The 57,671-nt window shown below is 54.5% G+C and carries 50 protein-coding genes and 2 pseudogenes (1 of these 52 running past the window's edge); 31 read left to right on the top strand and 21 right to left on the bottom strand.

Features of this window, described 5'->3' with window-relative positions; genetic code table 11:
* From yicI to CORGL_RS08790, 5 genes are all read left to right on the top strand, one after another.
* Nucleotides 1–1,398 carry the 3' portion of an alpha-xylosidase gene (yicI, locus tag CORGL_RS08810; protein WP_013709560.1) on the top strand. Its footprint begins 885 nt before the window's first position, so only the last 1,398 of its 2,283 coding nucleotides appear in the window; its start codon lies beyond the left edge, outside the window; the stop codon is at nt 1,396–1,398.
* A 62-nt stretch (nt 1,399–1,460) separates the two neighbouring features.
* A complete protein-coding gene (locus tag CORGL_RS08805) occupies nt 1,461–2,822 on the top strand; it encodes an MFS transporter (protein WP_013709559.1) in 1,362 nt (453 codons plus the stop codon).
* A gap of 65 nt (nt 2,823–2,887) precedes the next feature.
* Nucleotides 2,888–4,378: a xylulokinase gene (gene xylB, locus CORGL_RS08800; protein ID WP_013709558.1), complete on the top strand. Its 1,491-nt coding sequence runs from the start codon at nt 2,888–2,890 to the stop codon at nt 4,376–4,378.
* Nucleotides 4,368–5,021 (top strand): DUF4867 family protein, encoded by a 654-nt coding sequence (locus tag CORGL_RS08795; protein WP_013709557.1) that lies wholly within the window; start codon nt 4,368–4,370, stop codon nt 5,019–5,021. The genes xylB and CORGL_RS08795 overlap by 11 nt, the downstream gene beginning before the upstream one ends.
* A 67-nt stretch (nt 5,022–5,088) precedes the next feature.
* Nucleotides 5,089–6,585: an L-fucose/L-arabinose isomerase family protein gene (locus CORGL_RS08790; RefSeq protein WP_013709556.1), complete on the top strand. Its 1,497-nt coding sequence runs from the start codon at nt 5,089–5,091 to the stop codon at nt 6,583–6,585.
* 284 nt (nt 6,586–6,869) lie between these two features.
* Here the strand turns inward: CORGL_RS08790 and CORGL_RS08785 are convergent, their stop codons facing one another.
* The 6 genes from CORGL_RS08785 to CORGL_RS08760 all read right to left on the bottom strand — a co-directional run bounded on the left by CORGL_RS08785 (nt 6,870) and on the right by CORGL_RS08760 (nt 11,560).
* Nucleotides 6,870–7,613 (bottom strand): GntR family transcriptional regulator, encoded by a 744-nt coding sequence (locus CORGL_RS08785; RefSeq protein WP_013709555.1) that lies wholly within the window; start codon nt 7,611–7,613, stop codon nt 6,870–6,872.
* A 174-nt stretch (nt 7,614–7,787) separates the two neighbouring features.
* Nucleotides 7,788–8,219, bottom strand: coding sequence for a PTS sugar transporter subunit IIA (locus CORGL_RS08780; RefSeq protein WP_013709554.1), 432 nt, complete (start codon nt 8,217–8,219; stop codon nt 7,788–7,790).
* Nucleotides 8,212–9,342 (bottom strand): SIS domain-containing protein, encoded by a 1,131-nt coding sequence (locus CORGL_RS08775; protein WP_245526908.1) that lies wholly within the window; start codon nt 9,340–9,342, stop codon nt 8,212–8,214. The genes CORGL_RS08780 and CORGL_RS08775 overlap by 8 nt, the downstream gene beginning before the upstream one ends.
* Nucleotides 9,343–9,353: 11 nt before the next feature.
* The gene (locus CORGL_RS08770; protein WP_013709552.1) at nt 9,354–9,842 is read right to left on the bottom strand and encodes a PTS sugar transporter subunit IIB; all 489 of its coding nucleotides are present in this window, start codon (nt 9,840–9,842) and stop codon (nt 9,354–9,356) included.
* An 8-nt stretch (nt 9,843–9,850) separates the two neighbouring features.
* Nucleotides 9,851–10,705, bottom strand: a complete 855-nt coding sequence (locus tag CORGL_RS08765; protein ID WP_013709551.1) for a PTS system mannose/fructose/sorbose family transporter subunit IID — start codon at nt 10,703–10,705, stop codon at nt 9,851–9,853.
* Nucleotides 10,706–10,708: 3 nt separating this feature from the next.
* The gene (locus tag CORGL_RS08760; RefSeq protein ID WP_245526907.1) at nt 10,709–11,560 is read right to left on the bottom strand and encodes a PTS mannose/fructose/sorbose/N-acetylgalactosamine transporter subunit IIC; all 852 of its coding nucleotides are present in this window, start codon (nt 11,558–11,560) and stop codon (nt 10,709–10,711) included.
* Between the two features lie 529 nt (nt 11,561–12,089).
* On the opposite strand from CORGL_RS08760, the pseudogene CORGL_RS10250 reads away from it, so the two are divergent.
* The 5 genes and pseudogenes from CORGL_RS10250 to CORGL_RS10120 all read left to right on the top strand — a co-directional run.
* Nucleotides 12,090–12,161: pseudogene (locus CORGL_RS10250) on the top strand (zinc-ribbon domain-containing protein); the annotation flags it as partial.
* Between the two features lie 270 nt (nt 12,162–12,431).
* A complete protein-coding gene (locus CORGL_RS09990; protein WP_172633561.1) occupies nt 12,432–13,568 on the top strand; it encodes a flagellar basal body-associated FliL family protein in 1,137 nt (378 codons plus the stop codon).
* A gap of 40 nt (nt 13,569–13,608) precedes the next feature.
* Nucleotides 13,609–14,136 (top strand): zinc ribbon domain-containing protein, encoded by a 528-nt coding sequence (locus CORGL_RS08750; protein ID WP_013709548.1) that lies wholly within the window; start codon nt 13,609–13,611, stop codon nt 14,134–14,136.
* A gap of 83 nt (nt 14,137–14,219) precedes the next feature.
* Nucleotides 14,220–14,282, top strand: a pseudogene (locus CORGL_RS10245) (zinc-ribbon domain-containing protein); the annotation flags it as partial.
* A 237-nt stretch (nt 14,283–14,519) separates the two neighbouring features.
* Nucleotides 14,520–14,900 carry a hypothetical protein gene (locus CORGL_RS10120; protein ID WP_041738737.1) on the top strand — a complete coding sequence of 127 codons (381 nt, stop codon included), beginning with the start codon at nt 14,520–14,522 and terminating at the stop codon, nt 14,898–14,900.
* Nucleotides 14,901–15,333: 433 nt separating this feature from the next.
* Here CORGL_RS10120 and CORGL_RS09985 read toward each other — a convergent pair whose 3' ends face one another.
* Both CORGL_RS09985 and CORGL_RS09980 read right to left on the bottom strand, forming a co-directional pair.
* The gene (locus tag CORGL_RS09985; RefSeq protein ID WP_172633560.1) at nt 15,334–15,501 is read right to left on the bottom strand and encodes a hypothetical protein; all 168 of its coding nucleotides are present in this window, start codon (nt 15,499–15,501) and stop codon (nt 15,334–15,336) included.
* Nucleotides 15,502–15,744: 243 nt separating this feature from the next.
* Nucleotides 15,745–16,071, bottom strand: coding sequence for a hypothetical protein (locus CORGL_RS09980; RefSeq protein ID WP_172633494.1), 327 nt, complete (start codon nt 16,069–16,071; stop codon nt 15,745–15,747).
* Here CORGL_RS09980 and CORGL_RS08740 point away from each other — a divergent pair.
* The 5 genes from CORGL_RS08740 (at nt 15,952) to CORGL_RS08720 (ending at nt 21,934) form a co-directional block, all read left to right on the top strand.
* Complete coding sequence (locus tag CORGL_RS08740) at nt 15,952–17,778, top strand: GH39 family glycosyl hydrolase (protein ID WP_172633559.1); 1,827 nt, start codon at nt 15,952–15,954, stop codon at nt 17,776–17,778. The two genes, CORGL_RS09980 and CORGL_RS08740, sit on opposite strands and share 120 nt — an antisense overlap.
* Before the next feature lie 137 nt (nt 17,779–17,915).
* Nucleotides 17,916–18,830, top strand: coding sequence for a sugar phosphate isomerase/epimerase family protein (locus CORGL_RS08735; RefSeq protein WP_013709544.1), 915 nt, complete (start codon nt 17,916–17,918; stop codon nt 18,828–18,830).
* Between the two features lie 184 nt (nt 18,831–19,014).
* On the top strand, nt 19,015–20,079 hold the full coding sequence (locus CORGL_RS08730) for a Gfo/Idh/MocA family protein (protein WP_013709543.1): 1,065 nt from the start codon (nt 19,015–19,017) through the stop codon (nt 20,077–20,079).
* Nucleotides 20,080–20,148: 69 nt separating this feature from the next.
* Complete coding sequence (locus CORGL_RS08725) at nt 20,149–21,012, top strand: Cof-type HAD-IIB family hydrolase (protein WP_013709542.1); 864 nt, start codon at nt 20,149–20,151, stop codon at nt 21,010–21,012.
* Between the two features lie 118 nt (nt 21,013–21,130).
* On the top strand, nt 21,131–21,934 hold the full coding sequence (locus CORGL_RS08720) for an ROK family protein (protein WP_013709541.1): 804 nt from the start codon (nt 21,131–21,133) through the stop codon (nt 21,932–21,934).
* Nucleotides 21,935–22,276: 342 nt separating this feature from the next.
* On the opposite strand, the gene CORGL_RS08715 is transcribed toward CORGL_RS08720, so the two are convergent.
* Nucleotides 22,277–22,543, bottom strand: coding sequence for a hypothetical protein (locus tag CORGL_RS08715; protein ID WP_156789837.1), 267 nt, complete (start codon nt 22,541–22,543; stop codon nt 22,277–22,279).
* Nucleotides 22,544–24,162: 1,619 nt separating this feature from the next.
* Nucleotides 24,163–25,821, bottom strand: a complete 1,659-nt coding sequence (locus tag CORGL_RS08710) for a glycoside hydrolase family 43 protein (protein WP_013709538.1) — start codon at nt 25,819–25,821, stop codon at nt 24,163–24,165.
* A gap of 195 nt (nt 25,822–26,016) precedes the next feature.
* Here CORGL_RS08710 and CORGL_RS08705 point away from each other — a divergent pair, with 195 nt between their 5' ends.
* The 3 genes from CORGL_RS08705 (at nt 26,017) to CORGL_RS08695 (ending at nt 29,551) form a co-directional block, all read left to right on the top strand.
* Nucleotides 26,017–26,916, top strand: a complete 900-nt coding sequence (locus tag CORGL_RS08705; protein ID WP_013709537.1) for a helix-turn-helix domain-containing protein — start codon at nt 26,017–26,019, stop codon at nt 26,914–26,916.
* 252 nt (nt 26,917–27,168) lie between these two features.
* On the top strand, nt 27,169–28,377 hold the full coding sequence (locus CORGL_RS08700) for an MFS transporter (RefSeq protein ID WP_013709536.1): 1,209 nt from the start codon (nt 27,169–27,171) through the stop codon (nt 28,375–28,377).
* Nucleotide 28,378: 1 nt separating this feature from the next.
* Nucleotides 28,379–29,551: a glycoside hydrolase family 5 protein gene (locus CORGL_RS08695; protein ID WP_013709535.1), complete on the top strand. Its 1,173-nt coding sequence runs from the start codon at nt 28,379–28,381 to the stop codon at nt 29,549–29,551.
* Nucleotides 29,552–29,760: 209 nt separating this feature from the next.
* Here CORGL_RS08695 and CORGL_RS08690 read toward each other — a convergent pair whose 3' ends face one another.
* The 8 genes from CORGL_RS08690 to CORGL_RS08655 all read right to left on the bottom strand — a co-directional run bounded on the left by CORGL_RS08690 (nt 29,761) and on the right by CORGL_RS08655 (nt 40,591).
* Entirely contained in the window at nt 29,761–31,254 is a 1,494-nt protein-coding gene (locus CORGL_RS08690) for a sialate O-acetylesterase (protein WP_013709534.1), read from the bottom strand.
* Between the two features lie 27 nt (nt 31,255–31,281).
* A complete protein-coding gene (locus CORGL_RS08685; RefSeq protein WP_013709533.1) occupies nt 31,282–32,667 on the bottom strand; it encodes a PTS sugar transporter subunit IIC in 1,386 nt (461 codons plus the stop codon).
* 254 nt (nt 32,668–32,921) lie between these two features.
* On the bottom strand, nt 32,922–33,611 hold the full coding sequence (locus tag CORGL_RS08680; protein WP_013709532.1) for a GntR family transcriptional regulator: 690 nt from the start codon (nt 33,609–33,611) through the stop codon (nt 32,922–32,924).
* A 319-nt stretch (nt 33,612–33,930) separates the two neighbouring features.
* Nucleotides 33,931–35,919: a BglG family transcription antiterminator gene (locus CORGL_RS08675; RefSeq protein WP_013709531.1), complete on the bottom strand. Its 1,989-nt coding sequence runs from the start codon at nt 35,917–35,919 to the stop codon at nt 33,931–33,933.
* 95 nt (nt 35,920–36,014) lie between these two features.
* Nucleotides 36,015–38,684, bottom strand: coding sequence for a glycoside hydrolase family 38 N-terminal domain-containing protein (locus tag CORGL_RS08670; protein ID WP_013709530.1), 2,670 nt, complete (start codon nt 38,682–38,684; stop codon nt 36,015–36,017).
* A 27-nt stretch (nt 38,685–38,711) separates the two neighbouring features.
* A complete protein-coding gene (locus CORGL_RS08665; RefSeq protein ID WP_013709529.1) occupies nt 38,712–39,818 on the bottom strand; it encodes a PTS fructose transporter subunit IIC in 1,107 nt (368 codons plus the stop codon).
* A 3-nt stretch (nt 39,819–39,821) separates the two neighbouring features.
* Nucleotides 39,822–40,136, bottom strand: a complete 315-nt coding sequence (locus tag CORGL_RS08660) for a PTS fructose transporter subunit IIB (protein ID WP_013709528.1) — start codon at nt 40,134–40,136, stop codon at nt 39,822–39,824.
* Nucleotides 40,133–40,591: a PTS sugar transporter subunit IIA gene (locus CORGL_RS08655; RefSeq protein WP_013709527.1), complete on the bottom strand. Its 459-nt coding sequence runs from the start codon at nt 40,589–40,591 to the stop codon at nt 40,133–40,135. Before CORGL_RS08655 ends, CORGL_RS08660 begins: the two co-directional genes overlap by 4 nt.
* Nucleotides 40,592–41,449: 858 nt before the next feature.
* Between CORGL_RS08655 and CORGL_RS08650 the strand changes: the two genes are divergently transcribed.
* From CORGL_RS08650 to CORGL_RS08585, 13 genes are all read left to right on the top strand, one after another.
* Nucleotides 41,450–42,031 carry a hypothetical protein gene (locus tag CORGL_RS08650; protein ID WP_013709525.1) on the top strand — a complete coding sequence of 194 codons (582 nt, stop codon included), beginning with the start codon at nt 41,450–41,452 and terminating at the stop codon, nt 42,029–42,031.
* Between the two features lie 738 nt (nt 42,032–42,769).
* Nucleotides 42,770–43,096: a hypothetical protein gene (locus tag CORGL_RS08645; RefSeq protein WP_041738735.1), complete on the top strand. Its 327-nt coding sequence runs from the start codon at nt 42,770–42,772 to the stop codon at nt 43,094–43,096.
* 334 nt (nt 43,097–43,430) lie between these two features.
* The gene (locus CORGL_RS08635) at nt 43,431–45,194 is read left to right on the top strand and encodes a DUF2264 domain-containing protein (protein WP_013709522.1); all 1,764 of its coding nucleotides are present in this window, start codon (nt 43,431–43,433) and stop codon (nt 45,192–45,194) included.
* Between the two features lie 172 nt (nt 45,195–45,366).
* Complete coding sequence (locus CORGL_RS08630) at nt 45,367–45,798, top strand: PTS sugar transporter subunit IIA (protein WP_013709521.1); 432 nt, start codon at nt 45,367–45,369, stop codon at nt 45,796–45,798.
* Nucleotides 45,799–45,865: 67 nt separating this feature from the next.
* Nucleotides 45,866–46,351, top strand: a complete 486-nt coding sequence (locus CORGL_RS08625; protein ID WP_013709520.1) for a PTS sugar transporter subunit IIB — start codon at nt 45,866–45,868, stop codon at nt 46,349–46,351.
* A gap of 82 nt (nt 46,352–46,433) precedes the next feature.
* Entirely contained in the window at nt 46,434–47,300 is an 867-nt protein-coding gene (locus CORGL_RS08620) for a PTS sugar transporter subunit IIC (protein WP_013709519.1), read from the top strand.
* A complete protein-coding gene (locus CORGL_RS08615) occupies nt 47,293–48,162 on the top strand; it encodes a PTS system mannose/fructose/sorbose family transporter subunit IID (RefSeq protein ID WP_013709518.1) in 870 nt (289 codons plus the stop codon). The genes CORGL_RS08620 and CORGL_RS08615 overlap by 8 nt, the downstream gene beginning before the upstream one ends.
* Nucleotides 48,163–48,253: 91 nt before the next feature.
* On the top strand, nt 48,254–48,898 hold the full coding sequence (locus CORGL_RS08610) for a hypothetical protein (protein WP_013709517.1): 645 nt from the start codon (nt 48,254–48,256) through the stop codon (nt 48,896–48,898).
* Nucleotides 48,879–50,024, top strand: coding sequence for a glycoside hydrolase family 88 protein (locus tag CORGL_RS08605; RefSeq protein ID WP_013709516.1), 1,146 nt, complete (start codon nt 48,879–48,881; stop codon nt 50,022–50,024). Before CORGL_RS08610 ends, CORGL_RS08605 begins: the two co-directional genes overlap by 20 nt.
* The gene (locus tag CORGL_RS08600) at nt 50,018–51,739 is read left to right on the top strand and encodes a glycoside hydrolase family 43 protein (RefSeq protein WP_013709515.1); all 1,722 of its coding nucleotides are present in this window, start codon (nt 50,018–50,020) and stop codon (nt 51,737–51,739) included. Before CORGL_RS08605 ends, CORGL_RS08600 begins: the two co-directional genes overlap by 7 nt.
* Nucleotides 51,720–52,625: a carbohydrate-binding protein gene (locus tag CORGL_RS08595; protein WP_156789835.1), complete on the top strand. Its 906-nt coding sequence runs from the start codon at nt 51,720–51,722 to the stop codon at nt 52,623–52,625. The genes CORGL_RS08600 and CORGL_RS08595 overlap by 20 nt, the downstream gene beginning before the upstream one ends.
* Entirely contained in the window at nt 52,615–53,526 is a 912-nt protein-coding gene (locus CORGL_RS08590) for a glycoside hydrolase family 43 protein (protein ID WP_013709513.1), read from the top strand. Before CORGL_RS08595 ends, CORGL_RS08590 begins: the two co-directional genes overlap by 11 nt.
* 64 nt (nt 53,527–53,590) lie before the next feature.
* Nucleotides 53,591–54,844, top strand: a complete 1,254-nt coding sequence (locus CORGL_RS08585; protein ID WP_013709512.1) for a right-handed parallel beta-helix repeat-containing protein — start codon at nt 53,591–53,593, stop codon at nt 54,842–54,844.
* 46 nt (nt 54,845–54,890) lie between these two features.
* Here CORGL_RS08585 and CORGL_RS08580 read toward each other — a convergent pair whose 3' ends face one another.
* The 3 genes from CORGL_RS08580 to CORGL_RS08570 all read right to left on the bottom strand — a co-directional run bounded on the left by CORGL_RS08580 (nt 54,891) and on the right by CORGL_RS08570 (nt 57,659).
* Nucleotides 54,891–55,910, bottom strand: a complete 1,020-nt coding sequence (locus CORGL_RS08580; protein ID WP_013709511.1) for a LacI family DNA-binding transcriptional regulator — start codon at nt 55,908–55,910, stop codon at nt 54,891–54,893.
* A 235-nt stretch (nt 55,911–56,145) separates the two neighbouring features.
* Entirely contained in the window at nt 56,146–56,787 is a 642-nt protein-coding gene (locus tag CORGL_RS08575; protein WP_013709510.1) for an RpiB/LacA/LacB family sugar-phosphate isomerase, read from the bottom strand.
* 53 nt (nt 56,788–56,840) lie between these two features.
* A complete protein-coding gene (locus CORGL_RS08570) occupies nt 56,841–57,659 on the bottom strand; it encodes a gluconate 5-dehydrogenase (RefSeq protein ID WP_013709509.1) in 819 nt (272 codons plus the stop codon).
* Between the last annotated feature and the right edge of the window lie 12 nt (nt 57,660–57,671).

The following is a 57,671-nucleotide window of genomic DNA, read 5'->3' as shown; positions in this document are numbered from 1 at the left end:
GGGATCCCACTCGATGTGTTCCACTTCGACTGCTTTTGGATGAAGGGGTTCGAGTGGACGAACTTTGAATGGGATACCGAGCAGTTCCCCGACCCCGAGGGTATGCTTGAGCGCATACACGGCAAGGGTCTCAAGGTGTGCGTATGGATCAATCCCTATATCGCTCAAAAATCATCGTTATTCGCAGAGGGGAAGCAACAGGGCTACTTTATCAAGCACAGTGATGGCAACGTATGGCAATGGGATCTATGGCAAGCTGGTCAAGGCGTCGTCGATTTCACCAATCCCCAGGCGGTGGAATGGTACAAGGACTATCTGCGCGCCTTGCTCGACATGGGGGTTGATACCTTCAAGACCGATTTCGGCGAGAGAATCCCAACGGAAGACGCCGTCTATTTCGATGGTTCCGATCCGGAGAAGATGCATAATTATTACGCATATCTGTATAACGAAGCAGTCTTCGATGTGCTGAAGGAAAAGAAAGGCGACGGCGAGGCGGTCGTTTTCGCTCGTTCAGCAACAGTGGGATCACAAAAATACCCGGTGCATTGGGGTGGTGACAACCTTTCCCGTTATACATCGATGGCAGATTCGCTTCGAGGAGGACTTTCATTTCTGCTTTGCGGATTCGGGTTCTGGAGTCACGATATCGGTGGATTTGAAGATACGGCAACGGCGGACATCTACAAACGCTGGACGCAGTTCGGTCTCCTTTCTTCCCACAGCCGATATCATGGGAATATCGAGTATCGTGTCCCATGGACCTATGATTCTGAGGCCGTTGATGTGACACGGGCATTTGTCAAGCTCAAATTGAGCCTCATGCCCTATCTCTACGCGGAGGCCGTGCATACCCACGAGACGGGCATCCCCTTGATGCGTCCGGTCTTTCTCGAGTTTCCTGAAGATGTGAACAGCTTTGGCCTCGATAGACAATACATGCTCGGTCGGAATCTGATGGTCGCTCCTATCTTCAACGATGAGGGCGCAGTGAAGTACTACCTTCCTGAAGGGATCTGGACCAACATTCTGACCGGAAAGGTGTACGACGTCGAAAAGAACGGTGCCTGGTTCGATGAGCGATATGATTATCTGACGCTTCCGCTTCTGGCACGTGAGAACAGCATGCTTCTCATGAATCCGAGCGCAGAGCATGCTGATTACCCGTATCCGGATGCACCCGAACTTCATGTTTTCCAGCTTGCAGATGGCAGACATGAGCAGCGTGTCGTCGATCAAAGGGGAAACGCATGCGGAAGCATGGTGCTTTGCCGGCATGGTAGAGATGTGTCGATCGATGTAGGAGCCTTGAGTTCGTTGCCCAAGATCGTGATGCATGAGAAAGATCAGACGATCAAGTTCGATATCACCGCCTCCGAGCAGACGATTACGCTCTAGAAACATGCTCCTGCATTTCTGGTGTCAACAAGTTCGGCGAGTCGGATGAGAGAAGAGAGCATATGTTGAAGTCAATACAGGCGCCCAATCTCGTTCCATGGAAGGAACGATTCAGCTATGCATCGAGTGATTTCGCTTGCAATCTGGCGTTTTCGATGATCGGCACCTATCTGATGTATTTCTACACAGATGTATTCGGCATCTCTGCCGTAGCGGTTGGAACACTGTTTCTGGTTGCTCGTGTCGTCGATGCGATCGATGGTCCATTCTGGGGCATCATGATCGATCGCACGCACACGCGGTGGGGTAAGAGCAGACCGTACTTCTTATGGTTCTCGATCCCCTTTGCCGTTTTTTGCGTGCTGTGCTTCACTACGCCTGATCTGAGCATATCCAACAAGATCATTTGGGCATATGTGACCTATATTGGAGTCGATGTCCTATACTCGGCTGTCAACATTCCCATCACCTCCATCCTTCCCAGTCTCACGAACAATTCGGACGAGCGAGTGGTTCTCAGCACGATTCGTCAGTTTTTTGGAACCGCTGGCGCCACCATTGTTACGGTTGCCGCGCTACCTCTGGTCAGAGCCTTTGGACAGGGCAACGAGCAGGTAGGGTTCTTCCGCACCATGATCATGCTGGCGGCGATCTCCGCCGTGCTCCTCTTGATGACATTCAAAAACACGCGCGAGCGAGTTCAAACAAGCTCATCGAACAAAACCGTCTCCATCCGGGAATCGGTCAAGGCGCTTAAAAGGAACTGGCCTTGGGCGATCGTGATCTTCATTAATTTCGTTTACTGGATCGGGATGCAGACGAAGTCGCAGGTCACGGTTTATTTCTTCAAATACAACATGCATGATGCCGGCTTGGCCTCATTCATTCTCGGTTTGCAGGTGGTGGCGTTGTTAGCGGTGCTTGTCACGCCATATACCGCGCGGAAGATCGGGAAGCGCAACACGATGCTTGGTGGAATGGTGCTCGCGATCGCGGGTCAGCTTATTTTGAGCATCGGTGCGCATTCGCTGAGTGTTCCCATCATCGTGATTGCAACCGTGGTTGGTTATCTGGGGACCGGATTCGTTTCAGGTCTGATCGCTGTGATGCTCGCGGATTCTGTTGACTACGGCGAGTGGAAAAACGGGGTGCGCGCGGAGGGAATCGTCACCTCGTTTTCCAGCTTCAGCGCAAAGCTGGGAATGGGAATCGGAGGTGCTGTGACCGGTGCGATCCTCAGCATGGGTGGCTATATCGCAAATGCGACCCAAAGCAGCGGCGCGCTCAGTGCCATCGAGGCGAACTATATCTGGGTGCCCATAGTGGGGTTCGCACTTTCTGTGATCGCGCTGCTGTTCTACCGTGTGGACAGCATAGAGGAACGCATGCAGCACGATCTCGAGGTCAAACATGCACATGAATAACGTGTAAGAGCTCTGCGAAGTGCGGCGGAGAAGTTCGTGCACCTGTGGGAAATGAGGGGATCGCCGTGTATTACATCGGTATAGACCTGGGTACCTCAGCGGTGAAGTTGCTGCTGGTCAGGGAGGACGGAGGCATCGAGAACACCGTCTCCAAGGCTTATCCGGTCGAATATCCGCATCCGGGCTGGAGCCAGCAGGATCCGAGGGTCTGGTGGGATGCGGTGAGGGCCGGTGTTCGCGAACTCATCGCAGGCCGCGACGCGGCTCTCGTGCGCGGCATCGGATGTGGCGGCCAGATGCACGGCTTGGTTGTTCTCGACGCCGACGACGCGGTCATACGGCCATGCATCCTGTGGAACGATGGGCGCACAGAAGCCGAGGTCGCTTATCTCAACGAAGAGATAGGGCGTGACAGGATATCCTCGTTGACCGGCAACATAGCGTTTGCGGGCTTCACGGCACCCAAGCTCCTGTGGATGCGCGCTCATGAGCCGGGTGAGTTCGCCCGGATCGCCAAGATCATGCTTCCCAAAGACTACCTGTCCTATCAGCTGACGGGCGTGCACGCGACCGATTTCTCGGACGCCTCCGGTACGCTGCTGCTCGATGTCGAGCATCGCCGTTGGAGCACGGAGATGCTCGACATCTGCGGGGTCAGCGAGAAGCAGATGCCCGCGCTTCTCGACGGCGCCGACGCCATCGGGACCGTGGATCCCAATGTCGCACGGCAGCTGGGTCTACCGCCTGGAGTCACCGTCGCAGCCGGTGCCGGTGATAACGCGGCGGCGGCTGTGGGCTGCGGTGCCGTGGCTTCTGGCTCATGCAACATCAGCCTCGGAACATCGGGCACGGTCTTCATCCCGAGCGACAGCTTTCGGGTGGATGCCCAAAACGCGCTTCACTCCTTTGATTACATCGAGGGCCGCTTCCATCTCATGGGATGCATATTGTCGGCTGCGAGCTGCTCGGGATGGTTTCTGGGCGATATCCTGCGCAGCGAGGACTTCGATGCGCAGGAAAGGCCTGTCGATCCGAGTCGGGTGAGCTCTGATCTGCCGTATTTCCTGCCGTATCTCATGGGAGAACGCAGTCCGCACAACGACACATCCGCACGCGGCGCCTTCATCGGTCTGCGAGCGGACACACCGCGCTCAGATATGGTCCGTGCGGTCCGCGAGGGGGTCGCGTTCGCGATTCGGGATTGCGTCGATGTCGCGCGCGCCGAGGGAATCGAGATTCGCCGCAGCACGCTGTGCGGCGGCGGAGCCAGAAGCGCGCTGATGCGCCAGATCTTAGCGAGCGTCTTGGATATCGATCTCGATCTGCTCCAGACCGAGCAGGGGCCGGGTTACGGTGCGGCTGCGCTTGCGATGGTGGCATGCAAAGACCAGCGAGATGTTCAGACGTGCGCGCGCGATATCGCGCGGATCAAAGAGACGGTCTCACCCGATCCCGAGCTGACGGGAGCGTATGAGCAACGCTATCGCATCTGGCGGCAGCTGTATCCGGCACTGAGACCGATCTATCGCGAGATGGGAGAGAGTCATGAGGGTTGAATCGGTATTCAGCGATGAATTTCGCAGGTATGGCAGGGTCTGGCAAGACATCCCCGAGGAACTCACCACATCGGTGACGACGGCGCTCGAGACCTCGACTCCGATGCCCGTCGCAACCGATTATGTGGCGAGCGAACCCGCACTCGAGACGCTTTCGTGCGCCGAAGCGCTGAAGCTTGTGCTCTATGGCGGTCGATCGGCGCAGCTCGGTTGGTGCAACGGTCACAACACCCAGCTCAACTGCCTCGAGTATCATCGCTCGAGCGAGTTCAATCTCGGCGCGCGCGATTTCATCCTGCTTGTGGCGGGTCTCGATCAAATCGAGTCCGGATCGCTTGAAACGACGCTCGTGCGCGCCTTTCGGGTGCCGGCGGGGGTGATGGTCGAGGTCTTTGCCACCACACTGCACTACGCCCCATGCCAAGTCGATGAGGATGGTTTTCGGGTCATGGTGGCGCTGCCGCAGGGCACCAACGCTCCAAGGCCTCAGATCGACCCTTCGCTCGCCGCCGGCGATGCGGATCTGCTCTGGGCGGCGGACAAGTGGCTGCTCGCCCATGCTCATAGCTCGGAGGCATCCCAAGGTGCCCACATCGGACTTATAGGAGAAAATATCGATCTGGCTCACGTATCGATGCGTTAGGATTCAAGACAGTTTTATGCGGAGTCTGGGTTCGCGTCCGTGCACCCAGAGAAAAAGGAGAGGCACCATGCTGGAATCAAGCAACATCCCCCAGGTCAGACTCGGACTCATCGCCGTATCGCGCGATTGCTTCCCGATCGAGCTTTCCGAGCGCCGCCGCTCCGCCATCGCAGCCGCCTGCGCTGAGCGGGAGCTCGCTGTGACTGAGATCAAGACGACAGTCCAATCCGAGGCAGAGATGCTGGCCGCCGTCGACGAGGCGCGCGCAGCCGGTGTCAACGCTCTCACGGTCTTCCTCGGCAACTTCGGTCCGGAGACACCTGAGACGCTGATCGCTCAGCGCTTCGACGGGCCCTGCATGTTCGTCGCCGCAGCCGAGGGCGATGGCGATCTGGTCAACGGCCGCGGTGATGCGTTCTGCGGAATGCTCAACTGCAGCTACAACTTGGGGATGCGGCATATCACAGCACATATCCCCTCCTATCCGATCGGCACCGCCGAGGACATCGCTCAGATGATGGCGGACTTCGTACCGGTAGCTCGTACCGTCATCGGTGTCTCCGATCTCAAGATCATCACCTTCGGCCCGCGTCCGCAGGACTTCTTCGCGTGCAACGCTCCCATCAAGGGACTCTATGAGCTGGGCGTGGAGGTTGAGGAGAATTCCGAACTCGATTTGCTGGTCTCCTATAAAGAGCACACTGATGATCCCCGCATCGAAGCGGTCTGTCAGGATATGGCAGCCGAGATGGGGGAGGGCAATTACTACCCGGATATGCTTGCCCGAATGGCGCAGTTTGAGATCACTCTGCTCGACTGGGCCGAGCAGCACAAGGGCAGCCGTAGTTATGTCGCGTTCGCCGACAAGTGCTGGCCGGCGTTTCCGAGTCAGTTCGGTTTCGAACCGTGCTACGTGAACAGCCGTCTGGTCTCGCGCGGCATCCCCGTGGCGTGTGAGGTCGACATCTACGGCGCGCTCTCCGAATACATCGGCATGTGCGCCAGCGGAGATACCGTCACGCTGCTCGACATCAACAATTCGGTGCCGCAGACCATGTACGAGGAGTCCATCAAGGGCAAGTTCGACCACGGCTACCGGCTCACCGACACGTTCATGGGCTTTCACTGCGGCAACACGCCCAGCTGCAAGATGTGTGCAGACCGCGCCGTGAAGTATCAGCTGATACAGCATCGTCTGCTCGAGCCCGAGGGAAGCGATCCAGATTTCACGCGCGGCACCCTCGAGGGAGACATCGCTTCGAGTGAGATCACGTTTTTCCGGCTCCAATGCGATTCGGAGGGCTGCCTGCGCAGCTACATCGCTCAAGGCGAGATCCTTCCGGTCCGTACCGGATCATTCGGCGGCATCGCCGTGTTCGGGATTCCAGAGATGGGACGGTTCTATAGGCACGTGCTTCTCGAGAAGCACTATCCGCATCACGGTGCCGTGGCGTTCAACCACTGCGGCCGTGCGCTGTTCGACATCTTCCGGTATCTGGGGATCGGCGACATCGCCTACAATCAACCGGCGAGCCTGCCGTATCCCACGGAGAATCCGTTCTAGCCAATTTGCTCTCACAAGATAGTGCCATGACGGCCGGGAACCCTCGAAAAGGAGGGTCTCCGGCCGTTTGGATAAAAGGTTGAACGATCCTTACTGACAGTAACGCGTTCGTGCTGTTCTTTTATCGCTTTGTCTGCGGACTTTCATCACTTGCTTATGCTGCTGATCGTGATAATTAAATCACTTTGGAATGGGTCAAAAAAACTATGTTCTATGACCGATCTGCCAGCATGCAGTGGTCGTAGAGAAGCTGATTCAAGGATGCGAATCGAACGATTCTAGTTTTATTCTACATTGACCTCGAAATCGAATCGGCACATCGGAGAAGGGAAGTATTCGATGCTGACTTCCATGAGTTTATCGAGTTGATCATAAACATGGCTTCGTAGCACAGATAATGCAGATCCAGTCTTGACGTTGAGCAATTCCGCTATGCACGGCTCTGACTCAGTCGCCCAGACTGAGCGGAATGCATGGATGGGATGAATATCGTAGATTGCTTTGAGTGTTGAATAGAGTGATTCAACTGAGAAGTCGTGGTTTTCGATGTCGGGAAAACGTTCGCTAGGGATCCATGTACGCAGATATACCGAAGGATTGCCATCCGTGTAACGGACCCGTTCGAGAAAGAACCATGTTCCTCCTGAGGCGCAGCGATCGCCAGCCACGTCGCTAGGAAGAGGTGCTCGTGAGAATTCAAGCACTCGTGTCGCGGGTGCATGACCGAGGAGCAGCATCTCCTGAGAGAAGCTCAAGATTTTGTTGGCAAACATTCCGTAGTTTTGAGCTTTTACAAAACTGCCGCGGGCGCGCTCTCGAACAATCAGTCCAGCGCTCACAAGTGAACCATACGCCTGCCGTACCACTGGACGTGACAGATTGAACGTTTCATCAAGGTCATCTTCAGTCGGTAGTTTATCGCCCGCCTTCAAGATTCCTGACCCAATTGCTCGCGTAACGGAATCCTCCAACTGCTTGTACAGGGGCACCGGAAGCGATCGGTCGATAACGATGTAGCTGGCTTGCATGACGTTTTCCGATCTTGCTCTGTATATTGCCTAATATGCTGTCGCTACACATGATAGCAGCGATCTCGCTCACGCAGGATCGCTGCTTGAAATACGCGTGGGGTTGCGGGCTCAATGGCAGAAGCTGATCCAAAAATATTGGCCAGCGCCAACTCGGAAGTATAACGCTGCCTTCTACTGCTCCTGCCACGCCTGCTCTTTGGTGCCGCTCTCCGGAAGGAAGATGCCGACGTGTGCCACGCCAGTTTCAACCGCCAAAGCAGCTAGTTTTTCGACGCTAGGATCGCCAATTCTCGATTGTGATACGCATTCGAGCACCATTGCGACATTTGTTCCGTATACAACGCGAATTCTAGGATCGACCAGTGCTTTCATTGCCGCGCTTTGGAAGGGGCTTCCCTGCAACACATCGCAAAAAAGTAAGATTCCCTTCGCGTTGGCATGTCGAGAGAGAGCTAAGTCTATCTTGTTATCGAGTTCAGACTTCGTCTCATCATCGAAAAACTCTACTGTTTCGATTTGATCTTGTGAGCCGAATATCATTTCAACGCTTGATAAAATACCAGAAGCGAAGCTGCCGTGTCCCGCGATCAAAAAATCAATCAAGGTGCCCCCTCTTTTTTTGACTCATTTTTTCATAATGGCCAAGTGACTCTTTAAATGGATTGATATTCGTATCTATAAAAATGTCACGCGCACCGCCCGCGGCGACAAACTGGAATGGCACTGTGTAGACGAGTGGTCCCAAGTACGTGCTTGTAGCTGGCGAGAAGATAAGGTCACGATTGTCAGCTTCGATATTTTTACAGGTCAGCACATGAACACGCGGAGTATACTGCTTGAAAACAGACCGGAAATGAATCATTCGTTCGAATTCTGGCTCATCTGAGCCGATCATGACGATGGTCTGGTTGTCACGTAGTGCCATAACTGGCCCATGGGCGAATTCCTCGAGCTCATACCCAATAGTGGGAATTCGCAACATTTCGCCAATCTTAAGCATCCCTTCAAGCATCGATCCGTAATCGATACCGTACCCCAGCACATAGATTCTGTCACTGTTCACGATTGATGCTTTATTTCGGTCGTACCAATTCTCTCCAGCGTCGATTATCCGAGAAAAATCACTAATAAGCAGCTGAGCTTGTTGGACCATGCCATCGTATTCATGTGGCTTGAGAGTGCCGTTCGCCTTGGCGGTTTCAATTGCGCATAAATAGGCCGTCAGGATGGTGACGGTATAACCTTTCGTTTCAGGTGGCGTTAATTCATCGCCCACAAGCAACGGTATCGTTGTTTCCGCACAGTTTGTGATAGCGCTTTTCATATCGTTTGTAATCGCAAGCGTGCGACAACCGAGTTTACGTCCGTACTGCATAACTCTGCACGTGGAAACTGATGTTCCTGATTGGCTGATACCGACAAATAAGATATGATCGTTCGCAATGGAGCCCGTCCAATCAGGTTTTTCATAATGCTCAAAAACAGTGGGGTAGCAGGCTTCAGCGGCGATTCCGACGATATGCTTGAAATAATAGGCAGCGATGTGTGCGGCGTTGTAGGATGTGCCGGATCCGAAAAAAATGATTTTCCTAATGTTGCCTTCATTGATTTCTGCTGAGAAGGGGTGGGTAAAACTCGTCTGATCGGCGAACACGCCGGAGAGCACTTCTGGTTGACTCCTGATGTTGCCAAGAACAGTCTGTTTGATCTGACCGGTTGTCATCATAAACTTCCTTTCTAACAGTGCTCTGATTGAAAGAGATCGGTGATATTCTCTCGTGCATCGGTTGGAATCATCTGATTGAAGATAGGTATTCCTGCCAGAGCAAGTCTGTGAAACGCTTGCCATTCCTCGGCTGAGACGAATACGGTCTTTCTGATCTGATTCGCATTTGACTTTGTTGACATGTTCCCCACGGTAACATGATCGACTTTAAACCCGTTTTGCACCATTGCAAGGATCGGCTGTGGATGACCTGTAAGGATCATGACCCGGGTACCACGATCAATTTGTTGAGAGAATTTGTCAGCTGCTTTCGTAGCGTTGAAAATTGAGAGCTTGCATCGTTCGGGGCAACCAAACCGGAGTGCTGTTTTCCGGGTTTCATCTTGCGCGATCGCATCGTCAACAATTACGATGCGATCGAGCGAATACTCAGGAATCCAGAAGCTGCAGACTTGACCGTGAATAAGTCTGTCATCAATACGAGTATCTATGATGGCCATGATTCCTCCTACATCGCAATGATTCCAGTGATTCCGAGCAAGAAGCCAATGACCACAATGCCCAAGATGATGAATGGAACCTTGATGTTCTTTTTTAAGCACCACAGAATTCCAAGTGTTACAACGAGTGGCAACAGTTTGGGTGAGATCTGATCCAGGTAATCTTGGACAGCAATCTTCATATTGCCCATTGTGAATACGAGAGGGGAGGAGATTTTGACCCACATGGCGATCATGCAACCGATCGCCATAGCTCCGACTATGCTTGCGCATTGCGTGACGAGTTGCATTTGTCCACTTTTTTCGAGGTGCTCGATAAGAACACGTCCTCGTGAGTAGCCGAGACGCACTCCTACAAGCCGCACAGCGATGTTAGGGATGCCAAAGCTCAACAACAGGACAAATGGAGCAATCGGACTACCTTGTGTTGCAAATCCAATTGCCAGCGAACAGGCGAGTACCCGAAAGATTCCCCAAAAGAACGTGTCGCCAATTCCGGAAAGCGGGCCCATAAGCGAAACTTTGATTGCATTGATCGATGATGGATCAAGCGAAGGATCGCGGGAATGGTTTTCTTCCATTGCCATTGTGATGCCCATAACAAAAGGAGAAGGAGCGCATGTCATATTGAATGCCGCGACGTTGCGACGCATGGCGGCTCGTAGCGCATTATCATCACCGGAATAGATCTTGCGTAGCGGCTTTAGAATACTGCAGAGAAAGCCGAGCCCTTGCATGCGCTCGTAATTGAATGAACCCATAATCGTATAGCTTCTGAGTGCGACACCACGAAGATCTTTAGTATTTAACAGTGGTGATTCTGCGATCGGGCGATCTGGTGCAGCCGCAATTGTATCGGTCATGTTCTAATCCTCCCATTCGTTGCTTGAAATGGGTTCGTGCGCCTGCCGAACGACGTTTCTCGATTCACTTCTTAGTGCAAAGACGATCATTGCGATTGCGACAGCTATTGTTGCCATACCGATCATGCTAAGGTCGTGGCCAACAAATGCAGCTGGAACGAAGCCGACGATAAAGTATGGAATAAGCGAGGCGTCTAGAATAATCTGCATGAGCAGAGCGAAACCCAATGCGGGAAGGATTGCGGCGATACCGTTTAGACCAGCAGTAGCCCATGAAGGGAGGCTTTTCACGATGATATCGATCATGCCGCCCCCGAAGAACATCAGAATGAAGGTTAATCCGAAATAGACTAGACCGGTCAGAATTGCGCACGACCAGTGGATAATTTCGATCTTTGTGAATTTCAGATCCTCGATCGCGCGATCTACGATGAGCATGGCACCGGAGTATGCTGTAAGAAGCAAACTGTTGAGAAACTGCATGATTATCGAGATTGGAACGCCGAACATGATTGCGCTGTCAATGCCGGTACCCGTCGCAATTGCGACGGCGGCTCCGATGGTTCCGCCCGTACCGATGTCTAGACCTGCCGTTGGGCCAATTGCAGTTGCACCCATCCACATGAGCTGCATCTGGGCACCGAGCATAAGCCCCTTGGAAACATCGCCTAACACAATGCCGACTAAAAATCCGGTCACAATTGGTTCTCTGAACTTTGACTCACCAAGAATCAAGCCATCAAACTGTGTGAAGGCCGCGACGAGTCCAATACAGATCGATTGCCAAAGAGTGATCACTTCTTCATCCCTTCTCCCACATCGTGAGTTCTGAGGCAGGCGTTCAGCTATCATCATATTGTAATAACAATGTGATGATAGCTGTTATCGCTGAATGGCTGCTTATCGTCGGGGAGCGTATATTTGCAGCTCTTATAACAATCTGCTTTGTGATAAGGCTCTTGTCAGGATTGGCCGACAGCAATATGGCATGTTTAGGTAAGCAACAGTTTTGGCGCAAGTTATTCAGCTGAAGCTCGACAAGCTCAGCTTGTTTTGGCGAGCAGGCATGTTTCCAAGATAAATGTAAGCGAGCTAAGTGTGCCGTAATTGCGATGCAACGTTTCTGCAACCGGTGCTGTCGCACCATGAGAATCTCGTGAGACCGAATTCCGTTCCCATATGTTGAAGAAGACTTTAGCGTGGGAGTTCGTGACATCCAACAGATGCTAAGGTATCATTTTGCTGGATGATTCGGCAGTTTTGTGTCAATCGGCTGTCAGCAACCGACAGCCGAGCTGGATTCAAGCCAGCAGCAGGCGTTCCGATCGCTTCGGCAGATGGTTCGACATACAGATCGATCGGCACGAGGCGGTGAAGCGAAGGGATGCATGTGATGTACTGTGTCAAATGCGGAGGCGAGCTATCGGATGACGATGCATTCTGTCCCGCGTGCGGGCAGGAAATCGATAAAATAGAATCTGAACGATCTGCCTCGGATTCTTGCCGGGTTTCAGCCTCGATCCCCAAAACGACACCCGAACCCGAGCCCGAGCCGACTACCCTTCTGCAATCACAAGCGGCATCGCCGGCAGTTTCCGCCGTCGCTCGACATGATACCGATACCCATAGGGCTGCCGCGAAAATTTCGTCAGCTCAATCCGTAGCACCCGCACCGAGTACGACGAAGGCATCGCCGATCACTGCGACTGTCTTGCCACGCTCTGCGATGATGAGCTCTGAGGCCCCCTCAGGTGACAGGCCCAAGCACAGCAGAAAAACCATTCTCATCACGGTGATCGTCGCTATAGTGGTTCTAGGCCTGGTTGCGGGCGGGGCTTGGTGCTATTTGGGATGGAGACATCAGCAGGACGCTGCAGCGGATGAAAAAGCATATGCTGATGCGCATCGCATCTACGATGTCAATCTCAAGATCACGGCAGATGGACTCGACACATCTGAGGGCTCCAAGATACCGGTGCAGGTCAGCGGAACAGATTTCGAGGGCAACAAGGTAGAAAAAATCTACTACGTGGCCTCCGACGGATCGGGTATCAGCCTGATGTGCGGTAGGTACGACCTATCCATAGCCGCCTCGCCGATTTCTGCCGATGGCATGATCTTCAATTCGAATGACGTCGCTGTGCACGCTACGGTCGGGAAGAATGGAACGTTTGATGTGGAGGGTTCATTCACGCTCTCGCCCATTGAGGCCGACCAGGTAAGCGCCGCACAGATCAATGAGGCCTATCTTGCAGCGAAGGAGGGTGGCGCTGCCAGTGAGAAAGATGCTGCGACTCTTCGAGATGCGGCGACGCGGCGTCGTGAGGATGCGATCAGGAAAAAAAGAGCGGATGCCGACGCCGAAGCCAAAAGAGTTGCTGAGGAACGTGCAGCATCAGTACATTTCAGCACTTCGCGTTTCTCATTTGACATTCCGGATTACTGGAAGGATCGAGTCACCGTTTCGATAGACGAGGACTGCGCTCACGTTTTCTCGAAAAAGTATCCCGAACGCGAGATCATGGCCATCGTCGTGAGCGACGGAGGCAATTTGAAATCTGGGAGCCAGATGATCGAACCTCCAGCTGTAGATATAGGAGGTGGCCGATACGCACAGGTGCAAGCGACAGATTGGGCGATCAAGATCGCTGAGGCGAATATCTCTCACTCGAAACGTGCGGATGATTTCTTCAGCTTGGACGAGGCCAACGAGCTCACCGATCTTCAGACCGGAGGCGGCGTGGGCTATATCTCAGTGCTCAGAGCTCTTAATACGTCGGACGGGAATCCTGACTCCAAATTGCTCTCGCGGCTCAGCGCCTTCATATCTGACACAGTGCCTCGGACCATCAAGTCGAATTAGCCGCAGTGCAGCCGAGAGGCGGCGAAAGGAGAACACGGACATGGCCTTTCTCGACGATATGCAATCGCTCATGAATCGTGGCTTTGCGAGCGCGAGCCGTGCGGCGGGAGCAACCAAGCTCAAACTGGAGCGGGCCGATCTCGAAAAGCGCCGCAGGGAACTGTCGGCTCAGCTGGGGGCGAGTCTGTATGAGGAGACGAGGTGCGACGAAAGGTTCCGTTCGGGTCGCGAAGGCATCTACGACGCTATCGCAGCCATTGACGAACGTCGTGCGACGATCGATGGGGAGCTGGAGGAGCTTGCCGCTCAGACTCAGATCGCCCAGATCTACACCTGCACGAAATGCGGGGCCCAGGTGCCATCGACCGATTCGTTTTGCGCCGGTTGCGGCACGCCAGTGGTCGATATCATAGCCGCTCATCAATCGATTCCGCAGACTGATACCGGCGAAATTGAGGACGGTGCGCCGTTATGCCCCGCTTGCGGGGTGCCCGCGAAGGCCGGTGCCGTGTTTTGCGTGGCCTGCGGAGCTCGCTTGGATGAGAGCGCGTCGCAGACAGGCGAGTGAGGCCGGGCACGGAGCTTACCCTTTTTTGGCACGCAGAACGGTATAGAGTGAGAACGATAATCGAGAACGAGAGGATCCACCTGATGTTTTGTCCCAAGTGCGGTACGAGGAACACTGACAGTGCGGGCTTCTGCAGCAAGTGCGGTGAGTCGCTTGGCGAGCGCCGGGTATCGGCTCCTGCAACCGGCCCGATCTCAAACAGAACGTATGCTTCAGGGCCTTCGGTTCCCTCTCAGGCAGGTGGCGCAGCGGGTCTGCGGCGGGGTGCACCGCGACCCGCGGCTACGCGACCATCTGCTTCAAGCCCGGTCGTGCCCGCCTCGGCTGGGATCGGTGCGGGAGCATTGCGTCGGCGTCTACTGCAGACCATCAGCGCGGCAGTTATGCTGATCTCGTTTTTTCTCCCCCTCTTCAGTGTCAGCTTTCTCGGAATCACCATCACGATGAGTCCGGCTGAGATGACATTCGGCAAGCAGATTTTGGGAACCACGGTATCCAATTTCTCGAATATTTTGTTTATCGTTCCTGGCGTCTGCGCGATTCTCGCATTGCTTGCACTGAGGGATCGAGCTGCGAACATCGTGTCGATCGTCCTCGGTATCGTATCGCTTGCAATTGTTCTGATCTGCATAACGTATATTCCTACCACTGACTATATAAAGCCGGATATGGCGATCGGTCTCTATCTCAATGTGATCGCAAGCGCGGCACTGATCGGGCTATCCGTATTCAAGCTGTATAGCGCCAGCAGGCAGAAGCGGTAGGCTCGAGCGAGGAAACGACGGGAGAACCTCATCTGCGACAAGTATGGAGCTGCCGCCAGCAGAAACCCGACCATGGAGTCTTTAGATCGTTGCGCGCGACTGTGACCTCAGCATCAGCTGGCCTGTTCGTCCGCGAGCACGTTCTCGGTGACATAGCTGTCTCAGAACTTCCGGAGAGTCGTTTCGTCGGTGGATTGCAGGCTGGACGTGGGCTGTCTCCATAGAACCGGGCTTCGGACATGCTTGCGTAGGAGTCAGTCGCATCGCCGCCGGCATGCGGCCGATATCGTGACCTCTGATAGGAACGCATTCAGTTCGCCGAATAGCATGCAATCTGAAGGTCGATTGGCAATATAATCTTTTGGCTATTGCCGTGAACCCGGGCGATCATGCACATGGCACTCGGTAGTGCATGCAGTTGCATCGTTGATCTTCATGGAGGGGTGCCATTATGGAGGCTGCAATACGAGCGCTCGACAACGACAGCCGAGTTCTTCTTGTCAGTGAGGACTCCATAGCGCGCGAGGTGCTGCGGCAAACATTGATGGTGCATCTCATCGAGGGCGAGGCCGAAGTCCACTAAAAGCTCGGTCATGGTCATGTCGCGCGCATGGACGCTGACGGCGTCTCCCTCTCATCAGATGGTGATGCAGCATTGAGGGGTCAGGCGATAATGCTTCCGATGGCAGCGGGCGATGTTTTGGTGGCGAACAAGGGAGACCAATTCGAATTGCGCGCGACGTCAACATGCCAACCCAAGCCGCTGCTCTTCCTCTTTGAGATCTCAGATTCGCTCCTGTATCAAGCGGTCGACGCGAACACGATTATCTTTCGCTGCTGCTCGTCACACCGCGGGAGCAGTGATGAATTCGAAGGATTGATCGAGGCGATCCGGAGTGTATTGGACGCGATGGCTCTCGACGACCAACGTGGCAGCTTTCTTTTGTTCTCTAACATCTACGCCCTGCTGAATGAGCTCGTGCTGCGTTTTGCGGATCGATTCGAAGCGGTCAATCCGGGCGAACATCGAGCTTGGCAGATCCTGCGGTACATGGGTGCTCATTATCGCGAACGGCTCACCTTGAATCTCGTAGCCAACCGCTTCTATCTGGATCCGGCATATCTTTCCCGTCTGATCAGACGGGAAACAGGTATCAATTTCAAAGCGCATCTCACCCAGATGCGCATCGAGTGCGCGAAGCGATTTCTCACTCAGTCCTCGATGAGCATCGCCCGTGTGGCAACCGAATGCGGATACACCAATCTATCGAGTTTCAACACGGCATGCAACCGCTTGCTCGGTATGACGCCATCGGAATATCGAGCGAAAACCAGCATCACCGCTATTGCCAAAGACGTTTCCGCCGGTGAGGAATCACATCGTTATCAGCAGCTCCGGCAACGAGAAAAGATTCGCGATCAAATGCGTGAGACGCGGCGCATCGATATGGCGATGACGGGAGATCCCCTGAAACCGATTTGGACCGAGTTGCTCAACATCGGTTCCGTTCGCGAGCTGCTGCATGGTCATATCAAACGTCAGATTGCATTCATACAGGGTCAGATCGCATTCAAGTATGGAAGAATGTGGGGACTTTTTGGTCCGGAAGCGCTGTGCGATCTGGAAAAGGGCGAATATGCCAATTTTGGAACGCTTGACGAGGCACTTGATGCGGTCATCGAGGTCGGGCTCATACCTTGGATCGTGATCGGCAAATGCTCAGACCCGGAGCGCCTCTACGAATGCGAGAACAAGGCATGGCAGCATGCGCTCTCGAGTTTTCTCAGTCATGTGCTTGATCGCTATGGGAAGCAGCTGATAGTGCGGTGGCGGATCGAGATGGTGTTCGAAGGTGATCCGTCATCTCCCCAGTTCGACATCTACCGAGATCGCCTGGCTTTCACACGGAAGCGAATCAAGGACATCGATCAGGCCATGCTCATCGGAGGGGCGGGATTTCAGCAATTGAGCGATGAGGGCAAACTGTCCGAAAGGATCAAGAGCATCGCCTATCTTCTCGATTTTGTGAGCCTCAAAGTGTTTCCCTATTCGGGGTCAAGCGAAGTCGGGGAACAGCGGCACCCGATGCGAATTGTTGAGACCGGTGTTTTCATCGAGTCCGTACAACGAGTGAGGGCCGCGATGATGCACGCCGGCGTTTCTGTACCGATTTATGTCACCGAATGGAGCAACACGATCTCAACCGAGGATCTCATCAACGACACGTTGTTCAAAGGTTGCTTCATCATCAAGACCTGCATAGAGGCGATCGATTCGGTGGCAGGCATGGGTTATTGGCTCGCGTCGGACTGGTATAGCGCGGAGCAGCGGTCAGGATCTCTGCTTACCGGCGGCCCAGGCTTGATCACCAAAGACCGTATTCCGAAGCCGGCGCTATCCGCGTTCGGTTTTCTCGCAGAACTCACTGAAAGGAAGCTGATCTTCAAGAGTGAAGACTGTTTGATCTGTCAGCGTGAAGGCGACAGCAGCATACTCGGCTTCAATTATGTCCAACCTGAAAAAACCTATTACCTCAAAGATGAGTCGAGCTTTCAACCGGGAGAAGTTTTGTCGCTTTTCAAAGAAGAGAAAAAACGCTGCTCATTTTTGCTCACTCACCTGAGAAATGGGGCATATGAGATCAGAACGTATTCATGCGACGCCCGGTACGGCAGCATTTTCAATCAGTGGGCGACGTTGGGGTTTGCGAAGCATCTTCGGAGGTCTGATATCGAATATCTGAAAAACAATTCGAATATGCACATGGAGCTGGAGGAGAGAATGATCACAGACGGTGTTTGCCGCATCGATCGCCTTGCCGGTGCGAACGAGTTCTTTTTGATTAATCTTCGATACTGCGCAAAAACCAATAAGTGATTCTTTACCCCGCGTAGCCGTGTGTCGTGAGGGGCAGTGTTTTTCATGACTCAACTCGACAACGAGTGAGGAGATACTTCTTTCGATGGCGTGTACGATAACGCTATCGATATCTCAAAGCTCAGGGAGCGTGGATCATGGAACTCGGGGTTGTAAGCGCGATCTATCATCAGAGCGATTTCAAACAAATGATCGAACTCGTGGCCGGAAATGACCTGTCTTGCGTTGAAGTTGCCTGCTGGCCGAAAGAGAAGCCCGACCGCCGCTATGCGGGAGTCTGCCATATCTCAACCGATGAGATCGATGATCGGGCAGCGGAAGAGATACGCGCGTTCACCTCGCAGCACGATGTTAGAATTTCGGCGCTCGCCTATTATCCCAATCCGCTTGATGAGGATCCCAGTAGACGCAAGAAGGCGATCGATCATCTGCTCACGGTGATCGATGCGGCTCAGCTGCTCGATATCAACTTGGTCACCACCTTCATCGGTCGCATGCAACATGCCAGCGCATCAGAGAATTTCACCGAGGTCGGCCATGTGTGGAAACCGATCTTGAACTATGCGCAGGACCGAGGCGTGAGGATCGCCATTGAAAACTGCCCCATGTTGTTTACAGAGACCGAGTGGCCGGGTGGTCAGAATATCATGACCTCACCTTCGAACTGGGAACGAATCTTCAACATCTTGGATAGCGATTGGTTGGGAATCAATTACGACCCCTCTCATTTTCTATGGCAGCAGATCGATTACCTGGCTCCGATCCAGCAATTCAAAGACAAAATCTTCCATGTGCACATCAAGGACATCAAGCTGCTTCCGCAAAAGCTTGCGAGCGTGGGCATCTTGGCTCTGCCGCTTGAGTACATGCTTCCCAAGCTCCCCGGTCTTGGCGAGATCGATTGGGGCGCGTTCGTATCGGGTCTTACCGACATCGGATACAGGGGAGCGGCCTGCATCGAGGTAGAAGACAGGGCGTTCGAGAGCAGTTACGAGGAGATCAAAAAGTCCGTGACACTCAGTGCACGCTACATGCGCAACTACATCATCTGAGCCGGGACTTCGAACCCGAGAGGGCGTTACGTTCGCGGCGGATTATAAAACGTTTCGCACGTGGAGTCTCTACGCGAGGAAATCGGCTTAGAATTCGATCCTTCGAAACGCTGGGACGCTTCGAAATGCAAGGTGATGCCGATCGAACATGACCATACCAAACAAAAGAAGGGGTAGGGATAGTATGAAGGCCAAGCTATCGTTCGGTCTGATCGGATTCGGTTTCATGGGTCATTCTCACGCGGATATGATTACGAAGCTTGATTACGCCGAGCTCGCTGCAGTGTGCGATATCAATCCGGATCAGCTCAAATTTGCTCCGCAGGGTACGGCTACCTATGCCGATGCTGACGATCTGCTAGCCAGCGAAGATGTGAACACGGTCATCATCGCGGTGCCCAATCACCTCCATTTGGATATGGTGAAGAAGGCGGCGGCTGCGGGTAAAGATATCATATGCGAAAAACCGGCGGCGATGGATGCAACGCAGGTTCAGCAAATGATCGATGCGACCCGAGCCGCGAACGTTCGATTCACCATTCATCATCAGCGCCGCCTCGATGCGGATCTCAAGATGGCGAAGGCGGCGTTCGAAAGCGGTGAGCTCGGTGACGTCTATACCGTGAAATCGTCACTATACGGATTTAACGGGAATATGCACGATTGGCATGTCTATCCGGAATACGGCGGCGGAATGCTGTACGACTGGGGTGTGCACCTCATCGATCAGATTCTATTCATGATCCCGCAGCGCGTGATCCAAGTTTACGCTGACATGCGCAATGTCATCAACAAACAGGTTGATGATTATTTCAACATCCTATTGCGCTTCGAGCATGGCGTGGCAGCGCAAATCGAACTCGGGACCTATTTTCTATGTGATCAGGACGGATGGTTCGAACGCCACTGGTTCGTCGCTGGAAACAAGGCTTGCGCATATATCGATGGCTTCAATCCTCGCGGTGCCGTCGTGACCACGTCTCAATTGCTTGAAAATGTTCCCGGTAAAATTTCGATGAGTTTTGCAGGTCCGACGAGATCTTTCGGACCACCTCCCGAGGGGAGGATCATCTCGAAACCGCTTCCATCTGCCGAGACCTCGCACCGTCAGTTTTTCGACCGATACTATGGCTATGTGGAAGGCCGAAACGAGCTATTCGTCAAACCGGATGAGATCTTGCGGTTGATGCGCTTGATAGACACCATTCGCCGATCCGCTTCTGAGCATCGCTCGCTCGACTTCGAATGATTTACCGGGAGGGCGATCGGTCGCGTTTGCAATCTGAATTCGGATCACTGTCGGAGGGTACCTGAGATCATGATCCGCCTCATCGCATCAGATATGGATGGCACGCTGATGAGCGGTGCTGATGGACTGTCCTCGCGGAATGCTTCCGCGATCCGATCCGCGCAGGCGCTTGGAGCCGAGTTCATCGTCGTCACCGGCCGGTCGTATGAGGAGGCGGCACCGTATCTGCACGATGCGGGCATCGCATGCGACTATGTGTTGATGAATGGAAGCGAACTCAGAAATGACGCGGGTGAACTCCTTCGGTCTCGCTATCTATCCCAAGACGCGGTTGAAGCGTGTACGAAAAGACTTCAAGAAGAGAACGTGTATCTCGAGCTGTATACGACGACGGGCATTTTCTCAACAAGCAGCGAGGATCAGCTCGACTGGGCGATCGCGACCAAGATCACCTATCTCATGCCCGGTGCGTCCCCGCGAGAAGCGCAAAACCAAGCTATCATCGATTTCTGGAAGAGGACCAAGATCTGCCGGTTTGACGAAGCCGATGAGCTATGGAACCAACGGGGAAGCGTTGGAAAAATCGTCATGTTCTCAGCTGATCTCCCCAAGCTCAGTCGACTTCGCGAGGAGTTCGCGGCTCAAAGCGATCTGAATGCGGCATGCTCGTTTCCCGTGAACTTGGAGCTGACTGACAAGCACGCGAACAAAGGGCGGGCGCTCAAAATGTACGCGCGCGCGAAGGACATCGATTTGAAAGATGTCATGACCATTGGCGACAGCTACAACGATTTATCGATGCTGCATCCTGAATTCGGTTATCCGGTCGCTGTGGAAAATGCGCCCGATGATGTCAAGCGGGCGGCCAAATATGTCACCGCAAGCAACCAGGCGGATGGTGTCGCATCTGCCATTGAACGTTATCTGACCTGAGAGGAAGGATATGAATACCTGTATCGGTCGTTGATACCGGTGCAATGAGAATCGTTGAAATATACAGGGTTGATCTGCGTGAGCGCAGGTCGAGTCCCGGCAGGAGAGGAGAGGCCAGATGGATGTTGCACTTGGTATCGACATAGGAGGCACGACGGTAAAGAGCGCCTTGGTCGATCGGACCGGCGCGCTTATTCAAAAGAGATCTGTACGCACAGAGTCGAGCGCGGGACACGTCAAAATGGCTCACGATATCGCTGCGATGGCGAAGGATATGAGCAAGGATCTACCAGATCGATGCACTGTTGTCGGCGCAGGCGCCGGCGCCCCCGGTCCCGTCGAAGGGCGCATGCTGCTCGGTGCGGTGAATCTGGGATGGGGAGAGACCCCGCTTGCTCAAGCGATCGAGAGGAGTTCGGGCCTTCCGACCGTGCTGTTGAACGATGCGAATGCCGCAGCCTTGGGAGAGCGGTGGGCGGCGAGATCCCATGGTGGCGATCTGGCTGAAAACTTGTTGTTCGCAACCCTCGGCACGGGAGTGGGGGGCGCTATCATCGTGAACGGATCGCTCCTGAACGGAGCCCATGCGTGCGGCGGGGAGATAGGCCACATCCCCTCGGGAAAAAGCGAGAAGCGCGTTTGCGGCTGTGGGAATCTGGATTGCTTGGAGACCTATGCATCGGCCAACGGATTGCTTGCAACAGCAAACAATCTGTTCGTAACAAATCAGGTATCTGCAGTGCCCACATGTGAGGAGCTGTTCGAGAGAGTCAAAGCGGGCGATCGCCTCGCTACCAAAGCGCTCGATGACACCATCGATCTGCTCGCTCGTGCGCTGGCAGGCATCATCAACACGATCGATCCCGAGATGGTGATCATCGGAGGAGGACTTTCGGCTGCGGGGGGCACCCCTATTCGATAGGATTCAATCTCGTCTCTCGCTACATGTGTTTCCGGCGATCCGCGGTCATTTTGATCTCAGATGCGCGCGATTGGGTAACGATGCGGGTGTCATCGGAGCGGCGTACGAGGCGTTCCGTATCGCCGATGGGACGTGTCAGTCATGATGGACCTATGACGGTTCAATACTGACAGAAAAAGCAAAGAGGCGAGATGGCGTGGTCAGGTTTACACCAGCCATCCTGCGCGTATCGAGGAGTATGATCAATACGGATCGGTCGCGAGCCGTGCAGGTCCTGCCGAGATGGGTGACCGGAGCTGGTGGCGACCGATTCTAATTCGACGCCATCCCTACGCGATCTCATCAACGAATCGACGATGATTCCTCGCACGAGCGCACCTGTCGGCTTTCCTCAGTTTTCGCTTCAGCTTCAATCGCCTTCTTTATACCGATCGGAACCTTTACCGACAACGCCACGTTCTCGCAATTCGATTTCGGTAACCGCTCCTCCGAAAGCTCGCCGATGTTTTGCCAACCCGTTGGCCATTCATCGCGCTCGAGTGCGTCTTCCCAATCCGTAATCATCTCGTCGGTTACCTCAACGCCGTTTTCAGCGATGATTCGGTTCATATCTACCCCCATCTCAGTTCTCGTTTGAGTTTTTATGTCGGCGGCGTCATGGCGTGAAAGACGCACCATGTACCGTTTACATCCATGAACCCGATCAACTCTGCGAATCGTCCGTCTGGTGAGGAGCCCACTGAGATCCGCAACGAGGGGTCATCTGTCCCGCGCCGCTGAATCATTTGTATCGGATTTTCCCACACGTACGCCGCTCTTTTCTGCGTCAATCGGTGTCTGAGAGCATTTCAATGCACCTGATTACTATCTGCCCCTTGTTTACTTTTCCGGTATACCAAAAAGTAAGAAAACAAGAGCAAGATTTGCGACATCACGCCGCAAGAGACGCATCACATGAATCGACCCTCAGCGCTACGCGTTTCGCTGAGTACGAGACGCGTAGCGCTGAGTCAGAAAGAACGCTTCCCGTCGGGATTGAATATGCAGCCAGGACGGGAAGGAAGGACGTGAGTGCTGCCGAGGGGGAGGGATTCAAGGGGTCCGGCACGTAGCGCACGAGACGTGAGCGCGGAGACATCGCCATGGGCTCGGCGCATCTTGCGCGCTCGATCGAAGGCGTCGCCCGGCTCGGCTGTCGGATCGTTCGCTCCGGTGTGAGATCCAAGTGAGATCCCGACAAGCCCCCCGGAAGGTTCCTGTAAGATAAAACCGCAGGCAGATAGCTACATTTCAAAGCGTGGCGACGCGCTTTCATGAGATAATGGGGACGCGGCAGAGTCCGTTCGCGGACGGCGCTACCAAGTTGCCGGGCACCTCGTGGAGACACCCGGGAAAAGGAGCGTCACCCATGGGAACCTTCCTTGAAATGCTGCAGGCGGTATTCTTCGCGTTGAGCATTCTGAAGCTCGCGTCGAAGGCTGCGCGGAACTATAAGCGATGGCGGATGGAGTTGCGTAAAAGAAAATAGGGGCCAGCGGCAACTGACCCCTAACACCTAAAACGTAGCGCCGCCCGCAGAGTGGTGCGGGCTTTGTCGCTTTTCGCAGTATACCGCGATGACACGGGTCTTGTCGAGAGATCCCACGGGCAGGTCGGCATAACTGTCTCGCGCAGCAGACGCTGTCGCCGACACGAGGCGATCGCCCTCCCCCCGACTGCTGCGCTGATTTCAGAATCCGCATCGCGGGGCCGTTCCATTAAAATGAGGTGAGATACGGTTTCCGACCTGTTCATGAGCCGCTAAAAAAGAGGATGAGATGGCGTCGGAGAAGGCGGTGGCCTCGATCATGGCCGAGAGGCGACTCATTGTGAGGCACGAGGGGAACGAAAGGCGCTTTGCATGTGAGGCGAGATCGCGACCGCTCCGGACGACGTTATCGCACGAGACTTCTCTGGGAAGAACACCGAGAGAGGCGGCTCACCGATCTGACCGGATTCTTCGGTCAGTCAGGTAAGGTCTCTCCATCGCTTCTCATCGATCGCCTCGACGGGATGGTCGCCTCCCTCTAGATCGGCACCGGGCCCAACGCGGAAGTCTGTCGATCCATGCCGAGTCGGTTAATGATGTGATCGACTGACAGATCCAAAATTAAAAACAAGCTTTCTATTCGAACGACAGTTAGGAGCTGCATATTAAATATGCGTTGAAAACACAAATCAATCTTATGTTATAGATTGGTCACTTTGTAATAAGCAAAATCTGCATAAGATTGGTGTTGAAACGCGTCCACTGCACCAATAAAACTAAATAACCCGGTGAAACCGCCGATTTCTCCGGGTATGCCATTGACTCCCTCATCAGAAAGGTATTCGACCGCCAACTCCTGTCCCAGACTCTGCCATTGTTCTTGAGCGCTTAGACGATAGAATATGGCTGCCGCACCATGATCGTATTTGATCTTCAAAATGACATGGCCCCCTGGAACAAGTATGCGGGTGTTTACATATTCGATTCTTTGTCCAAGCTTTGCTTGCATGATGGTTAAGTACGGGCAGTTTTTTTCTTCTAAATATGTCAGATGCGTATACAGCCAATTATTCGAGTCATAATAGAGACCAAGTCCCGCTGTTTGAGAGTAATGCCTAGGTTGAAACTCGAGCATTGTTTCCACTTCATAGATAAAGGATGTCGCGCGTGTCGCCATGATGGCTGGATTCATCTGTGAGAACAAGGAATTCCCACCATAGATTCGCAAATATCCCTTCCGTTTTTGAGTGCTTACCCATGACTGATTTTGTTGACGATACGGAGTCATAAATTGAGGCAAATACTGCTTCTTTTCAAACGAATCATACAAATCTGTGAGCTGTTCTTTTTCAATTGGAACCCCAGCAAGTCCCATAAAGGACATTTTTGCCAAGTTGCTTCCGTCAGCCATCCTCAGCCAATTATCCTCGGTCCAATACATTTTCTGCAAAGAGGTCTCTCGTCCAAGCGGGTTTAATAGCTTCCCTTCTAATGGTCGCGACATCAAATGAGCCATATACCATTCATCGGTATGAGTATGAACCAAAGATCCGTGGCCCGCTTTTTGCATCGGTGAGTCGGGATTGACCATTTCAAAATGTCCGGCATCGGGATCTCCCAGAGAAAAAAGATGTCTTGGAGATGAGGTGAGGATCGGCTCACCGGAAGGATGGGGTTCATAAGGACCAAAAATTGAGCTTGACCGACCGATCTCCACGCCATGGCCGTAGCCAGTACCACCGGAGGCCAAAAGTAAATAATAAGTACCGCAATGCTTGTAGATTTGAGGTGCTTCCACGCAGCCCCTTGTAGTAAATCCTTTCGTCACTCTATGCCAAGGTGAGATTAATTCACCTGAAGAAAGATCGATTTCTGCGATGACGATATGCCCAGGCGCCTGATACCCTTCTCTTGTTTCCCACTCTAAAATAGTTAGATAATGATTCCCATCATCGTCATGAAACAATGCTGGATCAAAACCAAGTGAAGTGAAATAAATGGGTTCTGACCAAGGGCCACGCATATCAGTTGCCCAAATCGCATAGGTATCCGCATTAAACTCGCGACCAGCCATATTGACCATATGCGAATAAACAAGCCAAATTCGTTTCGTCTCTGAGTCATAGGATAAATGAGGTGCCCAGATACCAGCAGGTGTATTGGTCCCGCATAAGTTTACTTCTTCATTGTTTAAGGCGGAACCAATGAGATGCCAATTTGCAAGATCCGCTGACTCAAAAAGCTGAATCGAAGGTGTCCAATGAAATGTTGAGGTTGCGATATAGTATCGTTTATCAATACAAATAATTGACGGGTCTGGAGCCATCCCAGGGATAACTGGGTTTTTAATCGTTGTCATAAGCTTCCACCCTATTCTTTCTTTTGACTCGTTTTGTAATGAAACGCTGCCTGTTTCTTATTAGCTACAGATTAATACGCTAAAATGATGTCATTTATTCAATTGGCACATCCATCTTACGAAACTATCAAGACAGAATGCATATCAAAAAGAAGCGAAAAATTACCATTTCTGCAAATAAGGAGTTTGCACCGAATGAACCCAACACCTGAATGGCTAGAACAACTCGTTAAACTACCAGATATTGATATAAATTTGAAAACCTTTGGTGGACACAAGCAAAAGGTTCTTTCAGGATGGCGCGCACCGCAAGAAACCCATTTTGCCTTTGAAATCATGTTGATTATTGCTGGAAGGCAACGAACGATCTTCGAAGCTAGTCAGTTCGATTTTGTTGCAAATGATGTCATCTTGATACCTCCTGGTAGGGCCCACGAAAACACTTGTGTTTCAGGGGAAGGGTTGGAGTATTTCTGTATGCATTTTGATCTCGATGAGCCCGAAGTCCAACAGCAATTATTAATGCATTGCCCGCTTTTACTAAAGAAAGCAAACCCTGCGTATCAAGTAATTTCTCAGATTCTTCAGCATCTCATTGCGTTCTTAGCAAATGATCACTTCGGTATAAAAGAAAAAATCGCTATTGAAATTTTACTGTTAGAATTGATGAGCGCCTTGTTGGATTATGTAGAAGATGAAAAGCTGCAATTGTCTCATACGGACAGCACCTCCCTTGTCTTAGCGAAATCAATTGCAGAATCGATTCAACAAAATTTCCGTATGTATACTCAAGATCCTTCTGAAGAAAACGAAGAATTGCTTTCGATGAGCTATACAGCCCACTCGTTGAATATCAGCAATAGTACGATGTTGACGGCTTTCAAAAAAGTATACTCTTGTAGCCCAAAAAAATATTTAGATCAACTTCGATTTAATCAAGCGAAGTTTTATCTTCATCAACCCAAACTGGCAATTTGTGAAATCGCAGAGATCGTTGGTTATCGAAATGCCGCCCACTTTACAAGACAATTCAGGAAATGGGCCAACATGTCTCCAAAAGATTATCGAGGTGCTCAGTTAGAAGCAGCAAAATAACTGGCTACCAAACGTCAAATAATAGGAATCGCGTTTTCGTCTGCGCTGAAACCACTTTATACCTATCGCTCTTATTCGTCTTCTGATAAAAATGGTAAGTTTCCTCCCCTTTTTGATATTTCAAGCCATGAATTCATTCTTTATGATTAACCCTAAGAAAGCGTTTGCAGCAGAAAAAAGATAATCGCAATGCAAACACTCATAGGATAACCCTAAAGAAACTACCGTGGACTATGTTAAGGGGGAATTCGCGTGATTGCAGTAAATTCAATATCAATCAAAAGTCGATTGCCGTTAAAAATCGGGATTTTGAGTCTGTCATTGATCGTGCAAGCTGCAGGCGCAGTAGCTGCATCGATATCTTTTATAATGAGCGATTTTTCTGACCGAACGATAGCTGAGGTCCAATCCATTTTAACGCTGCCTTCAATGGCGATCTTGATCTTTATTCTATTAAGCCCTTGGTTTATCAAAAAGCTCGGCAAGAAGCGAACGGTCTGCATAGGTTTGTTCGCTGCTTTGATTGGCGGCATCCTACCGGCCTTTACCATGGATTTTAAACTGATTCTATTTGCTCGCGTTTTGTTTGGCGCAGGACTTGGTCTCTTTAATTCGATGACGGTGTCTTTGATTGGGGATAATTTTTCAGATTCAGAACAAAAGAATTTACTGGGCATTCAATCAGCAATAATGACACTGGGCAATAGTCTAACAACCTTTGTTGCCGGCTTACTTCTGAACATCTCATGGCAAGCTTCATTCTTGGTCTACATGGTGATCATACCGATTTTCTTCCTGTTCATCCTCGGATATCGAAACGCCAAAGAAGAATCGATAGAAGCAGCAACAGCCCCGTCAAACGTTATCAGTATGAAACAATTGCCTTTAAATGTCAGTCTTGGGATCCTAACTCTGTTTTTATTCTTTACTAGTCTAATGGTGATCATCACCTCCTCATCGTTACTTATTCAAGAATTGGCGTTGCCAAATCAAGGCTTTCTCTCAACCGCTTTAGCGATCGCCAGTATTTCTAGTGGTTTAATTTCGTTGGCTTTTGGTCGAATCTCCCAAATTCTAAAGCGCTTCACCCCAGTAGTTGTAATTGTTGTAGCAATGATTGGTTTCTTTACAATTACGTTGGCACCAACAATGACTATATTCTTTATTGGTTTAGTGGTGGTCTACTTTTCCAATTTAGTAGTTCCTTATGTGTACAGCGTCATCCTTAGCGATGTAGAACCGAAAGCAAATAATCTCGTAGTCTCGTTGGCAATGGCGGCCTGCAATTTGGGGGCTTTTTCATCACCTTATATCATAAACTTTATCAGCCAACTGTTAGGTGTGACAACCGCACTCATGCAAGTGCGAATCGCTGCAGGAATCATGGCGGTCATTGCGGTGATTTTTATTTTTCTCGCATCCGATAACAAAAAAACCCTTGCTGCTCAGAAGGAGATATAAGATGGAAAAGAAACTGAGAGGCGTCAATCTCGGTGGTTGGCTCGTATTGGAAAAATGGATGGCTCCTAGTCTTTTTCAAGGGGCACCCGCCAATGACGAATACTATTTAGCATATGATCTACCTGAACCTGAATATCAAGCACGAATCTTGGTTCACCGAGAATCATTCATTACAGAAGCTGATTTCTTACGAATTTCAGCAGCTGGCTTCAACACGGTCCGCATTCCAGTTCCCTACTTTGTTTTTGGTGACCGTGCGCCTTTTATTGGATGTGTCGACTATTTAGATAAAGCTTTTTCATGGGCTAAAGCCTATGATTTAAAAATTCTAATTGATTTACATACAGCACCTTTCGGCCAAAATGGTTTCGACAATGGTGGTCTTTCAGGTGTAGTCAGATGGGCGCAGATGCCAGAAGAAGTTGAATTTGAATTGACGGTTTTGGAGCGGCTGGCACAAAGATATGCCGGGCATGAAGCATTGTGGGGGATCGAAGTATTAAACGAGCCCATTACGGAAGGTGAAGTCTGGAATAGTATGAGCCCAATGGAACGCTTTCCAGCACGTGATGCTACGTTGGCGGAGGGTAGCGCCCCAATTACTCTTTCCTTTTTACAAACCTTCTATCAGCATGCGTATCATCGAATGCGCAGCTACTTAAGAGATGAACATGTGATCGTTTTTCATGATGGATTCCAATTACACGCTTGGAAAGAGTTTTTCATCCGAAATGATTTTAAAAATGTCATGTTAGATACCCACCAATATATCATGATGGCCGAATTAGCGGGTACGGAACAATCCTTAGAAGGTTACAAGGTATTCATTGCAGGGCTAGGCAAAGAGATTTCCGAAGTTGCGAAATACGTTGATGTTTTTGTTGGTGAATGGTCCTTATTCAATTCCTACGCTGTTGGCACAGATACCAAAGGTGGCATCAATCCGACACAAGAAGAATTCAGCAGAACCCGCAGCCTAACAAAAAGTGAATTAGAAGAGATCTATCAGACCTTGTGGCGTGCCTCGATCACTGCATGGAATCAAGGTGAGGGACACATGTACTGGACGTATAAGTTATCCATCGATACGATCAACGAGCCGGCTTGGTACGGATGGGATTCATGGGATGCTAGTCGCGCTATGGCAAAAAACTGGATTGACCCAAACTACTAATATCTAAACAGGGGATGGTGAAGACACGTTAAACGCTTCCCAGCCTCAGCCCTGCGAGCTCTTTTCGATCTCGAGCAGGCGACGCTCAGACGACGATCCCGAGCCTCCGCCCTCGCTCCATCATGCTCGTTCCAGCCTTCGTCCTGATGCGACCGTCCCGGTTTCTGCGGAGATGCTCGTCGAGCGCCGCCATGAAACCCGAAGCGAGATCAGCTAGATCGAGAAATGGCCTCGCCCAAGTCAATCAAAAATGGGCTCAGAGGCCATCCGCGCTCATTAAAAAATGAAGGAACCGGCACGTTGCGATACGCGTATCGTACAGCGGTGGCGCCAGGATCATCAATCATGATGCGCGTACCGGCGATGGTGATGTTTGCATTCCTCCATTTGCCCCCGACCTCTATTTCGACAGAGTCGCCTTCACGCATGACGAGTTCGCGAGCATAGTTGACATTCAGCACGATCATGGTGTCCCGGACTTGATAGCCTTGCACGAGCGGGGTAGCGCTGCCTTCCAACATGGCGGCTCCGAGCCGCTCGCCGATGGTGCGCTTGTGCTCCGGATGGATATTGTGGGGCTCTCCGGTATCCACAGCGCAGATCAATCTCACGTCGTTCAGCTGAATGGCAGCTTGAAGCTGGGCTAATCGAATCTCAGCCCAAGCGCCGCGTGCGACATCCGAGTAGACGGGAAGCTGGATGAGATAGATGGGCACTTCCTGGTCGCGGAACTCCCGACGCCATTCAGACAGCAGTCGGCGAAGAAGGCGCTCATAGGCCGCAGCGTGATCAGCATCTCCTTCGCCTTGATACCAGACAATCGACCTTACCGTATAGGGAGCGGTCTTCTCGAGCATGGTGTGAAACATCCCGCTGGGTCGCAGAAAGCTCTCCGGTCGCATCGGCGGCGGCCACGGGGTGTGTCCGACATGGAATTTCACCTGCTCCAAACTCATGTTGGGGTGCGTACGGGCAAAATGCGACTTTTTTTGGTTGTAGGTATCGAGAATCGACCGGTAGCGGGCATCCGCCTGATCGAAATCCGCAGCGGTCCTGTTATTGATTGCTTGGTGATACGGAATCAGATATGTTTCGTCAAGCAGCGGGTCCGCCGCCAGGTTTTCTTCAGAGATCCAGCACGAGGCACTGGTTCCACCCTTGAAGCACTCAAGAACGCCCACCCGACACGTCGGGTGGGCGTTGGCCAAGAGTCGGGCGGCATAGTATGCCACGGCGGAGACAGACCCGAGATTGTCCGCATGCAAACTTCGCCAGCGAGGCTTTGGCTCGTCGCTCCACGTGAGAGAAAGTTCATGTTCAAACTCGATCTGTGGCGTGTAGTAGAAACTGACGTTATCGAGATCGAAATCGGCATATTCAAACTGGAACTCTGCCTCATCGCACATCTTGTACTCGATGTTCGACTGACCTGCGAAGAGGTATACCTCGCCGATAAAAACCTGTCTGGATACAAAGGTGGTTCTGTCGTTGACGTGCAATTCGGCATGATCGGCATACCCGCGAGCAGGGAATGTGACGATCCATTTGCCGCTTTTCGGAGAAACGGTCTCTCGGTGAACATCATCAAGGCTCGCACTGATCAGCGTGCCGGCGGCCGACCATCCGAACACATTGATCGGTCGTCCAGCTTGCAGCACCGCGTTGTCGCTGAACAACGGCGACAGAATCAATCCGCGTGACATTCAGGTCCTCTCTCGATATGCCGTGAGTCAGGCAGCTTGGTCGCTGGCTGTAATCTGCTCAGATTTCCGCAGATTGATGCGATTCGACATCTTCACGAAGGGAATCCAGATCAGCGTGGCGACAGTCAGATTTATCGCTTGAACGATGGCACCGTTGATCGATCCCGTGAACAGCAGACCCGACAGTATGGTCGGCACGGTCCATGGTACGCTGTTTGTGATGACGCCGACGAACCCGATCTGGGTAAAGAAGACCGCGATGTAAAAGCATAGAGGTTGCGCGATAATGAATGGGATCGCATACAGTGGATTTAACACGATCGGCAAACCGAAGGTGATGGGTTCCGATATATTGAATACCGCTGGCATCAGAGCGATTTTTGAGAGCTTCTTGTCTGATTTCTGATGAGAGGCGATTATGATCGCCAAGACGGGGGCAAGCGAGCACGTACCTGCGGCCACTGTGGAGAAATTCATGAAGATGGTTGAATAAAGGTGATGCGCCTGCCCCAGCATGTTTTGCGTGTCATTGATATTCCAAGTCAGTCCGAAGATGGGAGACCAGATCGAGGACGGATGGATTCCGAACCACTGCAGCAGCGACCACGTGAATTGGGATACGAAAGCAAAAGCCGCCGTACGTGAAACCGCAAGTGCTGGCTTTTGCAAAGCATAAAGCATGAGGTCGGGGACGGATTTGCCCGCTAATCCATGGGAGAGGCTCGTTGCGAAGACGAAAAACAGCATCGTGGCGAGACCGGGAACGAGGGACTCGAAGCTGCGCGCGACTGCAGGTGGCACCGATTCCGGCATCTTGATCGTTATGTTTCGCTTCAAGATCTCGTTGTAGATCACGACGGCTGCGCCGGAGATCACCAGCGCTGCAAAGACCCCTTGTGTTCCGAGGTAAGTGCCACTGATGGCGTTGGTGACATTGACTGTTTGCTCGTTGTTGGCAAAGTCGAACTGCCAAGGCACGCAGATGAAAAACGCACCCATTGCATACAGCACGGAAATCATATGCTCTTTGTTCTTTGGATAGTATCTGCGGGATAGGATATAGGAGAACACCATTACGATTAGAAGTGAAAACAGGTTTAGAGATCCGTTCGCGATAAGAGCGATGATGCTCTGAGTCGACTGAAGGCCCGCATAAAAGCCTGAATCCGCCCATGCGGTCCAAGAGCCGCTGATCAGCCTTCCGATCTGAAGTCCCTGCTTGCCAAAGACGAGACCATTGGCGGGATCGATGAAGACCGACGACAGCATGGTCGCAAAACCGGCGATCATCGATGCCGAGGCGATCAGAATAAATGAATCCCGCAGTGTTAGAAGGAGCTTGCTCGCGGCTATTCTACCCGCCGTCTTGATGAAGCCGCCCTGGAGTTTAGCTAGGTTGCCTTCGTTCGCCATCGTTGATCAACCTCTCTCGATCGTGTGCATGAAGGAATTCACGCCTGTTATAGCTCTGAATTTGATGATCGATGGTTTTGTGTTTCAAGTTGATCTATTCGCACCGGATCGAGCGAAAGCGAACAATAAATGTGTCATAACAACTCCTTTCGATTTCTATAATGGAGCCGCAATTTACACTAATATAGCCTTTAAAAAGGATTGAATCAATATAATGAAATTGTTATAACAACTAAGTATAAAGAGAGGTCCTTTCAATTCAAATACTGCACAAGCGGGTAGCGGTCAGTTGCGATAAATGTTTCGCTGTACTCAAACATCCGCTCATCGTACAGGTAAGAACGTTGTGAGACCTTCAGCAGTTGCGAGCGCTGTTCCACATTCAACATAGTGCGCAGATCAGGCGTGGCAGCGGCAACTGTGAAACGTCGTGTCGCCGAATTCGGAGTCAACTTCAGATCACCACGCAAAAAATCATAGAGAGAGCCTCTTATTGCATCCATGCGCATACCCTGAACCAACGTTATCGGCATCCAGATGTGGCTGAAGGCGACGGGCAGTTTCTCACGTCGCAACAGTCTCTTGATGTCGTGGACAAAATCGAAATCGTTGATTCCCAAGATACTTTTAACTTTGGGGGATGGCCTGACTACAGAAAAATCGACAACCTCGATCTCGACAGTGCTGAGATCAATGAGGTCAAGGGCTATCGCTTGTCGCTCAGCACGGGGTTCATTATCTTTTATGAAGGTACCGGCACCTTGAATCTTATAGATCAGTCCCTCTGCTCGGAGCTCATCTAAGGCACGGCGAATCGTGATTCGACTGGCGTTGTAAGCTTTTACCAGAGCAGCTTCCCGAGGCAGACGATCGCCGATCTTGTAGTCACCCGAAGTAATCCGTTTTCGCAGTGTATCTGCGATTAGTTTGTATTTGGGGGTCATCCGTTCAAGGCCCTTCGGCTTAATGTCTCAACTGGTGGTTTCCATCCGAATCGTTCATAGGCTTCAATCATCCCCTGATTGGTTGTGGGAATTTCCGATCAACCATGCATGCTATACCAATTTACGTCGCTATACCTCGGTGAGCTGTTCTACGATCCCTCGTACCCTCGGATTCGTTTTAAATGTCCTTATTAATTCCAGCTTCAATGAGCAAAGATTGGAAATGAAGAATGCTCATCGCTGCGCTGATCAAAGTTTAAAAGATTCTATTCCGCTCGCCATGTCCTTGCATAAAATGGTAGGCATCGTAGCGTCGTATTTAGGATCTCGTCGACTTCGCTAGATGGTATTCATACCCAAGCTCCTTCAGATACGCCCGCAGCATCTCGACCGCCTCGCGAGCTCCTTCGCATCTGCGCATCTTTGCATCGAACTTGCTGTCATTTTGCAGCTCGACCAGAAATCCGAACAGAGGCTGAATCTTCACGTAGTCAGCTTTGCTGATCGCGAGCATGAAGATGTAGCTGATTTCGTTTCCCCGGTCGTCCCACACGAGGGGGCGCTCGAGGCTCATGAACGCGACGCGCGACACCTTGGATGAGAATCTGAGCGGATGCGGAATCGCTATGCTGCCGCCGATGGCGGTCGAATACAGCTCTTCGCGGGCCAGAAGCCGCCCTTTGAAATGCTCGTCAACCACATCTCGTTTCCTGAGCTCGCTGCAGAGGAAGTCCAGTGCTTCATTCTTCGCGGCAAACGATGAGCGAACAAAGGTCAGTTCCCGATCGAAGAGAGACGCGAGCACCTCGGATTCCGAGTTGTTCGATGTGAGAAACTCATGAAGCTGTCGGCTGTCATCGAGAAAGTTCGTCAGATCGATTTGAATGACCGGGATGGGACTGTCGATAAGGGGGATCGTCGAGATGATGAAGTCCGCATCGCCGATTCTTCCCTCCCTGTAGTCTGCATAGGGATAGGTGCCGACGATATCGAGGTAGCTGGAGAATCTGCTCTCGATCTTCGCTTTCAGAAGGACGGCGGTCGCTGTACCCGATCCGCAGACGAGCGCCGCTCGCCGCTTCTCCGAGCGCGCTGCATACAGACGTTCCATCGAGGCACCGATATGCAGGGTCACAAAGGAGGCCTCGTCAGGAGTCAGTTTGAGATGCAGCCAGCTCTCCACGACATCGGCAGATGTCGCCGTCATCTCATAGGCGAGCGGGAAGGTCGAGATAATAACATCGAGCAGAGGATTCTTTCGCGTGCTTGAAAGCTCGCTGATGCCGATGACCGATTTGAAATGCGCCACGAGGCTCTCAACCATCTGCTGGTCTCGACTCAGATCAAACGAGTAGTTCTCCCTTATGCGGTCTAAGAACAGCAGCACGCCCTGTCGGATATAGCCCTCATCGACTCTCTGACCGCTGAGCACGATCGACGGAACATTGAGCGCGATGTGGTGGGCAAGATAGCGTCGCTCGGCACGACTGATCCCGATCGCGAAAACTTCTTCGAGCCATGCGAACAGCGCATGAAGTCTATCGCGAGAGCGCTCGTCAAGCATGACCTCGCCATCGAACTGCTCGATCGCATGGTCTCCCATGATTCGGCAGACCGTCAGGGCCACATGTATGATGACATTTTTCCGATTGTAGTCGGAGATGGGAACTCCGAGCCCGTCGAGAAAACCGCTCGTCCGCTCGGCCAGGCGATCCAAATCGATCCCCTCGAAGATGGCTCGCTCTCTCTGGCTGAAACCAAGGACATAATTCGCGTAGTCGCGCGTGTTCACCTGATCGATCAGGCATTGGCGCTTTGCGTCCTCATCGCCGACGAGTCGGATTCGGTTGTCTCGCCGGATGAGCTTGAGATCGTAAGCCGCGATGAGCCTGCGCAGCCTGTCAAGGTAGGACGTCATCGTGTTCCACCCGATGAAAAGCCTGTTCATCTCCTCATCCAAAGAGATCGCCGAATCAGCTGTGAGCAGCTGATACAACAAAGCGCCGACGCGGTCCTCAGTCGTCTCGAGAATGAGTTCCGCCGCCGAGTTCTGAAGCGCTTCCTTCAGAGGAAGCAGCGCATCGGCGCAGCCGTCTGCTGAATCGGCTTTGAGTCGGTAGCCCTTGCCGCGACTGTTGACGATTGAGAGATGGTATTCTTTCAGCTCGGCGTTGAGGGCGCGGATGTCGGATCTGATGGTTCTGTCGGTGACGTCGAGCCTGTTGGCCAAAGAGGCTGCAGGGATCTCGTTGGCAGAAGTGACAAGGACCGTCGCGATCTGCTCCAGACGCGCATATGAGAACTTCACTGTCTTGCCGCCTCCCCTCGAACTCCGTGTGCCTGCTCGCGCAGCGGGGCCGGTCTCGCTGCGCGATACCGGCCCCGCACACATCGATGAATCGATCAGTACTCGAAGTACAGAGTCACGACCTTTGCATGGCCGATGTCGGCGAGCACGACTTCGTTGTCGCAGACCTCAAGCCGCTCCGGGTTCTCCTCTTTGAGATCCACAAGTTCAACGCGCGCGGGCGTCCGGGTGAAGCGAACCGAATCTGAGAGGCTGCCCTGAGCGTTCGCGTTGTAGAACCTGGCGATGTAGCCGCTTCGATGATGCGCCTTCTTGAGGGTGCTGAGCACCAGAGCCCCGGTGCAGCTCAGCAGCTCGTCACTTTCCGGTAGCATTCTGTTGACGCGGTCCAGCTCGAAGATGAGCCGGCCGTTCAGAAAGTCCGCGTACTCGTAGGGCTGTATCGGCGTGTTGTAGCGCTTCGCCGTCTGAGCCACCTGCGCGCTATCGAATGGCGCATCGACGATGAGATGCGCGAAGTCAAAGACAAGCACTTCGTTCAGCTCCGCTGCCGGTGTCGCGACCACTTTTTCGCCCGAGGCTCTGCCCGGCCGGAAGAGCAGATCATCCTTACCCATCATACCGTAGGTGCGAAACAGGGTCAGCCGGATGGTGGAATGCTCGTCACCGATTATCTCATACTCCCGAACACCTTGAGGCATGACAGCCACCGTCTGCAGCTCATCTGAGAGTGCAACGAAGGACTGACAGGTTTCGATCGCGATCGGCTTCTCGTTCCAGCTCTGCGGCTCGAGTTCCCATCGCTGCATCTCCTTCTTGCGGAAGACCGGCCTTCGAATCGTGCCGAACTGGAGATCGGCGATCGAGACGCTCGAGGCGATTCCCGTGTCGAAGCATACGCAGAGACGATGATCCATCGGCTCTCGATTGTCTGCCGTGATGCGGAACTTGATCAGGCGTGATCCCTTTTCCAGACGAGCGGTCAGCGTGACCGGCATTTTTGCCTGTGTGACGGCACGGGCTCGATCCTCAAGCGATCTCGGTACGGCGAAGTCGAATCTGATCTCCGCGATGTCGACCAGATCTGAGCGCCGGACCTGTATCTCGCACGGCTGATCTGTCGAGGAGATGACCATGTCCTCTTTTGCCGGAGAGTAGTTGAACGAGTCGCCCCCATCGCCGTTCTCCTCGAGCACAGCCTGGTTTGCGTAGATTCGGCCGCTCTGCTTGTCGAGGATCGTGAGCGATCCGTCATCCTCGACCGAGATCCGGAGGAAGTCGTTTTCAAGTACCCTGTCATCGGTTTCGCGCAACGTCTGGGCACTATCAGCCGTCTCACATAGATAGAGCTGCTCATAGCCCATCGCCGGCAGATCCTGGACGGCGATGTCGGCTTGGATGCGATACACCTTCTCCGGTCGGTAGATCGGCTCGCCGGGATCGAGCTGAATGGTCTGCGCCAAGATGTACTCACTCATCTCCTCGGCGCTCTCGATGACCATCGGGAGCTCCCCGCCCTTGGCATCGATGAGCTTCACCTGGGCCGAGGGGGCATAGAGCATAACGTGGGCCACCTCTGAGCGCGCGCTCGGCATCGTGTTGAACAGCGTGCAGGTGATGGGCTGATCGGCTCTACCGGCAATGCGCGTGGCGATCTGGCGCAGCGTGATCTCGACCAGGCTCGAGCTGGTATCTCGAACCTGCTTGTAGCGCATGCGGATGTCTTCGTTGGTCGTATCCGAAACGCACGAACCGATGGAGTCGTGCGCGGCGTTTTCGAACATCAGCTTCCAGAGGCGATCCATAGCTCCTCGGGGGTATTCGATACCGAGGTGGTCGCCCATGCTCAAAACCGGCTCGAGAATGTTGACAAGATAGTGCTGAAGCTCGGTGTTCAGCTTCTTGAGATCCGAGCGCGAGGAGTAGATCGACTTGTGGATGCGCATGTCCCTGCCGTTCGTGAGCTCGCCCTCAATCGTCTCGAGCGCAGGATCCTCCGATCTGACCGCCTCTATGTACTCCTCGATAGATGAGACCTCGAAGCGGAAGCTCTCGTTCAGCCGATTCAGCTCTGAGACGAGGTCCGGCAGATCACGACGGGCAGGCGCCTGGTCGAATCCGTTCGGAAAGGCGATATGGCTCGTGGTCGAGCGCTCGACGATCGAGGCGAAGGGCTCCTCGCGCATCAACTCGGCGAGTTTCGTCTCGTCGATGACGCCTCCGATGTAGTAGCCATAGGGGATCTGGTAGGCGCAGACGGTGCTGCCATCCTCGCCCCGCCAGATGAACTCGGTCCTCTCGCTGTCTTGACGGGACACGCCGCGCCAGAACAGCGTGTCCCGGATGCCCATCCCCTGATAGATCTGGGGCATGCTCGATTCCTGACCGAACGAGTCGGGAACGTAGCCCACATTCATGTGGGCGCCAAGGCGATCTGCGATGTCCATGCCGTATTGCAGATTGCGCACGATGCTCTCGCCCGATATCACGAACTGATCGGTCTGCGTGTACCAAGGGCCCAAGATCAGCTTCCCGTCGGCGACGAGCTGTCTCACGCGCAGCTCGTCTTGCGGTCGCAGAGCGAGATAATCCTCTATGAGGGAGGACTGCCCATCCAAGACGAAGCGATCGTAACCGGGATTGGACTCCAGGTTGGCGAGCACATCGCCGAAGTCCTTCAGCAGATAGACCATGGAGCGCGAGGTCGTGAAGTACCACTCCCTGTCCCAGTGCGTATGCGGGATGACGTGAACTGTTCTTACCATGCTCTGAAGTCCCCTCCCAAAAGCAGCCTAGAGCTCTGACATATCGATCTTGATGTCATCGAGATCGATTTCTTCCTCCACCTTGTCCTTGCTCGGATTGAAGTTCGCGACGAGCGGCGCGACGATACCGATGAACAGCGCGCCGACGGCGATGCCTGCGATATAGGCGAGCTTGTTGTCGGCGGTGATGATTCCGGGCAAACCTCCCAGGGGCGGGATATGCGAGTGCATACCCAAGATGACTCCGGTCGCCGCTCCCAGCGCGCCGCCGATCATGTTGATGGGCAGCAGCTTCAGAGAACTGGCGAGCAGAAACGGGATGGCGCCCTCGGTGATTCCGAATGAACCCATGATCAGATTGTTTCTGCCCGCGGCGAACATCTCATCGGAGAACTTCTTGCGCGGGTAGATGAACGTCGAGACGGCGTAGCCCAACGGGATGCAGCAGATCGCGATATTGGTCATGAGGCAGGGCTGGTAGATGCCCTCGATGAACAAGACGTTGCCGACCATCCACGCGGCCTTGTTGATAGGCCCTCCCAGATCCGTGCCGATCATAGCGCCCAGAACGACCGCGATGACGACGCTGTTGGTGTTGCTGGCGATCATTCCTTTGACCCACGCCACGAGACTGGTGTTGATCCAAGAAAGGGGAGTGGCAAGCACCGCGCCCAGCACGATGGCGACGGCGCCCGTGGTCAGAAGGGGAACGACGATCAGAGGAATCGAGGAGCTCCAAGCTTCTCCGACCTTGATGTTGCGGCACCAGCGCGCGGTATAGCCCGCGACGAAGCCAGCAACGAGCGCGCCGAGAAAGCCTGCTTGAATGTTCGTTGCCAGCTGGCCGCCGATGAAACCGGCACCCAAGGCGGGTTTATCGCCGATAGCGTATGCGACGTATCCAGCGATGACGAGATTGACCAGTCCGATGCCGATCCAGCCGACCTGATTGATCTGATACAGGATATGGAAGAATCCCGCCGCGTCCTTATAGGCTGACAGGTCGTTGACTCCGAAGGCCATGCCGATAAGCTGGGGGATCCCGACGATCATGGCACCGCCGATGACGGTCGGGATCATATATGAGATCCCGCTCATCAGCGAGCCCTTCATCTCTGCTAGTAGCTTCTTCATCGTCTACGCCCCCTCTACGGCTGCAACGCATTTCTGAAGGACTGCTTTCGGTGCCTTGATGCATACGTTGATGTCCAGGCGCAGGATCTTCTTGCCTTTGAAACGCTCCATGCCCGTGATCTTCTGGTCCGATGCGATGAGCACGAAGTCCGCCGCGTCGGCCTCCTCCTGCGTTATCGCGTTGACCGGTCCCATGGAACCCTGTTGTTCCATCTTGACGTTGTAACCGAGCTCTGCTCCGGCCTTCTCCAGGGCCTTTGCCGCCATGGGCGTGTGCGCCAGACCGGCCGGGCACGCTGAGATACCTACGATATTCATGAGACCTCTACTCCTATCTGTTCCGTGATGAAGCCTGCGATCGCCGCCTCATCGTCCAAAGCTCTCAATTGCGTTTTGAAATCATCTTCGAGCAGGGCGTTTGCAAGGTTACCAAGCATCTGCAGGTGAATCGTTCCCTTCTCCTGCTCAGGAACCATCAGAGCGAACACGTCTGTGACGGGCGCGTCGTCATACGTCTTCCACTCGATGGGCTGCCTGAGGCGGGCGTAGATGACGCCCGCCCGCTCGACAGCGTCGCTTTTGGCGTGCGGGATGGCAAAGCCATCTTGCAGCCCGGTTGAGTACTCCATCTCGCGGTCGATGAAGGCATCGAAGAGCTTGGATGCCGATAGGGTATAGCCCCTTTTGACGGCGATATCGGAGATGGTCCTGATAAGATCGTCTCGATCGGCGCTCAGAACATCGAGCAGGATATCTTCAACTGTGATCTCCATTTCATTCACCCCCTAGCAACGTATCTGCCTGCCTATATGGCTTCAGTCTAGTGTGGAGCGCAGGCGTTGTAAGCACATTCGATTTCCACGTGATGCGGAATGCGGATGGGAGGCGTCACCCGCGGCGATCCTTCTTGAAATTCTGCAATCGGCGCTCTACGCACCGAGCATTCTGAGGCTTCTGCTGAGGGCTGGGCGGAATTGTAAGCGATGGCGGGTGGAGTCAGTAGAAGGAAATAGTGGCCAGTATCCGCTGGCGCCGTGACCAAAACGTAGCCCCGCCGCACCAGACTGCGGGCTATGTCGCTTCCCATATTCTGCTGCGATGACACGACTCTTGTCGAGAGTTTGCGACGGGAAGTGGCGGCATAAAGTTGTTGTTGCTAGCCGGGGCATTTGTCGGACCGCATGCGAGGAGGTGTCGTTTCCATGGCGCACTGCACTAGAGAGCAGAGGAAGAGGGCGATCGCAGCGGACGTTCGGACGCGCCCCACCAGATCAAGCGCCCGGGCTCTCACCTCGGGCGGACGGCTGTTTGAGACCCTCGGTGATCCGCCCTCCGAGACGCACCCGCTCGCCGTCGAGGCGCCGACGCCTGAGGACGCGGGGCGGCGACGCGGGTCGAGCATCCCCCTCTCACCAGTTCAGGTCCCTCCCCTTGAGGCTCCTTTCGTAAGTCATCGAGCATCACTCCCTCGAGTCGCGGTGCGATGATCGTTAGAATCCGCCGGCTACGCATCGCTTGAAAGCGGTAAATTCAATCAGACCTCTTTGGCTCCGTTGCAATCCAGACATCTTTCATTCAAAGTACCAAAAGGAACGGCACGCGTTACAACGAGGCAGGAAGGACTTGTAGTCATGAATACTGAAGACTATCGGCAACAATATTTTATAGCGGCTCGCAAACTTTATCACGACGCGAGAAAAGTGGAATGGAGAATTCTGAGGGAGAAGCTGAAGAACGAGCTGGGGGACAAGCTGAGGGACAAATCGGAGGACAAGCCGGGGGACAAGCCGGAAAATAAATTTGCGGCAAAGCTTAAACAGGCTGGCTATTGGGTACAAACAGGTAATTCTGGTCATGGCGCGAAAACGTACAAATCCGGCAGTACTTTAGATGTGCCTTACGACCTCTCCAATTGGCGTTGGATTACCATCAAGAAGGGTGAGGAAGACGCACTAATCGTCAGCCTGCAGGCTCCCGACCGTGACAGCAACGAAACTAAGAAGAACGAACCTAGAAACCATCATATTCTCGAAGACAGGATTGCTTTCATTGCTCCGGGAACTGATGGATTTGACTTTTGCGGAAAGGTCACGGCCGAAGTCACGAAGTTCGAGCTTCCGCTTTCCAACAAAAAGGCGAATAGTCTTGTGAACCTCGTTCTTAAAAGATTGTATGAATCTGATGACTCTCTAGCTAGCTCTGATGCGCGGTAGTGCCATTTCATCTCCGCAATCTTGATTCAGAAGGCGGTTTCGGGCTGCAATTTTCACCGCGCTTCCGCCAATATCGGCTTGATGCATCGCACCACGAGTATACCGATTCGGTATAAAAGCCAGGGATGATTCCACGAGGTCAGATCAGACGATCTGAGGGCATGGTTCCTTGGTCATGTTGCGCGTTGAAGTGATGGTGAAGAACCCTGTTTAGATTCAAACGGGATTAAGACTATCGAATACGTGAGGCTGACTTATGGATGAGAGGTCCTATGCAAGCTCTCCTTCTGACAGCTCTTCCGAGACGGTACAAGTTGTTGGCTCCCGTGACGAGCCCGGTGCATATGTTGTTGCTGTTTCACGAACCGCGAAGGCGCTGAATTGTTTGAGATCTGCTCGCATGAAGAAATCCTGACGTTGCTTGATTCAGAGTATCCAGATTATTACACAAGGGATTTGAGCGCTGGGAGCGGATTAGATGCTAGCGTCACCTATTGGACCGGCATGGTATCAGACACTCGATCTCGACGTTTCCCAACAGTAGCGGCAGGCACTTGACCGCTCCTTGAACACCCCAACTCGGTTTCCGAGCCGTTTGTCCCGTTCTTTGCGGATCGTGTTGCCATCGAGATCTCTCACGAAGAGGGGAGAAGACGACGGAACGGTTTTCAATGACATTACGCCTGAGATGTTTGCAAGAATCCCCATGGAACAAAACTTACCTTCACGAATTTATCGATGGCGGTGAGTGCCGACGCGTTTGTAACGGATGACGGTGAAGCAGGCAAGAACTTTAATGACGGCACGACGCTCATCTTCGGCAGCGGACTTATCGCCTATCTGCGTCTCAATCCGGTCGAACTTTCCAAAACCGGGGTAAGCAAAGCTCTGATCTCTGTGATATACAGCAAGAACAGAGATGCTCAGAACACCTTGCTTACTGAAACCAGTGGGCACCTCACAGAAGACGAACAGCCGACGCATATCTTATGGACTCCGGAGAATATCACCTTCAATACGTGTCCGCAGGATCCCGAGGACGCATGGGAAAATCATATGCCATAGCTAATAAGAACTTCGACTACGACGTGACCGAGCTGATCAACAAGTTGCTTGCTCCGGGGCAGCGATGTGGTCCTCGATAGAAGTGAAGCCAAGCTGTCGAGGGTCGAGCCGAATACGCTTAAGGCGGCGAGCGATCTGACGGGTATGGAAGCCGTATGGGGCAGCTCCGATGAGAGCGTCGCTGCGGTGTCGCCCGACATGATTCGCGACAGGCAGCCGCAGCGCCCGACAGGGCTGCGGCAGCGGCCCCCGACCCGACGCGATGAGTCATATCCGATGGTAAACTGAAAGGCGGACCGGTTTATCAATCCGGAATGAGTTGCGAAAGGGCGATATGATGATATGCAGTCGGGAAGATCTCACGGACTGGCTTGTCGAGTTGCTGCCAGATCCGTTCGACTACATAGGGAAGACGGGTTCATCGTACGGCGAGGAGATCCGCCATCTTGAATATGTCTCGCGTCCACTGTGGGCGATCTTTTCTCTGCTGTGCAGTGGAGAATATGACGAGAGAATCGTCGAACCGTGGATCGAGCGAATTCGGGTCGGCCTGCGTCCGGGCGAGCTTTCCTTCCCGTACCCGACCATCAAGACCAGACAGATCTGCGTCGAGATGGGAGTTTACGGTTTCGGGCTGCTCAGCTGTGGGAAGAGCCTGTTGGATCGTTTTTCCGAGGAGGAGACTCGATCGCTGGAGCGCTGGCTCAACGCGATCAACGATATCGATCTGCCCTGGGGCAACTGGTATCTGTTTCGCATCATGGTTAACTACGGCTTGCGTCAGAACGGCCTGAGTTTTAGCAGCAAGCGCATCGAGTCGGACTGCCGAGCGGTGGAAAGCATGTACGTGTCGGACGGATGGTTCGAGGACGGCAAGCCATTTCAGCGCGACTACTATGTCGCCATCGTCTTCCACCTGTATGCCCTGTTGATAGATCGGTTTGTTCCCGATCACGCGCTTAAAGATGTCATCGCACGAAGCCAGGCGTTCGAAGAGGACTTCATCTGCTGGAGTGATTCGCAGGGGAGAAGCATTCCATTCGGCAGGAGTCTGACCTATCGCTTCGCGCACATCGGCTACTGGGCCGCCGCCACGCTGGCCAAGGCGAATACGCATGACATCTCGGAGATCAAGCAGATGACGCTCGCAAACCTGAGCTTCTGGTCGGAGCAACCCATCACGCAGGATGGCGTTTTGAGCATCGGATTTGGCTACCCCAATATTCTCGTGGCAGAGGATTATACGGCTCCCGGAGCGCCCTTTTGGGGGTTCAAGGCGTTTCTGTTGCTTGCCTTCGACGGTGAGAGTCAGTTCTGGCAAACTAAGCCAACGGCACCTGCTATCAGCGAGCGTCGTGCGCAGCCCGCGCCCGGTCTTTTGATCCAGCGAGGTGAGCGCGATTGCTTTGCACTTTCGGTGATGCAGTACAGCGCGGGCTCGGTTCTTCAGCGCATGGGAAAGTACGGCAAGTTCTGTTATTCGACAGCTTTCGGATGGAATCTCTCACGCGATGTCGACGGCATCGCGAACTTCGGCGTCGACAGCTCCCTCGCATTGTCGATCGCACATACGGGTCAGTTCGTGAGCAGATCGCGCATCGACGCGTGGTCCGTCTGCGAGCGGTACGCGTACAGCATGTGGAGCTATCGGGACCTGGTCCGCGTTGAGACCTGGCTGGTACCCATCGACGCGCGACGGCATGTGCGCGTGCATCGCATCGAAGCGGAGTATCCCATGGAAACCTATGAGGGCGGTTTTCCGGTGATGGGGTGGAGCTCCAAGTTCGATGAAAGCGAAACCGGTTCGAACTCGGTCCGGATCTGGAAAATGCAGCACGCGCAGAGAACGCAGATCAGCGAGATCAGCGATGCGGCAGATGACCCTTCAGTCATCGGACGCATCTTGGAAGCGGCTGGGATGCCGCAGAAGCCCCAAGATGGAGCATGGTGCCGCCGATCTCCAGACATCGTTCGGCAGAACCCCAATACAAATGTGCTCAGCTCCGAACCGAGTGCGGTCCCGGTGCTCCGGGTTGAGATCCCCGCCGGAGAAAGCTTGTTCGGATGTCTCGTCTTCGGCGAGGAACTCTTCGCCTGAGAAACAGGGAAACGAAAAGATTCGCGAGCGGTTTGAAATCTTCCGTGAGCGGATGGTTTACATCTCTTTGCTAGGACGCGTCATGGAATAAGCAAACGGATGCTACAATAACAAAGGTGTACTAAACTGGTTAACTAAACATAATCGACTCTGGACAACGGGAGGGGCAAACGTGCACAGAAACATTGTTCTGGTTTCGCACGGAGATCTCGCGTACGGCATGATGAGCGCGGTGAAGATGGTATTCGGTGAAAGCGCTGAGCTGTCCTGCGCGTGCCTCGCGCCGGATGGAAGCTGCGTGGAGATAATCGGGAAGATTGCTGATCGCGCCGCAGCGCATCCTGAGACGCAGTTCGTCGTCATCGCGGACATCCTTGGTGGAAGCGTTTGCAACCAATGTGTTCAGCAGTTGCTCGACATGCCGAACACAAAGGTGATCTCGGGCATGTCGCTGGGTTTAGTCCTTGGTGTGCTCTGCTCTTCAGGACAACTCTCCGACAAGCAGCTGCAGGTCATCATCGAGGAGTCGAAAGAGAGAACGAACCTGCTTTCACCCAAGCTAATCTCAGATGGAACGACCAGCGGTGAGGAGGACTTCTTCTAGCGGGCAATGGGCTCGTGCGACCAGGCAGGCGCAGGATCGAAGCGACCAAAGGAGAAAGGAGCGAGCAATGATCAGCATGGCGCGTATCGATGATCGTCTCATTCACGGTCAGGTGGCGGTCAGATGGTCCAAGGATCTCGGCATCACGAGAATCATCGTTGCCAGTGACAAGGTGGCAGCAAGCCCGGTGCAGGTCGCCGCATTAAAAGGGGCGATACCGCCGGGGGTGAAGGGAGCGATTTTGCCGAACAAGAAGGCGGCCGCGATCCTGTCTGATCATCGTGCGGACGCAATGAAGATCCTGCTCATCTCAAATGATCCGGCGAATCTGCTCGAGGTGTTCAAGGCGATCGAGGAACGCCCTGTTCTCGATATAGCCAACTATGGACGCATTAACGGGTCGATCACCGGCAAAAAGAAGATATCCGATACGGTTTATCTTACCGAGGGAGACGAAAAGGCCATACGGCAGATCGCCAATCTGGGCATTGAGGTGATTTACCAACCGCTACCCGATGACGCGCGTCTTGACTTCATGGGCATGCTCGCATAGCTCTCAGTAATTTGGTGTCCCGCTCGCCCCGGTGAGCTGGTCGTTTCATACGCTTAACCAAGAATAGAAGGAAGGAGTCAATATGGATGTGTATGCCGCGTTAATGGTCGGCCTTGTGCTGATGGGGGCGAAATTCCTCGACTGGACCTGTTCCTCGCAGCTCTCCAGACCGATCGTCTGCGTCCCTGTCCTGGGCCTGCTGCTCGGCCATCCCCAGGAGGGGCTGACGCTAGCGGCTGAGATGGAGCTTATCTTCATCGGCAACGTGAGTCTAGGTGGCGTGATGCCCTCTGATATCACGATGGGTGCTATCTTCGGATCAGCGTTTGCCATGATTCTGGGCCAGAACGTCTCGGTGGCAGTGACGCTTGCCGTACCCCTCTCCGCGCTCGGCACGCTTCTCTACTCGTGCATGAAGATCGTTGTCACCATGATCGTGCCTCGCTTCGAGATCCTGCTCACCGAGCACAAAGTGGGTAGTTACAAGCGACTTTGGTTTGCACAGGCAATCGTTTTCGTGCTGTGCTACTTCGTTCTCGGTTTCGTCTGCACGCTCGCCGGGCAGCCGGTCGTTCAGGCATTCGTCGATGCCCTGCCGACATGGCTTCAGAAATCGCTTACGGTGGCGTCAACGATGCTGCCCGCGCTCGGACTCGCGTTGCTGCTCAAGCAGCTCTACACGCCCACCGAGTTCCCGTATTTCTTTGTCGGTTTCGGTGCGATCGCGTTTTTCAGCTACAACAACGTGACTGCGGCGGCGCTTGACGGCAAAGCGGTCAATCTCACGAGTGCGCCCACTCCGATCCTGACGCTCGTAGAGCTTGCGTTGTTCGGCGGCGCCTTGGCCGCGCTCGTCATTTTCAACGAGTTCAGGAAGATCAATGAGAAGAAGGCGGCGCATGCCATTTCCGCATCGAGCGATGAAAGCGAGGACTTCTTCAATGACTAATGCGATTGCCACCGAAGGGGCGGCTGCGCTCACCCCGGGGAAAAAGGCCAAGATCACTTGGAGTCTGTTCTGGCGCACCATGTTCATCATGTTCTGCACGAGTTATACCAAGCAGCAGGGCACGACGTTCGCATTCATGATGATCCCGTATCTCGAGGACATCTACGGCAAGGAGACAGACGAGTTCTACGAGGCAATTCAGCGCCATCAGAACTTTTTCAACACCACGCCTCAGTATGCTTCGTTTATATTCGCGCTCGTCATCTCTATGGAATATGACCGCAAAGCAGCCCTGTCACGCGGCGAAGAGTTCGATGATGCCTCTATCGAGGCCATCAAGGTCGCCCTTATGGGCCCGCTCGCCGGTATCGGCGATGCGATCACCCTGTCGTGTCTGCGCATTATCGCTATCGGCGTCTCCGTGGGCTTCGCGCAGCAGGGCAGTTGGCTAGGACCTATTCTATTTGCGCTCGTATATAACGTTCCCGATCTCATCATCCACTACCTGTGCGGAAGTCTCGGCATGCGGCTCGGAACCGGCTTCATCACCGAGGCGCTCGCTTCGGGCAAAATGCAGGCGCTCACCAAGGGCTTTACCGTTCTCGGCATGATTATGACCGGGGCCATGGTCGCTCAGTTCGTATCTGTCAAGACCACGCTCGTCGTTGACATGGGCGGTGGTGCGGTCTTCAATCTGCAGAATATGCTCAACTCGATTCTGCCCGGGCTCTTCCCACTGTTGCTTACGCTCGGTAGCTTCATGTACCTGCGTCGGAGCAGATCAAAGAACAGCGCGATGATTCTTCTGCTCATAATGATCGTAATTGCCATCGTGCTCACGTTGCTGGGAGTTACTGGTTAAAGGCACTTGCAATGCTGATTGATCTTCACGATGAAGGGAGCGGAGTACCGGTTTCCACCGGCACTCCGCTCATCGGCCAGGAAGGGGATGTATGAGCGCGCTCGGAATCATGCTCGCTGCCATTGTCATTGTCGTTCTCGTCTCGGCACTTGCCATGTTTCGTCTGCGCAGCGACGTCTATCTTCAGATGATGCATGATCTTGAACGGGGGAACCCCGAAGCGGTTCTCGCCCGCGCTGATGGTCGCGCAGCGAGGATGCTGGTGTCGCCCTATGCACGTGGAATCGCGTGCTTCAAGGCATATGCACTTTCACATGACCGACAGCGTATGGCTGATCAGTTCAATGTGCTTATGAAACTTCCTCTGAATGAGTTCAATCGCGTGAGCCTGCTCACCGACGGGTTCGCGGCGTTCGCCCGCATGCGCGACCGAAAACGGTGCGAGCGCATCCTCAAGGAGATGGAGGCCTCGCATGTAAACGTTACCAGCTTGGAGGGATACCGGCAGTTCTTCGAGATCGTGCTCGCAGGTCGAGTCGATCAGCGCGAACGCATCGAAGATCAAATTGCCAATCTCAATGGCCATCGCTTGGGGTACGCCGAGTATCTACTCGCGTGCATCTATGCGTCAATCGGCGATGGCCGCGTGCTCGCGTTGCGCTCGCGTGCTGCGCTGCATCTCGAAATGCAAGTCGATCAGCTCGACGGGGGTGTCGGTGTTGGAACAGCCATTTGATCTGAATGCTGAGGAGCGCGCTTGGACGCAGGCGACGCTGGCTCGGCTCACCGCCAAGCTCTTCGCGGAGTGCGACCGCGTGGGCTCAGCGATTCCCTACATTGCGCAGAACGGTGCATATCGCGAGGACAAATCTCTGACAGACATCGTGTGGTGGACCAACGGCTTCTGGCCGGGGATTCTTTGGCAGCTCTATCACCTGACGGGTAACGAGCGCTACGCCAAACCAGCTCGAGCCGTCGAGGAGAAACTCGACCGCGCGCTCGACCGATATACCGGTCTCCATCACGACGTGGGATTCATGTGGCTTCTCTCGGCTGTTGCGGACTTCCGTCTCACCGGCAACGAGCGCTCAGAGGCTCGCGGGCTGCATGCGTCTCATCTGCTCGCCGGGCGCTACAATCCGAGAGGTCGCTTCATTCGATCGTGGAACCGCGACCGCGCCGGATGGGTCATCGTCGATTCGATGATGAACATCCCGCTGCTGTATTGGGCTGCGGAGCGCATAGGTGATCCGCGTTTCACCTACATCGCGTGCGATCACGCCGACACCGTGCTCGACAAGATCGTTCGCCCGGACGGTTCGTGCAACCATATCATCCAGCTCGATCCCGCAACCGGTGCGCTTCTGGGGGCCCCCGCCGGACAGGGTTGCGCAAGCGGATCCTCTTGGTCCCGGGGCCAATCATGGGCTATCTACGGATTCGCGCTCTCCTATCGGCACACGGGCGATGAGCGCTATCTGTGCGCGGCGAAACGCGTGGCAAACTATTTCACCTCCCAGGTGGCACTGACCGGCGATGTGGCCCTGCTCGACTTTCGTCAGCCGGCGAAGCCGGTGCTCTGGGATGCGCTCGCCGGATGCATCGCCACCTGCGGTCTGCTCGAGATTGCGGAGGCCTGCGAGGGCGCTGAGCGAGCGAGCTGGCTCAGTTGGGCGATGCGCATCCTGCGAGCGACCGATACGCGGTTCTGTGATTGGGATATCGACCGCGACGGCATCGTTCAGATGTGCTCGGGAGCCTATCACTGCGAGAGCGATCGACACGTGGCCATGGTTTACGCCGACTATTATTTGCTCGAGGTCGTGCTGCGGCTGCTCGGTAAGGACGCGCGGCTATGGTAGAGGAACTCTGCCAAGAGCCTTACGATGCGGGGGACAGGACGGTGGTCGCCAACCCGGTCCTCGCCGGTGCGCATCCCGATCCATGTCTGTGCCGCGCACGAGGGAAGTACTACCTCGTCACCTCGACGTTTCAATGGATGCCGGGAGTCTCGATATACGAGTCGATCGATCTTGTGCGCTGGAGAAGCCTAGGTGGTCTGCTGGGCGATCTCGACCTGCGCGGCATTCCGGATTCGGCGGGCATCTGGGCACCCGATCTCACCTTCGATGAGATGACGGGCCGCTTCTGGCTCGCCTACACCGTCTGCAAGCAGATCGACGGCGTATTCAGGGACGTCGAAAACTACGTGACGACCGCTCAGGAGATTATCGGCCCGTGGAGCAAGCCGGTATTCATCAACGCATCAGGGTTCGATCCGGGTATCTTCCACGAGAACGGCAGACACTACTTCATCAATCCCCAGTGGGATCCGCGTCCGCTGCCGGGCCATCATAGGTTCAACGGTCTGATCATGCAGGAGTTCTCGGTCGAGAGCGGCCTGATCGGAATGGCGCGCACGGTGCTCACCAATGACGATGCTGTGCACGATCTGCGCGAGGGTCCGCATGTCATGAAGCACGACGGACGCTATTATATCGTGTGCGCCGAGGGCGGCACGGGCCGTCACCACAGCATCGTGGTCGCGCGCGCCGATGATCTGTGGGGTCCCTACGAGGTTGATCCGGCCCGTCCGATGCTCAGTTCGTGGGGAAAGGACTGCTCGCTCAGAAAGGCGGGGCACGGCAACCTGCTCCGCGATGATGCCGGAGCTTGGTACGTCTGTCATCTGTGCGCACGGTACCTGCCGGGTACCGAGGTGTCACCGCTCGGGCGGGAGACCGCGATCCAAAACGTCATATGGGTCGACGGCTGGCCCCGCTTGGCATGCGGGGACACCGCGCCGATCGGCAGCTACGTGGTCGCGGATGCAACCGTTTGCGCCGAGTCCGCCGATGAGGACGGCACGTGTGCACCAGATCGTTTTAAGTGCCCCGGTGAGCCGGGATATAACTATGAGACGGCGTTTACATCTGCCACCGATCTATGGTGTGAGGAGTGGCTCGCATCGCGCACGCTGCGCGATCCTGCGTGGACGCTGACGGATGGGGGTCTTGAGCTTCGCGGCGGCGACTCTTTGACCTCGCTGTTCGATCCCGCTCTGCTCGTGCGGCGGCAGACGAGCACGATCTGTCGCGCTCAAACGACACTCTCTTTCAAGCCGACCCATTACAACCAGCTCGCCGGGCTCGTTTGGATCTATGACACCCGGGCATTCGTCTTATTATGCGTAGGTTTCGATGAGGCGCGCGACTGCCGTGTGATCGATGTGCTCGCCTGCATCGATGGTGCGCTGAATATGCCACTTGGCGGACGGCAGCGAATCGAGGTGCCCGATGCGGTCGATGAAGTGACGCTCATCGCGCACATGAATGAGCCCCGTCTGCGTTTCGCGGTCTCTCTTGATGCCGGACCCGAGCAGGCGGTCGGAGCGTCGGGTGCGCCTCTTGAGCTCGATGCCTCGTGCATGAGCGATGAGCGCGTCGCGGGATGGGCATACACCGGATCGATGGTCGGTGTCGCCTGCGTTGATATGTTTGATAAGACGGCTCACGCGCGCTTCGCTTCGTTCTCCTATGAGGATATCGCCCCCGGCCTTGACAAGTCAGGTTGTTGAGATGGCGGAGCTGGGTCTCGAGGTGCGCACCGGCACGGGCATCCTGAGATGGCGAGGCAACCGGGCCGATGAGGTGACTCTCGGCTGGCGCGGCAGTTACGCGCCGGGCGACCAGATCGTGCTCAGCTGTGCGGCTCCGCCTCAGATGCTCGCCATGTGTCTCGATCGCGGTTTGTCGGAGAGCGTGGTGCTGCTCACAGATCGCACCTTCACCTTCATGATCCCGTTCGGAGATGAGCGCAAGGCCTATGGACCCCGCGCGTTTGCCGGCGAGCGGCACTGGGGCTATGTTCGGGTCCTCGATGAGCGGGAGCGAGAATCTTGGCGCAACCTCGCTGAGAACTCCCATGATCTGAGCTTGCCGTCGGGCTCGGCACCCGTGCTCTATCCGCATGCGGTGACCAACGTTCGCTGCGACAATCCCCAGTTTCTTGCGCGCAACGCGATCGACGGAGTATTCGAGACAGGCAGGCATGGCAGCTGGCCCCATGAGTCTTGGGGTATCAACGACCAGCGCGACGCTTGGCTCAAAATCGAGTTCGGAAGATCGGTGATCGCTGATGAGCTGCGGCTGTATCTGCGAACAGATTTTCCTCACGACACCTGGTGGCGCAGTGCGCTGCTCACGCTGTCCGACGGCCAGCAGGTGACATTGCGGCTCGCGGCCACGGGCCTGCGTCAGACGTTTCCGCTCGGTGGCGCTCGCATCGCATGGCTTGCCCTTTCACAGTTGGAGAAGGCGGAGGAGCACGGCTTTCCCGGGCTGTCCCAGATCATGGTCATGGGTCGCGAAACCGATCCGGGCTCGTGGAGCGTCCGGGACCCGCGCCGCGTTGAAGATGACCAAGCCGACACGGGTGATACGGAGCGATCAGATGCGAAATAATTCGATGTGGTTCGATGAGCGCGGCAGGCCCATTCAAGCGCACGGCGGTTGGATTCTGCCGACAGATGATGGATTCTTCTGGTACGGGGAGGACAAATCGTGCGAGACCCGCGATCGGCGGGTCGAGGCGATCGGTATCCGCTGCTATCGATCGGCCGATCTGAGATCTTGGCACGACTGCGGACTCGTGTTGCCCACCTCGCCAGATCATCCTTGTCCGCTCATGCGGCCCTCGGGTGTGGTTGAGCGACCGCGCGTCGTGCGCTGCGAGGCGACCGGTCGCTATGTGATGTGGTTCCACGCCGATGATGCGACCTACCGTGCTGCGTCGATCGGCGTCGCGATGGCGAGCGATCCTGCGGGCCCCTTCGAATTAGTTCGAGCTATGCGACCGAATAATCAGCAGAGCAGGGACATGACGCTGTTCTCCGAGGAGCAGGGGCGCATCTACGTCATCTACAGCTCAGAGAGCAACTGGACGCTTCACATCGCTGCACTCACCGAAGACTGCCTCGATGTCGAAGGCGACTTCGCCCGGGTGTTCATCGATCAGAAGAGGGAAGCGCCCTGCGTGTTCGCCGCCCACGATCAACGCTATCTGGTCACCTCAGGATGCAGCGGATGGCACCCGAACGCGGCGCTGTTCGGCACGGCCGTCGCCATGGATGGCAGATGGAGGCTGATCGACAACCCCTGCCGCGGACCACGCGAGCACACAACCTTTGACGGGCAGATCACCTGCATCTTCCGGGCGGGTGACGGCTATCTCGCATTGATAGATCACTGGTGCCGAGAGGATCTCGGCACCTCGCGCTACAGCTTGGTTGCTGTGCGCTTCACCGATGATCGGCATGATCCGATGGAGATCGTCTGGAGCGATGAAGCCGCCAGCATTTCATGACGCTCGGCGCATACAGCTGACTCTGAGCGATCTGGCGATTCAAAGAGGAAGGGAAGAAGCGGTTATGGTGCAGCACCAAGACTTAACGATTCCAGCCGAGGCGTCCGGTGGCGCCTCGCTCGCGACCTCGGCGTTTCAGGAAGCCTTCGATCGGGCCCGAGAAACGGGGCCGGCCCGTGTGGTGGTGCCTGCCGGCACCTATCGCATCGGCAGCGTCCTCATGCACGGAGACACCGAGCTTCATCTGAGGGCAGGTGCCCAGATCTTGGGCAGCGAGGACATCGACGATTACACCGACTGGGACATCTCCACGACGCTGCGCTATGTCGATGATCCCGATATCGCGCGCATCCAAGGGCTCTGCGAGCATTACGCGCGTGCGCTCATCACCGTGGCCGATGCTCGAAACGTCGCGATCACCGGCGAGCCCGGATCAAAGATCGACGGCGTCGACTGCTTCGATCCAAACGGAGAAGAGGGCTTTCGCGGTGCGATGGGCATTCGTATCTGCCGCTGCGAAGGCGTACGTCTGAGCGGCTATCAGTTCGTCAACGCGGCGAACTGGTCGCACCAGATCGATTCGTGCACGGACGTGCGAATCGAGGACGTCGCGGTCCGGGGCGGCCATGATGGCTTCAACGTGCATCACTGCGACAACGTGATCATCCGCCGCTGTGATCTGCGCTGTGGTGATGACTGTGTCGCCGGCTTCGACGCGCGCAATGTTCTCATTGAGGACTGTCTGCTCAACACCGCATGTAACGCGCTGCGCCTAGGTTGCGCGAATCTGCTTGTCGAACACTGCCGCTTCAGTGGTCCGGGGGAGTACCCTCACATTCTCGAGGGTACCTACCACATGCATGCTGCGGTGAAATACTATTCTATCAAGGGCGACGTCATTCGTGAGGACGCCTGCAACTGGTTGATCCGCGACTGCACGTTCGAGCGGCCGGGGCGTCTCATCAACTATGATTACGGCAGCGCGAAGGGCTATCAGACTGAGCGCCCCCTTCTCAACGTGCGCTTCGAGGATATTCGCGTCATCGGCGCGAGTCAGCCCTCATTTTTCAGGGGGACGGAGGAAGAGCCCGGCTCGCTCGAGTTCACTCGGGCAAAGATCGTCTTCGATCCGGACGCCGATCACATCGGCGAGCCGTTCGTGCAGATCGGCGAGAGAGCGGTGCTGAAATGCAACCAGGTTGACTACGCTGCCGCCGGCGACGAGCCCTTCTCGGGTCCGCGTATCGTGCGTGCCGATGAGGTCGCCGCCACCACGCTCAGGTGCGCACCCGACGACGAGATGCATCGTGCCAAATGAGCGCGCGGGATGAGAGCGGCGCTGCGTTCCGGAGCCTGTCGCGTATCTAGAGCGTGCTGGTTCCCCACTGAGTGCGGCAGCTGAGCACCTGATGCGGGTCGATCTTGCCGGCATGCGCGATAAGGTCGAGCAGGATCTTGCAGGCCTGCGCTCCTTCCTGCTGAGCGGGCTGCACGACGACCGAAACCGAAGGAGAGGCCACGCTCGCCCAATCCGTGTTGTCAAAGCCAAGCAAGCCGACGCGGTCGGGCATGAGCGGATAGAACTCCCGCATCGCGACATAGATGTCGGGAAGCGCCCAGCAGTTGGGCGCGAACACGAGCGTCGGCGTCACGCCATCGATGTTGCTTCGGAGAAACTCCTGGAGCTGCTCGACGGGTACCTTGTCGTCATGGAGCTCGAGCTGCGTGAAGCCGAGTTCAGTCGGCTCAAGCGCATCGACAAAACCGGAGAACCGCTCGATCCGAGACGAAAGCAGCCCGGGCTCGGCGGTCACCAGCAGGAAGCGCTCGTAGCCCTTTTCGATGCAGGCGCTGATCGCCCGATGCGACGCCTCGTAGTTGTCGGTTTTCACCCAGTTCGACTCGTAACCGTAGAACTTGCTGTCGATGAAGACGGTCTGCCTGCCGGCGTTCTCGATGTAGGTCATGATCTTCTTGAACTGCGCGGTGGGCTGCACGATGAATCCGTCGACCCCGACGGCGATGAGTCGATCGATGTAGGCCAGCTCATCGGTCTTCCGAAAATTCGAGCTGCTGACAAGAACACGGTATCCATGCTCGTCGGCGACCGAGGTGATGCCTTTGACGATCTGATTCGAGAAGGTGTTCGTGATATCGCCGATGACCACGCCCAAGAGATTGGATTGCTTTGAGTTCATGCCGCGCGCGAGCGGACTGGGTTCGTACCCTGTTTTTCGAATCGCCTCTTGGATGACAAGGCGCGTCTCCTCTGACATGTGATCGGTCTTTCCGTTGATGTAGAAGGACACGGTGGTTTTCGAGGTTCCCGTCATCTGGGCGATATCGTTGATGGTGACGCGTTTTCTAGAATTCTGCTTCGGCATCGAAACTCCTGATGATACTCAGTTTAGTAAACCGATTATACGGTAAGATGCATTCGACTGAGCGTTCCTTGCATAAGCCCTCGAAAACTGCGTCTCCTGACGATAGGGAGGACAGCCGAGGGCCTCGACTGAGCCCAGCGTTCCCGGCAAACGGAAGAACCCCGGGACGACTTTGCTCGTCTCGGGGTTCTGCCCTGCTGCGATCAAACAAGGGAGAACAGCTCAGATGCTCACGTCACGCCGCCAGAATCTTTCGGACCGCGTCGGCGACGGCATCGTCGCGGACGGCGGGGAAGAAGAGCTCCTGGAAGTGCTCGCCTGCGAGTGCGCCCTTGACGAGGTCCTCATCGAGCCCCAGCAGAAGTTCGGGGAAGGGCTTGAAGTTGTTGCGACGAACCTGATCAAGAATCTTTTTGTTGCGCTGCTCGGGAACAACGCGATCACGTGGGTATCCGTTCCCGGACCCCTCTCCGAACAGTTTCGAGAACGTGTACTCGAGATTGAGCTCCTGGCCCCAGCCATTCTTGAGGGCGAAGGGCAAAGCGACAGCGTTCCCATCGTTGACCTGCGCGAACGTATAGGCATCCAGCGGGTCCGCGACATGGCCGCAGAGAACTCCGGGGAACGAGTTGAGTGCGAGCATGGCTCCCTCGCCGGTCCCACATCCGGTCACCACGTACTCGGCGGCGCCGCCGTTGAGCAGGACAGCAGCGAGAATGCCGTTCTGCACATAGGTGAGCTGCGCTTCATCGTCTGCGGTGTACATGCCATAGTTGTGAACGGTATGTCCGAGCGGTTCAACCGCCCGTTTGAGAGCCGTCTCGATCATGCTGTTCTTGTCCGCTTGACTGTTTTCGTTGATCAATGCGATGTTCATGTGCACTCCTTGCGTATTGGAAGTGAAAGATCCTGTCTTCTCGGCTGCCGACGCTACTGAGGCTGCCGGCCGAGGTAGGCGAGGATGCCGCCGTCGACATAGATGATCTGGCCGTTCACGAAGTCTGAGGCAGGCGATGCGAGAAAGACCGCGGTTCCCACGAGATCCTCGGGCGTACCCCATCTGCCGGCAGGCGTTTTGGCGCGGATGAACTGGTCGAAGGGATGCGGTGCGCCATCGGGCTGCACCTCGCGCAGCGCAGCGGTCTGCGGGGTGGCTATGTATCCCGGACCGATGCCGTTGCACTGGATGTTGTGAGCACCGAATTCCGAGCAGATGTTGCGTGTAAGCATCTTGAGTCCGCCTTTTGCCGCCGCGTATCCGGCGACCGTCTCGCGGCCCAGCTCGCTCATCATCGAGCAGATGTTGATGATCTTGCCGCGCCCCTTTTTGATCATGTCCGGGAGCACCGCTTTGGACACGATGAAAGGCCCGCTCAGGTCGATGTCGACTACTTCGCGGAAATCAGCCGCGCTCATCTCGAGCATGGGCTCCCGTTTGATGATTCCCGCATTGTTCACCAGAATGTCGATGCTGCCGAGCTCATGGTCGATCGTCTTGACGAGTTCGGCGATCTCGGACTCCTCCGTGACATCGGCGAGATAGCCGTGCGCCTCGATGCCGAGTTGCGCGTACGTGTCAACGGCTGCGCGCAGCTGCTCGGCATCCCGCACATTGAACGCGATGCGCGCTCCTGCGGCGGCAAAGGCCGTCGCGATCGCCATGCCGATGCCGTACGCCGCCCCGGTGATCAGCGCGACACGATCGTCCAACCGAAAGCTATCCGGGGAAAATGTTCCAGCAGTCTCCATGATTCCTCCCAA

This window comes from Coriobacterium glomerans PW2, assembly GCF_000195315.1.
Taxonomy (GTDB): domain Bacteria; phylum Actinomycetota; class Coriobacteriia; order Coriobacteriales; family Coriobacteriaceae; genus Coriobacterium; species Coriobacterium glomerans.
Note: the sequence above shows the minus strand (reverse complement) of the source record. Positions and strands in the feature narration are given on the sequence as shown.

Excerpts from the sequence above, each read along its gene's own strand:
- CORGL_RS08600 (WP_013709515.1), top strand. The coding sequence starts at position 50,018 with ATGGTAGAGGAACTCTGCCAAGAGCCTTACGATGCGGGGGACAGGACG.
- CORGL_RS08615 (WP_013709518.1), top strand. The coding sequence starts at position 47,293 with ATGACTAATGCGATTGCCACCGAAGGGGCGGCTGCGCTCACCCCGGGG.
- CORGL_RS08610 (WP_013709517.1), top strand. The coding sequence starts at position 48,254 with ATGAGCGCGCTCGGAATCATGCTCGCTGCCATTGTCATTGTCGTTCTC.
- CORGL_RS08805 (WP_013709559.1), top strand. The coding sequence starts at position 1,461 with ATGTTGAAGTCAATACAGGCGCCCAATCTCGTTCCATGGAAGGAACGA.
- CORGL_RS08570 (WP_013709509.1), bottom strand. The coding sequence starts at position 57,659 with ATGGAGACTGCTGGAACATTTTCCCCGGATAGCTTTCGGTTGGACGAT.
- CORGL_RS08765 (WP_013709551.1), bottom strand. The coding sequence starts at position 10,705 with ATGACCGATACAATTGCGGCTGCACCAGATCGCCCGATCGCAGAATCA.
- CORGL_RS09985 (WP_172633560.1), bottom strand. The coding sequence starts at position 15,501 with ATGACCATGACCGAGCTTTTAGTGGACTTCGGCCTCGCCCTCGATGAG.
- CORGL_RS08625 (WP_013709520.1), top strand. The coding sequence starts at position 45,866 with ATGATCAGCATGGCGCGTATCGATGATCGTCTCATTCACGGTCAGGTG.
- CORGL_RS08730 (WP_013709543.1), top strand. The coding sequence starts at position 19,015 with ATGAAGGCCAAGCTATCGTTCGGTCTGATCGGATTCGGTTTCATGGGT.
- CORGL_RS08740 (WP_172633559.1), top strand. The coding sequence starts at position 15,952 with ATGGGTGCTCATTATCGCGAACGGCTCACCTTGAATCTCGTAGCCAAC.
- CORGL_RS08720 (WP_013709541.1), top strand. The coding sequence starts at position 21,131 with ATGGATGTTGCACTTGGTATCGACATAGGAGGCACGACGGTAAAGAGC.
- CORGL_RS08715 (WP_156789837.1), bottom strand. The coding sequence starts at position 22,543 with ATGAACCGAATCATCGCTGAAAACGGCGTTGAGGTAACCGACGAGATG.
- CORGL_RS08735 (WP_013709544.1), top strand. The coding sequence starts at position 17,916 with ATGGAACTCGGGGTTGTAAGCGCGATCTATCATCAGAGCGATTTCAAA.
- CORGL_RS09980 (WP_172633494.1), bottom strand. The coding sequence starts at position 16,071 with ATGCGCTTTGAAATTGATACCTGTTTCCCGTCTGATCAGACGGGAAAG.
- CORGL_RS08680 (WP_013709532.1), bottom strand. The coding sequence starts at position 33,611 with ATGACCCCCAAATACAAACTAATCGCAGATACACTGCGAAAACGGATT.
- CORGL_RS08635 (WP_013709522.1), top strand. The coding sequence starts at position 43,431 with ATGATGATATGCAGTCGGGAAGATCTCACGGACTGGCTTGTCGAGTTG.
- CORGL_RS08665 (WP_013709529.1), bottom strand. The coding sequence starts at position 39,818 with ATGAAGAAGCTACTAGCAGAGATGAAGGGCTCGCTGATGAGCGGGATC.
- CORGL_RS08590 (WP_013709513.1), top strand. The coding sequence starts at position 52,615 with ATGCGAAATAATTCGATGTGGTTCGATGAGCGCGGCAGGCCCATTCAA.
- CORGL_RS08705 (WP_013709537.1), top strand. The coding sequence starts at position 26,017 with ATGAACCCAACACCTGAATGGCTAGAACAACTCGTTAAACTACCAGAT.
- CORGL_RS08575 (WP_013709510.1), bottom strand. The coding sequence starts at position 56,787 with ATGAACATCGCATTGATCAACGAAAACAGTCAAGCGGACAAGAACAGC.
- CORGL_RS08790 (WP_013709556.1), top strand. The coding sequence starts at position 5,089 with ATGCTGGAATCAAGCAACATCCCCCAGGTCAGACTCGGACTCATCGCC.
- CORGL_RS08620 (WP_013709519.1), top strand. The coding sequence starts at position 46,434 with ATGGATGTGTATGCCGCGTTAATGGTCGGCCTTGTGCTGATGGGGGCG.
- CORGL_RS08775 (WP_245526908.1), bottom strand. The coding sequence starts at position 9,342 with ATGATGACAACCGGTCAGATCAAACAGACTGTTCTTGGCAACATCAGG.
- CORGL_RS08655 (WP_013709527.1), bottom strand. The coding sequence starts at position 40,591 with ATGGAGATCACAGTTGAAGATATCCTGCTCGATGTTCTGAGCGCCGAT.
- CORGL_RS09990 (WP_172633561.1), top strand. The coding sequence starts at position 12,432 with ATGATGAGCTCTGAGGCCCCCTCAGGTGACAGGCCCAAGCACAGCAGA.
- CORGL_RS08695 (WP_013709535.1), top strand. The coding sequence starts at position 28,379 with ATGGAAAAGAAACTGAGAGGCGTCAATCTCGGTGGTTGGCTCGTATTG.
- CORGL_RS08580 (WP_013709511.1), bottom strand. The coding sequence starts at position 55,910 with ATGCCGAAGCAGAATTCTAGAAAACGCGTCACCATCAACGATATCGCC.
- CORGL_RS08650 (WP_013709525.1), top strand. The coding sequence starts at position 41,450 with ATGAATACTGAAGACTATCGGCAACAATATTTTATAGCGGCTCGCAAA.
- CORGL_RS08585 (WP_013709512.1), top strand. The coding sequence starts at position 53,591 with ATGGTGCAGCACCAAGACTTAACGATTCCAGCCGAGGCGTCCGGTGGC.
- CORGL_RS08690 (WP_013709534.1), bottom strand. The coding sequence starts at position 31,254 with ATGTCACGCGGATTGATTCTGTCGCCGTTGTTCAGCGACAACGCGGTG.
- CORGL_RS08660 (WP_013709528.1), bottom strand. The coding sequence starts at position 40,136 with ATGAATATCGTAGGTATCTCAGCGTGCCCGGCCGGTCTGGCGCACACG.
- CORGL_RS08795 (WP_013709557.1), top strand. The coding sequence starts at position 4,368 with ATGAGGGTTGAATCGGTATTCAGCGATGAATTTCGCAGGTATGGCAGG.
- CORGL_RS08785 (WP_013709555.1), bottom strand. The coding sequence starts at position 7,613 with ATGCAAGCCAGCTACATCGTTATCGACCGATCGCTTCCGGTGCCCCTG.
- CORGL_RS08750 (WP_013709548.1), top strand. The coding sequence starts at position 13,609 with ATGGCCTTTCTCGACGATATGCAATCGCTCATGAATCGTGGCTTTGCG.
- CORGL_RS08685 (WP_013709533.1), bottom strand. The coding sequence starts at position 32,667 with ATGGCGAACGAAGGCAACCTAGCTAAACTCCAGGGCGGCTTCATCAAG.
- CORGL_RS08710 (WP_013709538.1), bottom strand. The coding sequence starts at position 25,821 with ATGACAACGATTAAAAACCCAGTTATCCCTGGGATGGCTCCAGACCCG.
- CORGL_RS08725 (WP_013709542.1), top strand. The coding sequence starts at position 20,149 with ATGATCCGCCTCATCGCATCAGATATGGATGGCACGCTGATGAGCGGT.
- CORGL_RS08670 (WP_013709530.1), bottom strand. The coding sequence starts at position 38,684 with ATGGTAAGAACAGTTCACGTCATCCCGCATACGCACTGGGACAGGGAG.
- CORGL_RS08645 (WP_041738735.1), top strand. The coding sequence starts at position 42,770 with ATGGCGGTGAGTGCCGACGCGTTTGTAACGGATGACGGTGAAGCAGGC.
- CORGL_RS10120 (WP_041738737.1), top strand. The coding sequence starts at position 14,520 with ATGCTGATCTCGTTTTTTCTCCCCCTCTTCAGTGTCAGCTTTCTCGGA.
- CORGL_RS08770 (WP_013709552.1), bottom strand. The coding sequence starts at position 9,842 with ATGGCCATCATAGATACTCGTATTGATGACAGACTTATTCACGGTCAA.
- CORGL_RS08760 (WP_245526907.1), bottom strand. The coding sequence starts at position 11,560 with ATGATGATAGCTGAACGCCTGCCTCAGAACTCACGATGTGGGAGAAGG.